At 35.7% G+C, this 45,051-nt stretch carries 41 protein-coding genes, 1 pseudogene and 2 riboswitches; of the genes and pseudogenes, 11 read left to right on the forward strand and 31 right to left on the reverse strand.

All coding sequences use genetic code 11. The features are described from left to right. Window positions 1-528 precede the first annotated feature (528 nt). The 8 genes from B371_RS0118230 to B371_RS0118265 all read right to left on the reverse strand — a co-directional run bounded on the left by B371_RS0118230 (window position 529) and on the right by B371_RS0118265 (window position 11,647). Entirely contained in the window at window positions 529-1,869 is a 1,341-nt protein-coding gene (locus B371_RS0118230; protein WP_019415754.1) for an NCS2 family permease, read from the reverse strand. 194 nt (window positions 1,870-2,063) lie between these two features. Further along, a riboswitch (purine riboswitch) is annotated at window positions 2,064-2,165 on the reverse strand. A gap of 510 nt (window positions 2,166-2,675) precedes the next feature. Continuing rightward, window positions 2,676-4,214 carry a glutamine-hydrolyzing GMP synthase gene (gene guaA / locus B371_RS0118235; protein ID WP_040681338.1) on the reverse strand — a complete coding sequence of 513 codons (1,539 nt, stop codon included), beginning with the start codon at window positions 4,212-4,214 and terminating at the stop codon, window positions 2,676-2,678. Window positions 4,215-4,406: 192 nt separating this feature from the next. Next, window positions 4,407-4,508, reverse strand: a riboswitch (purine riboswitch). A 34-nt stretch (window positions 4,509-4,542) separates the two neighbouring features. Next, complete coding sequence (locus tag B371_RS0118240; protein WP_019415756.1) at window positions 4,543-6,738, reverse strand: DUF4129 domain-containing transglutaminase family protein; 2,196 nt, start codon at window positions 6,736-6,738, stop codon at window positions 4,543-4,545. Then, the gene (locus B371_RS0118245) at window positions 6,735-7,949 is read right to left on the reverse strand and encodes a DUF58 domain-containing protein (RefSeq protein WP_019415757.1); all 1,215 of its coding nucleotides are present in this window, start codon (window positions 7,947-7,949) and stop codon (window positions 6,735-6,737) included. Before B371_RS0118245 ends, B371_RS0118240 begins: the two co-directional genes overlap by 4 nt. Continuing rightward, entirely contained in the window at window positions 7,946-8,893 is a 948-nt protein-coding gene (locus B371_RS0118250; protein WP_019415758.1) for a MoxR family ATPase, read from the reverse strand. The genes B371_RS0118245 and B371_RS0118250 overlap by 4 nt, the downstream gene beginning before the upstream one ends. A 146-nt stretch (window positions 8,894-9,039) precedes the next feature. Next, entirely contained in the window at window positions 9,040-9,867 is an 828-nt protein-coding gene (nadE, locus tag B371_RS0118255; RefSeq protein ID WP_019415759.1) for an ammonia-dependent NAD(+) synthetase, read from the reverse strand. Window positions 9,868-9,878: 11 nt separating this feature from the next. Further along, on the reverse strand, window positions 9,879-11,348 hold the full coding sequence (locus tag B371_RS0118260) for a nicotinate phosphoribosyltransferase (RefSeq protein ID WP_019415760.1): 1,470 nt from the start codon (window positions 11,346-11,348) through the stop codon (window positions 9,879-9,881). Window positions 11,349-11,443: 95 nt separating this feature from the next. Further along, window positions 11,444-11,647 (reverse strand): hypothetical protein, encoded by a 204-nt coding sequence (locus B371_RS0118265; protein WP_019415761.1) that lies wholly within the window; start codon window positions 11,645-11,647, stop codon window positions 11,444-11,446. Window positions 11,648-12,105: 458 nt separating this feature from the next. Between B371_RS0118265 and B371_RS0118270 the strand changes: the two genes are divergently transcribed. After that, window positions 12,106-12,471 (forward strand): hypothetical protein, encoded by a 366-nt coding sequence (locus tag B371_RS0118270; RefSeq protein WP_019415762.1) that lies wholly within the window; start codon window positions 12,106-12,108, stop codon window positions 12,469-12,471. 157 nt (window positions 12,472-12,628) lie between these two features. Beyond that, window positions 12,629-12,997: a hypothetical protein gene (locus tag B371_RS0118275; RefSeq protein WP_019415763.1), complete on the forward strand. Its 369-nt coding sequence runs from the start codon at window positions 12,629-12,631 to the stop codon at window positions 12,995-12,997. A gap of 68 nt (window positions 12,998-13,065) precedes the next feature. On the opposite strand, the gene B371_RS0118280 is transcribed toward B371_RS0118275, so the two are convergent. Next, window positions 13,066-13,821: an exodeoxyribonuclease III gene (locus B371_RS0118280; protein WP_019415764.1), complete on the reverse strand. Its 756-nt coding sequence runs from the start codon at window positions 13,819-13,821 to the stop codon at window positions 13,066-13,068. Window positions 13,822-14,130: 309 nt separating this feature from the next. Continuing rightward, window positions 14,131-14,517, reverse strand: coding sequence for a hypothetical protein (locus B371_RS0118285; protein ID WP_019415765.1), 387 nt, complete (start codon window positions 14,515-14,517; stop codon window positions 14,131-14,133). A 168-nt stretch (window positions 14,518-14,685) separates the two neighbouring features. Between B371_RS0118285 and B371_RS0118290 the strand changes: the two genes are divergently transcribed. Then, on the forward strand, window positions 14,686-15,480 hold the full coding sequence (locus B371_RS0118290) for an MBL fold metallo-hydrolase (RefSeq protein ID WP_026023125.1): 795 nt from the start codon (window positions 14,686-14,688) through the stop codon (window positions 15,478-15,480). Window positions 15,481-15,560: 80 nt separating this feature from the next. On the opposite strand, the gene B371_RS0118295 is transcribed toward B371_RS0118290, so the two are convergent. After that, window positions 15,561-15,977, reverse strand: a complete 417-nt coding sequence (locus B371_RS0118295; RefSeq protein ID WP_019415767.1) for a VOC family protein — start codon at window positions 15,975-15,977, stop codon at window positions 15,561-15,563. An 887-nt stretch (window positions 15,978-16,864) separates the two neighbouring features. Next, window positions 16,865-17,260 carry a hypothetical protein gene (locus B371_RS0118305; RefSeq protein WP_019415769.1) on the reverse strand — a complete coding sequence of 132 codons (396 nt, stop codon included), beginning with the start codon at window positions 17,258-17,260 and terminating at the stop codon, window positions 16,865-16,867. Window positions 17,261-17,691: 431 nt separating this feature from the next. Here B371_RS0118305 and B371_RS0118310 point away from each other — a divergent pair, with 431 nt between their 5' ends. Then, a complete protein-coding gene (locus tag B371_RS0118310; RefSeq protein WP_019415770.1) occupies window positions 17,692-19,290 on the forward strand; it encodes an MDR family MFS transporter in 1,599 nt (532 codons plus the stop codon). Between the two features lie 86 nt (window positions 19,291-19,376). Here B371_RS0118310 and B371_RS0118315 read toward each other — a convergent pair whose 3' ends face one another. After that, window positions 19,377-20,201, reverse strand: coding sequence for a halocarboxylic acid dehydrogenase DehI family protein (locus B371_RS0118315; RefSeq protein WP_019415771.1), 825 nt, complete (start codon window positions 20,199-20,201; stop codon window positions 19,377-19,379). A gap of 275 nt (window positions 20,202-20,476) precedes the next feature. Here B371_RS0118315 and B371_RS0118320 point away from each other — a divergent pair, with 275 nt between their 5' ends. From B371_RS0118320 to B371_RS0118330, 3 genes are all read left to right on the forward strand, one after another. Further along, window positions 20,477-21,388 carry a haloalkane dehalogenase gene (locus tag B371_RS0118320; RefSeq protein WP_019415772.1) on the forward strand — a complete coding sequence of 304 codons (912 nt, stop codon included), beginning with the start codon at window positions 20,477-20,479 and terminating at the stop codon, window positions 21,386-21,388. A gap of 71 nt (window positions 21,389-21,459) precedes the next feature. After that, window positions 21,460-22,044: a hypothetical protein gene (locus B371_RS22090; RefSeq protein ID WP_019415773.1), complete on the forward strand. Its 585-nt coding sequence runs from the start codon at window positions 21,460-21,462 to the stop codon at window positions 22,042-22,044. Window positions 22,045-22,986: 942 nt separating this feature from the next. After that, window positions 22,987-23,967, forward strand: coding sequence for a TIGR00341 family protein (locus B371_RS0118330; RefSeq protein ID WP_019415774.1), 981 nt, complete (start codon window positions 22,987-22,989; stop codon window positions 23,965-23,967). A gap of 776 nt (window positions 23,968-24,743) precedes the next feature. Here B371_RS0118330 and B371_RS0118335 read toward each other — a convergent pair. The 8 genes from B371_RS0118335 to B371_RS0118370 all read right to left on the reverse strand — a co-directional run bounded on the left by B371_RS0118335 (window position 24,744) and on the right by B371_RS0118370 (window position 32,131). After that, window positions 24,744-25,709, reverse strand: coding sequence for an ABC transporter ATP-binding protein (locus B371_RS0118335; RefSeq protein ID WP_019415775.1), 966 nt, complete (start codon window positions 25,707-25,709; stop codon window positions 24,744-24,746). A 3-nt stretch (window positions 25,710-25,712) separates the two neighbouring features. Beyond that, window positions 25,713-26,675, reverse strand: a complete 963-nt coding sequence (locus tag B371_RS22095) for an ABC transporter ATP-binding protein (RefSeq protein WP_019415776.1) — start codon at window positions 26,673-26,675, stop codon at window positions 25,713-25,715. A gap of 11 nt (window positions 26,676-26,686) precedes the next feature. Beyond that, window positions 26,687-27,607: a nickel transporter permease gene (gene nikC, locus B371_RS0118345; protein ID WP_019415777.1), complete on the reverse strand. Its 921-nt coding sequence runs from the start codon at window positions 27,605-27,607 to the stop codon at window positions 26,687-26,689. A gap of 11 nt (window positions 27,608-27,618) precedes the next feature. Next, entirely contained in the window at window positions 27,619-28,563 is a 945-nt protein-coding gene (locus B371_RS0118350) for an ABC transporter permease (protein ID WP_019415778.1), read from the reverse strand. 64 nt (window positions 28,564-28,627) lie between these two features. Continuing rightward, window positions 28,628-30,232 carry an ABC transporter substrate-binding protein gene (locus B371_RS0118355; RefSeq protein ID WP_019415779.1) on the reverse strand — a complete coding sequence of 535 codons (1,605 nt, stop codon included), beginning with the start codon at window positions 30,230-30,232 and terminating at the stop codon, window positions 28,628-28,630. Between the two features lie 26 nt (window positions 30,233-30,258). Continuing rightward, on the reverse strand, window positions 30,259-30,942 hold the full coding sequence (locus tag B371_RS22100) for a DUF1028 domain-containing protein (protein WP_019415780.1): 684 nt from the start codon (window positions 30,940-30,942) through the stop codon (window positions 30,259-30,261). Between the two features lie 94 nt (window positions 30,943-31,036). Continuing rightward, window positions 31,037-31,489: an Lrp/AsnC family transcriptional regulator gene (locus B371_RS0118365; protein ID WP_019415781.1), complete on the reverse strand. Its 453-nt coding sequence runs from the start codon at window positions 31,487-31,489 to the stop codon at window positions 31,037-31,039. A 135-nt stretch (window positions 31,490-31,624) separates the two neighbouring features. Further along, entirely contained in the window at window positions 31,625-32,131 is a 507-nt protein-coding gene (locus tag B371_RS0118370) for a hypothetical protein (protein WP_019415782.1), read from the reverse strand. Window positions 32,132-32,148: 17 nt separating this feature from the next. On the opposite strand from B371_RS0118370, the pseudogene B371_RS23105 reads away from it, so the two are divergent. After that, a pseudogene (locus B371_RS23105) lies at window positions 32,149-33,333 on the forward strand (transposase); the annotation flags it as partial. A gap of 237 nt (window positions 33,334-33,570) precedes the next feature. Here B371_RS23105 and B371_RS0118385 read toward each other — a convergent pair. The 8 genes from B371_RS0118385 to B371_RS23840 form a co-directional block, all read right to left on the reverse strand. Next, window positions 33,571-34,059 carry a DUF1456 family protein gene (locus B371_RS0118385; protein WP_019415785.1) on the reverse strand — a complete coding sequence of 163 codons (489 nt, stop codon included), beginning with the start codon at window positions 34,057-34,059 and terminating at the stop codon, window positions 33,571-33,573. 237 nt (window positions 34,060-34,296) lie between these two features. Then, on the reverse strand, window positions 34,297-34,842 hold the full coding sequence (locus tag B371_RS0118390; RefSeq protein WP_050995814.1) for a GNAT family N-acetyltransferase: 546 nt from the start codon (window positions 34,840-34,842) through the stop codon (window positions 34,297-34,299). Window positions 34,843-35,022: 180 nt separating this feature from the next. Then, window positions 35,023-35,868: a hypothetical protein gene (locus B371_RS23830; RefSeq protein ID WP_019415787.1), complete on the reverse strand. Its 846-nt coding sequence runs from the start codon at window positions 35,866-35,868 to the stop codon at window positions 35,023-35,025. A gap of 51 nt (window positions 35,869-35,919) precedes the next feature. Beyond that, window positions 35,920-36,543, reverse strand: coding sequence for a hypothetical protein (locus B371_RS23835; RefSeq protein ID WP_019415788.1), 624 nt, complete (start codon window positions 36,541-36,543; stop codon window positions 35,920-35,922). 113 nt (window positions 36,544-36,656) lie between these two features. Then, the gene (locus B371_RS0118400) at window positions 36,657-37,112 is read right to left on the reverse strand and encodes a GNAT family N-acetyltransferase (RefSeq protein ID WP_019415789.1); all 456 of its coding nucleotides are present in this window, start codon (window positions 37,110-37,112) and stop codon (window positions 36,657-36,659) included. Between the two features lie 66 nt (window positions 37,113-37,178). Further along, complete coding sequence (locus B371_RS24180; RefSeq protein ID WP_237721558.1) at window positions 37,179-37,487, reverse strand: hypothetical protein; 309 nt, start codon at window positions 37,485-37,487, stop codon at window positions 37,179-37,181. Window positions 37,488-37,678: 191 nt separating this feature from the next. After that, entirely contained in the window at window positions 37,679-38,299 is a 621-nt protein-coding gene (locus tag B371_RS24185; RefSeq protein ID WP_237721559.1) for a YndJ family transporter, read from the reverse strand. 29 nt (window positions 38,300-38,328) lie between these two features. Continuing rightward, on the reverse strand, window positions 38,329-38,517 hold the full coding sequence (locus B371_RS23840; RefSeq protein WP_237721560.1) for a hypothetical protein: 189 nt from the start codon (window positions 38,515-38,517) through the stop codon (window positions 38,329-38,331). 1,387 nt (window positions 38,518-39,904) lie between these two features. On the opposite strand from B371_RS23840, the gene B371_RS0118415 reads away from it, so the two are divergent. From B371_RS0118415 to B371_RS24315, 3 genes are all read left to right on the forward strand, one after another. Further along, entirely contained in the window at window positions 39,905-41,206 is a 1,302-nt protein-coding gene (locus tag B371_RS0118415) for a YheC/YheD family protein (RefSeq protein WP_019415793.1), read from the forward strand. Between the two features lie 173 nt (window positions 41,207-41,379). Further along, window positions 41,380-42,237: a YheC/YheD family protein gene (locus B371_RS0118420; RefSeq protein ID WP_255348677.1), complete on the forward strand. Its 858-nt coding sequence runs from the start codon at window positions 41,380-41,382 to the stop codon at window positions 42,235-42,237. A gap of 164 nt (window positions 42,238-42,401) precedes the next feature. Next, entirely contained in the window at window positions 42,402-42,530 is a 129-nt protein-coding gene (locus B371_RS24315) for a hypothetical protein (RefSeq protein ID WP_019415795.1), read from the forward strand. A gap of 190 nt (window positions 42,531-42,720) precedes the next feature. Here the strand turns inward: B371_RS24315 and B371_RS0118430 are convergent, their stop codons facing one another. Both B371_RS0118430 and B371_RS0118435 read right to left on the reverse strand, forming a co-directional pair. Further along, window positions 42,721-43,701, reverse strand: a complete 981-nt coding sequence (locus tag B371_RS0118430) for a hypothetical protein (protein ID WP_019415796.1) — start codon at window positions 43,699-43,701, stop codon at window positions 42,721-42,723. A gap of 633 nt (window positions 43,702-44,334) precedes the next feature. Beyond that, on the reverse strand, window positions 44,335-45,051 hold a 717-nt coding region (locus tag B371_RS0118435; protein ID WP_019415797.1), incomplete at its 5' end, for an IS4 family transposase.

A 45,051-nucleotide genomic window follows, 5' to 3' on the forward strand; every position in this document is an offset into this window, starting at 1 on the left:
CACTGCGCATTTCTTCGTCAGCGCGCTCGATCACATCCTCACGTACGTAAGTACGCTCCGGTGTTCACTCACTTGCTTCCTCGAACTGCTTGCGTCTCGAAAAAATAGAGAGAGTATGATTGCTCATACTTTTGTTGCTGGCGTCAAAAAATTGACGTTTATAATGAACGTTTAAGTTCAAGTTTTGCTTCCGGCACCGAAGTGCGTTCCGCTTTGTTAGTTGACGTTTTGCTGTTCAGTTTTCAAGGTTCATTTGGCGTGTCGCTTGTTTTGGCGACTTTTACATCATACCAAATTTAAAGCTGCATGTCAATAATAAATTTTACTTTTCAATTCGTATTGTCACTGCGTTAAATCAGCAGCTAAAATAATATATCATCCTGACTACTATAAGTCAACAACAAAATTGAAAGCTTTTATTTCTATTAACTATATCAGAAATTTCTAACATTTCAAGTATTAACACTATACCAATTATAGCCAAAAAGAAGGAAGTTACTTTTAAAAGTAACTTCCTTCTATTAGTTATTAATGACCTTGAACGAATATAAAGTAAAGAACAAAAATCCCAAACATGCCGTACATGATTGGATGAACCTTTTTAGCGTTACCACTCAAAATCATCGTTATTGGATAAAATATAAATCCAATCGCGATTCCTGTAGCAATACTATAGGTAAGTGGCATTGCAATTATCGTTAAGAATGCTGGTACTGCTATTTCAAATCGATTCCATTCGATTTTGTTTAATGATGAAACCATTAAGATACCAACAATTATTAAAGCCGGTGCTGTTACTGCAGATGTTATGACTGACAATACTGGTGAAAACCATAATGCTAATAAGAAAAGGATACCTGTGACAATTGCAGCGAACCCTGTTCGTGCACCTGCCGCGACACCAGCACTGGATTCAATATAAGAAGTAGTGGTTGATGTTCCGAAAACAGCTCCAGTTACAGTTGCTAATGAATCCGCAAGCAACGCTTTACCTGCACGGGGTAACTTGTTTTCTTTCATTAACCCCGCTTGATTTGCAACAGATACCAAAGTTCCTGCTGTATCAAAGAAATCAACAAACAAAAATGTAAGAACAACAATTAAGAATGGATAAGAAATTAATGAAGTTGGATCATTAAATAAAGGTTCAAATGCTACACCAAAAGTTGGTGCTACATCTGGAATCTTTCCTATTATAGCAGATGGAATTTCTACTAAACTAAAAATCATACCTACAATAGCGGTTAAAATCATGCCATAAAATATACCGCCTTTAATACCAAGAACCATAAGAATTACGGTTACGACTAAACCAAATACTGCTAACAACGTATTTCCTTCAGATAAATTACCAAGTCCAACAAGTGTTGCTGGATTATCTACAATTATTCCTGCATTAGTTAAACCAATAAATGCTATAAACAAACCAATACCCGCTCCAACTGCATATTTCAATTCAGCTGGAATTGCATTAATGATTGTTTCTCGAATACCTGTTAATGAAAGAACGATAAAAATAAGTCCGGAAAATAAAACACCAGTTAACGCTGTTTGCCAAGGTATACCGTAAGTTAGTACAACAGTGTAAGCAAAAAATGCGTTTAAGCCCATTCCAGGGGCAAGAGCAATTGGATACTTAGCTATTAGTCCCATAAAGAGGGATCCGACAGCTGCAGCCAAGGCAGTTGCTACAAATACCGCACCAGCGTCCATCCGCATAGAATCTGGTAAATCTGGAACAGAATCTAGTGATAGCACTAGTGGGTTAACGATTAATATATAAGCCATTGATAAGAATGTTGTTAATCCACCGATAATCTCACGACGATAGTTTGTCCCAAGTTCTTCAAACTGAAAATACTTCTTCATCATTTTCCTCCAAGTTGTCGTGTATATGTCTGTTTCTTCTATAATATTAGCTAACTTCGAACCTCTGAATTTTTCGACTTTGTATTAGCTAGTTATTATAAAAAACAAAAAGTATGCGACAAAAAAAGTCGCATACCTCCGATATTTCAAATTATCATTAAGATAATATGAATAAGAAAGAAGGATCATAAGTATATCCGACTTTCTTTAATCGTAGTCGAGTCATTTAAGGTAACTCGGTAGAAACTTTCGGGCCATATTCCCGACATTATACGACGACATTATTTAATTACACTCAAAATATAACATTAAATGCAGGCCATTTCAATCCGTTTTCCGAACATTTCTCAAAAAAAAGATAGAAATGTTCGTAAATAGAAACGATTTCCAGTTAAACTTTTTATTACCACTCAATAGTCTGGAGGTAGCTTACTCGTACTAAACGGTTACGTGGTATTTAGGTATTAATAAAACGATTCTGTGATAGTCGAAACGGGTAATAGACTGAAAATATGATTGATTCGCTTCGATACATAAGATAGTTAGTCTGATTGTCTACTCTTGGATAATACGATAACCTTTACACTTGGTATAATTGGATAGCAAAAGTTCGATATATTTCTAATTTTTACCCTCAATTATTTGAGTAGATGAAAATCGTCCAGTAATTCAATAATCTTAACCATAAAAAAACTCCCTTCTATCTGTGAATAACACAAATAAAAGAGAGTATTAATAATATCAATATACGGTTGGTTGTATCTCACGTTAGTCAAACTCTTAACAAACATTAAAGTATGGGTTTGTTATTCCCACTCAATAGTCGCAGGTGGCTTACTCGTAATGTCGTACAAGACACGGTTAATATGTGGTACTTCATTTACTATACGTACACTGATCTTCTCCAAGACTTCCCATGGTACTCGGGCCCAGTCAGAAGTCATACCATCAATTGATGTAACTGCACGGATTCCAATTGCATAATCATATGTTCGAGCATCTCCCATAACACCTACGCTGCGAATGTCGGGTAGAACTGTGAAGTATTGCCAAATATCACGTTCGAGACCTGCTTTGGTTACTTCATCACGTAAAATTGCATCGGACTCACGAACAATTTCAAGTTTTTCTTCCGTAATTGCTCCTAACACGCGAATTCCAAGGCCGGGACCGGGAAATGGTTGTCTCCATACGATTTCATCAGGCATTCCAAGCTCTGTTCCAAGTGCACGTACTTCATCTTTAAACAAAGTTTTTAATGGTTCGATTAATTTAAACTGCATATCATCAGGTAGACCACCAACATTGTGGTGAGATTTAATCGTTTGCGCAGTGGCTGTTCCGCTTTCAATAATGTCAGTATAGAGTGTTCCTTGTGCGAGGAAATCCATGCCTTCTAGTTTTGATGCTTCATCGTCAAATACATATATAAATTCATTACCAATAATTTTGCGTTTCGTTTCTGGGTCAGATACGCCAACTAATTTGTTCATGAAACGTTCTTGCGCATCAATTTTGATTACATTCATGTTGAACCCGTCCGAGAAAGTCTTCATTACACTTTCAGCTTCACCTTTACGAAGTAATCCGTGATCAACAAACATACAAGTCAATTGATCGCCAATCGCCTTGTAAAGTAATACGGCCACTACAGAAGAATCTACTCCACCACTAAGTGCACATAATACTTTTTTGTCGCCGACTTGTTTTCGAATTTTATCGATTTCCAGTTCAATGAAACTCCCCATTGACCAATTACCTTTTGACTTACATATTCCAAATACAAATTCTCGTATCATTTCAATACCATAAACTGAATGTCGAACTTCTGGATGGAACTGAACTGCATATAACCCTCTTGATTCATCTGCCATAGCAGCTATCGCACACGATGGACTTGTTGCTACTACTTCAAAGCCGTCCGGAGCTATTGTTACGTGATCTCCGTGACTCATCCAGACAATTTGTTCCTTGGGTAGGTCTTTAAATAAAGGACTCTGTTGATTTGCTGTTATTTCGGCTTTCCCATACTCACGATGTCTAGCTTTTTCAACTTTCCCACCAAAATGAAGAGACATTAATTGCATACCGTAGCAAATTCCCAAGATAGGAATATCTAATTCGAATATTGCTGGATCTACATGAAATGCATTTTCGTCGTAAACTGAATTTGGACCACCAGAGAAAATAATACCTATTGCATTCATCTCTTTTATGTCTTCTGCAGTTACTGTATGTGGGTGTAGTTCACTGTAAACACCAAATTCACGTATACGTCGAGTGATTAACTGATTGTATTGACTACCAAAATCAAGTACAACTATTTTTTCTTGTTCTTTTAACATAGGAATTGCTGACAATGTATACACCTCTTCATTTAGATTACCAGGCCCTACTAATAAAAAACGCGTATGAAAGAGAACCTTTCTACGCGTTTTTTACTCTACACAAGAAAAGCACAAAGCTCCGCTTAACGGAAGCTTCGAGCTAGACATTTTTTTGAAAAAGGCGAACTCAAACAAATGTTTAATAAAAAACATGCTTGAATTCGCCTTCATAGTCAAGTCATTTTCGGTGACTTAGTAGAGACATCCGAACCGTATCATCGGACATATATGAGGGCAAACCGGTCTGTATAATTTTTCTCAATTCTACAGGTTGTTTGTTTGAAAATCAACTACTTGTCCTATTGATTAAATTTTCCCAAATTTCTCTTAGTTTAAGCCATTCAAGCGAATCATTATTTTTACCATAAAAGCCTCTTTCATATGCATTAGTTAACTTTTTCATATCTTGTGAACCGAAAAATTTATCTACGTAATCTGCATACGATTGTAGTGTTTGTCCTTCTCTTCTTTCAATCCCATATAACGCAAGTTGTTTCAACAATCTATGGTAACTTTTTTCAAAAGTTCTCCAGTCTTCTTTATGCAAACGATAATAAGGCACCAACAGTTTTGGCAACCATTTTTGTCTAACTCTGAATAACACCGCAATAATTGCTATTGCTACTAAACTCCACCATATAATAAGTCCGCGATTGTCAGCAATCCAACTTCCAAACTTTTGAATGGTTTCAGTGAGCCGTTCTGAAATGGATTTATTTACTGGAGTATCTGTAACTTCTGGTTTTTCCGGTTTCTCTGGCGCCGGTGGTTCTACAGGGACGTCAGGTGTATTTAATTCCAAATCAAAGTCAATATTTCCCGCTCCACTAAATCCGATAGTAGGTTCGAACGGCATCCAACCGACACCTGGAAAGTATGCCTCAACCCAAGAGTGAGCATTATTATTTGTAATTTGGAACATCTTGTCACCGTTGTCAGCTCGCATTTCTTCCCCTTCAGCAAATCCTTTAACCCAACGGGACGGAATTCCTAAAGTTCGTAGCATGACCACCATAGAAGTAGAAAAATTATCACAATATCCACGATTAGTTTCAAATAAGAATTGATCAACGTAATCTTGATCACCCTCCGGAACGGCAACATTGCTTTGATCATAAACGAAACCATTTTGAGGGAAATAGCGTTCTATTGCTCGCGCTTTGTTATACAGACTTTCTTCGTCTGCTGTAATGGTTCTTGCTAATTCGCTAACCCGCTCTGGTAGTGATTCTGGTAATTGCAAATATCTATCAAACTCCGGAGATAGTTGCTCTAGAGATTCAGGTGTTGTTGCACGTAGTGCGGTTAAACTAAACTTTGGTTCACTGAACGATATACTGTATTCGGCTAATTCCACCACGTCGTTTTGTTGGTAGGTTTCAATTTTTTGCGTATTATTAGAAATCGAGAAAGTTGTACCTTCATCGGCGTTGGCTGCGACTGAACCATATGGATACATTAAGAAAGGGTATCTTAACTCAAAAGAATATATCGCAATATCCTGATCTTCTTCCGGACCTACCTTGATACCAGTATCTAAAACGTCACCTACTGTATAGTTTTGTATTTCATTGGATGCGACCGATTGTTCCCAACCTTTTGATGTGTAAGTGTCTTTAGTTTCAATTTTCCAATACTGAGGTGTTTGGACCATTACTTCAAATACAACGGTTGGATCTGAGAGAAATGCCCCACCTAATTCAGAATCATCCTCACCATAACCTATTTTACCAATACCACCGGAACTACCAGGTCCTGTGCTAGAACTTTTAGCAAATGTTTGGATATAAGGGACCGGATCAGCCCATATAGGGCCAGCTTTAGGCAGTAAATATCCGATTGAACCACTCACCGCGACTAACAGAACAAGTGGAACAATTAGAAAACCATACTTTCTTTCAGATGGGGATATTTGATTAAGTTCAAATATTTGGGCTACTTTTAACAAGCCTGATAATAACAACCCTAATATCATGACTCGTAAAATGGCTCCATCTCCTGCATACGGGCTGAATGTATCAAGTGCTCCAATAAAAATAACGGTCATAAAGAAGAATAAGAAAATGTTTAATCTTACAGTAATCCAATGATGGATCAGATATGCTGTCATCCATAATAGTGAAAGGAACAGTACAGTTCGGAAAGAATCTGTAACTAACAACCAATCACGATTAAAAAGAGCAGCCATATTTATAACTAAATCACCAAAGAGAAAAGATATTGCTTCTCTTGTAAAAAAAACTTCGTTTGTATAAACGATGATTAGAATCCACGCTACATACACTAGTTTCCCTGGACCTGAAAGCCACCAAGGAACAGAGAAGTAACTGAACACTAAACATATAGCAATGAAGGCTAAGAAAATGGATATATGACTAGTATCAGTTAACTCCATGACCGGGTATAGCCATTCACGAAGTAAGAAGAAAACCAAAATATAGAATATGCCTTGTAACGTCTTTTGTTGAATTCCAGATTTCATGAGCGTCCAACCTCCATAAAGGCGTTTGCAAAATGGTCCTGAGAAAGTACATGAACTATCATTCTTCTTGAACGAGCCAGGTTGTGCATCTGGAGTGCTTGTTTAGATAATTTTTCCCCTTTTTTTAAGACTACAAAAACGGTACACTTCTTCAAGTTTTTAGCCGCTCTTGGAATTGCCTCAATTAAACCTGCAGTTAAATCTCCAGTGATCAGTAAAACAGACGTAACATTTGAGACAGCAGAATCCTTTGTCAATATTTCTTCGATTGGCTGATTCAAATCTGCTTCCACCTTCGCTAAATGAAACATTGCCCGTTGTAATTGATCTTCATTTTGAATTGCCGGAAAATATATGCGTGTAGCCCCCACAGACAGAAATGCAGCACTTGCATGATTCCTAACTACAGCTTGTAAGATAGAGGCTGTTAACTCTATTTGTTCTTCAAAATTAGTAGAAGCCTTTCGATCGACTAAAATGAATAGATCCTGAGATTGTCTATCTTCAAATTCTTTTGTTCGTAACGTTTGTGTACGAGCGAATGACTTCCAATGAATCCAAGACACACGATCGCCAGGTTGATAGTCTCGAACTCCCGTCGCCATGGTGGTGTCTTTAACAAGATTGAATGGAGAGACAGCGGATCCTTGATCATATCGAGTTTCAATAGGCATATAAACCATCTCAGTTACGTTCGGGTATACAATGACAGATTGTTTTAATGGAATTAAATGAGTTTTTTTGATCCAACCAAAAAAATCACTTACCTCAATTTGGATGCCATCTAGCGTATGTTCACCCCGTGGCATATGATCGATTTCATACGTCCATTTTATCATTTGGCGCAAACCGATCATTTTAACCGTTTTCAATTTTGATTCTGCATGACGCTTGAGTTGAGCACTTTGTGAAATCTCTTTTACGACTAAATAAAGCATTGGAAAGCGAGAAAGTCTTTTTAGATTCACCCTTACGATGAGTTTCCCACCTCTACTTACTTGAGTTGTTTGAATAAAGCGTTCTGCTTTTATTTTTGAAATTGGGATAAAGAAGAACACGATGGAATATAACGCAAATGGCAGGAATGTATAAAAAATAAACCAGCTTACAAAGCCACCTTGAAACATTGCAAAGGTAAAGGATGAGATTAGTAGAAAGATAACAAATAAGAGACGTCCTACTAATACCAAAGTAGAGTTCAGTCGTCTCATTGTTTAACAAGCCTTTTAATAGGAACATTTGTCTTTGCTAAAATACGCTCGACAATTTCTTGTGTAGTTATCCCTTCATACCTCGCTTCTGATCGCAACATCATTCGATGACTAAAGACATACGGTGCCAAATACTGTATATCATCAGGTGTAACAAAATCTCTTCCTCTTAACATGGCAAGTGCTTGGGAGGCTTTCATTAATGCTAGTGAACCACGAGGACTTACTCCTAAATAAATATACGAGTCTTTTCTGGTTCTATTAGCTAAATCAACAATATAGTTTTTAATCGTATCGTCAACCACGATTTCTTTTGCTTCATTTTGCAAAGCAATTAAGTCTTCAAGCGAAATGACAGCGTCTAAGTCTATAACTGTTGTCGATTGAGAACGGTTTAAAACTTCAACTTCCTCTGCTTGTGAAGGATATCCCATACGAAGTTTAATTAAGAAACGGTCTAATTGTGCTTCCGGAAGTGGATATGTACCTTCGTGCTCAATCGGATTTTGTGTCGCCATTACAAAAAACGGTTTAGGTATATTCATTGTGACTCCATCAATAGTAACTGTTGCTTCTTCCATACCTTCTAAGAGTGCAGATTGCGTTTTAGGTGAAGTTCGATTTATTTCATCAGCTAACACGATATTCCCCATAATTGGACCTGGTCTAAATTGAAATTCCATATCTTTAGGATTATAGATTGATACTCCAATTACATCTGAAGGCAATAGATCAGGTGTGAATTGAATTCGTTTAAATTGAGCACCAACTGATTTTGCTAAAGCACGTACCATCATTGTTTTTCCAACTCCTGGCACATCTTCTAATAGAACATGTCCTTGTGCAACTAATGCAACCACACATAATTCTGCGATATCCCGCTTGCCTATAATCACTCGTTCAATATTATTTATTATTGCAAGTATTTTCTCCTGGTTTTTCATCTCTTTCTACCCCCAATACCCCTGTGGAATTATTTAAAATTTACAAGTTTTATACATATATCTATAGTTTAACTAAAACATACTGACTTAACAACTTATTAGTAAACAGAAAAGCACACTTGGCACTAAGCCAAATGTACTTTATTTTATTTCCAAAACTCGTCGAAAACAGTTATAGGCATATGTCGTTTGTGCTGTGAACGCAAATAATACTCTTCAATTCTTTCTCGTGACTCACTTGGGATTTTTTTCCCTTCTAAGTAGTCATCAATATAATCATATGTGACACCAAGAGCAATTTCATCCGGTAATCCAGGGCGCTCTTCTTCCAAATCTGCAGTAGGAATCTTTATATACAAGTTTTCAGGGCAATCGAGAACTTTTAATAGTTGTTTCCCTTGTCGTTTATTTAAACGAAAAATTGGAACCAAGTCAACTCCACCATCACCATATTTGGTATAAAAACCAGTGACAGCTTCTGCAGCATGATCTGTGCCAACAACTACTGAATTGGTCATAGCTGCTATCGAATATTGTACCTTCATTCTTTCACGTGCTTTTTCGTTTCCTTTAGCAAAGTCAGAAAGGTTGATACCAGATACATCAAGAGCTCGTTTGCTTGCATCAATTGCGTCTTTAATATTCACTGTATAGATTTTAGAAGGTTGAATATAGCCCAGTGCATCTTGACAATCATCTTCATCAAACTGTAAGCCATAAGGCAATCGAACAGCATTAAGTGAATAGATCTTCACTCCCGCTTCTTCATTTAATTCATTCACGGCCATTTGAGCAAGTTTACCAGTAAGAGTGGAATCTTGACCACCCGAAATACCTACAACCAATCCTTTTAAGAATGGATGCTTCTTTAAATAGTTTTTCATAAAATCAATAGATGTACGAATCTCTTCTTGAGGGTCAATCGATGGTTTAACTTTCAATTCTTCAATAATTTTCAGTTGTAAGTTTGTCATCACAGTGCCTCCTAAGCGTAATACATGCTGTCCACCATTTCTTTTACTTCTTGGATGTTTTTGATCTTGTTGTCCCAACATTTTTGACTGAGATCCACTGGATATTCTTCTGGATTTAGAGAACGTTTGTATTCATCCCATAACAACTCCAAGTTTACAGTTGCGTAATCCCTCATTTCAAACAATGTGGGATTGGTATAAATGATTTTACCGTTTTCAATCACTTTAGTATGAAGATTTTTAGCTTCAAAGTTTGTCACAAATTTCGAAACAAATGTATGCACTGGATGGAACATTTTTAAGCGTTCTTCATGCGTCGGATCTTCATCAAACATTGTTATATAATCGCCTTCCGCTTTTCCGTTTTCACGGTCAATAATACGGAATAATTTTTTTCGTCCAGGCGTGGTTATTTTTTCAGTCGCGGAAGAGATCTTAATGGTATCTTCCATCACACCATTTTCATCTTCAATTGACACAATTTTGTAAACTGCACCCAGAGCGGGTTGATCATATGCTGTTATTAGTTTAGTACCAATTCCCCATATATCTACTTTCGCACCTTGGGCTTTTAAGTTTAGTATTGTATATTCATCTAAATCATTTGATACGATAATTTTGGCATCTGGAAACCCTGCTTCATCTAACATCCTACGTGCTTCTTTTGAAAGGAATGAAATATCTCCGCTGTCTAAGCGAATGCCAACAAAGTTGTTTTCATCCCCAAGTTCTTTTGCCACTTGAATAGCGGTTGGCACTCCAGTTTTTAACGTATTGTATGTATCGACAAGAAATACACAGTCTTTATGACGTTTGGCATAAGCATGGAAAGCATCATATTCGCTTTTATATGCTTGAACAAGTGAATGTCCATGTGTCCCAGCAACAGCAATCCCAAATTTCTTGCCAGCTCGAACATTACTTGTTGCTTCTATTCCGCCGATGATGGAAGCGCGTGAACCCCATATTGCTGCATCCATTTCTTGTGCGCGCCGTGTTCCAAATTCCATTACAGTATCGGTTTTCACAATTTGTTTAATCCGACTTGCTTTCGTTGCAATTAATGTTTGGTAATTAACAATATTTAAAATTGCTGTTTCTATTAGTTGTGCTTCAACAAGAGGGGCTTCGACACGAAGAATTGGCTCATTAGCGAAAACAAGCTCCCCTTCAACCATTGAATACACGTCACCAGTAAATCTAACATCACGCAAGTAACTGATAAAGTCTTCTTTGTATCCTAGTTCTTGCTGAAGGTAAGCAAGGTCACTATCCGTAAACTTGAACTCACGCAGAAAATCTAGTACACGCTCGAGACCTGCAAAAATAGCATAGCCATTCCCAAAAGGTAGATTGCGGAAAAACAACTCAAATACAGCTTTACGATTATGTACACCATCAGCCCAATAGGTTTCTGCCATATTGATTTGATATAAATCCGTATGTAATGCAAATCCATCATCTGCATAATTCGACTTCATGTTAACTCCTTCTTCCGCGTTCATCATTGTCATTAGTATACACATTTTTATCTTACCTAACAAAAACGCAAACCAGTTGGTTTGCGTTTTTTACTTTATGTTCCCATTTTTCTTCGTAGGTTGCTCACTTTTTTCGTTTGCTGGCTTTGCATCTTTTTAGATGATTGGCTTCCGCTTCCAGTTCCAGTGTTGTTAGATGCTTGATTTTTTTTCGCTTCAAGTTGCTGTTGCATCGCTTCTTTTAAGGTCATTTTCTTTTTTGGTGCATCAGCTTGGTTAGTTTCATTGTTTTCAGTCATGTGAACTCCTCCTTTTGGTTGTTATATAATCAGTCTTTACTTTCATTATACTCGAATTTTACATAACCGGGAATTTTCTATTATAAAAGAAGAGCAGAAAGCGTATTCTCGCCCGATGAGGGCACTGAAAAAAAGTACACCGATATAGTATTCCCTATACTACTAATACCGGCGCTTTGTGGATGCCTACCGCGTGAAGTCAGTCAGAAAACCACTGACAGTCTTTCGAATTCGAATGAAATATTGCTTTTTAATATAAACACACTTACAACTATTAAAAATGTAAATTTATCAGTGGTCTAACCCGTTACTACTAAACGCGAAGAATACTTTCAATCCTTTATTAAAAACTGCTTTCTACATTTAAATCTTTATTTCTTATTATAAGCCGAGTCCACTCACTGTTATTCTTTTTAGTTCTAACAATGCATATAATTCTTTAAAAAGGAGGTTTTCTTTTGAGAGGAAAACGATTTAGTTGGTTACCTGTTATCTTGATTTCATTAATTGCTCAATTTATCGTCCAACAATTGTTGCTATTCATTGCAAATAATGTAGACCACTCTACGTCAACAGCGTTAATTATTCAAATCATTTTTGTCATTGTTGCAATTGTCGGTGGAATAGTAGCTATGCATTTTTCCATCAGGCATTCACTTCACATAGGCGGAATTTGTGCAGCTCTTTTTGTTGTCCTAAGTCAATTATATATTGGCAATAGTACAATTAGCGGTTCAGGACTTTTAATATTGCTTATTGCCTACGCGCTTGGCTATCTTGGCAGTATGTTATATGCGAACAAATTGCATACACGTTTTAGATAATCTTGTTTGATAGCTATAACAATATTATTTAAAATCCAGAGTTACTTATTTTCAATTCTAGTCATCTATGACACTCATTATTGAGATAACGTACTCTGTTTTTCCCTGCTATTGGTAGCAGTAAATATAAAATTCAGTAATGAGGAGGTTGTTAACTTTGAAAGGAAAAAGATTTAGTTTTCTACCTGTTATCCTAATTGTATTAGTTGTTCAATTTATTATTCTTCAGTTATTACTATTGATTGAAATTAATGTACCGCAATTCATGTCATTCTCATTAATGATTAAAATTAACTTTTTCATCATCACTATTTGTGGTGGAATAATAGCGATACGCTTTTACAACAAAACGTCTGCGCACATAGGTGGTATTTGTGGAGCTCTCTTCATTACCCTAAGTGAATTATATAGCGGACATTTTAATGTAGATTTATCAAATAGTATTATTTTACTGTTAGCTTATCTAGCAGGGTACTTTGGTTCCACTCTTTACACACATAAAAGTGCTATAACACGGGTTGGCTAAATATTAATAAGTCTTTCAATATTTTAAAGCCTATCATTAAATTCAAAAGACCATGATAGGCTTTTTAATTATTTTTCTAGTTCCAAAATGATTGGGCAATGATCACTCCCAAATACTTGGGTATGAATATATGCATCAATCAATCTATTTTTTAATGCATTTGAAGTAATAAAATAATCAATTCTCCACCCGATATTGCGTTCCCTCACTGTGTTCATGTAAGACCACCAGCTATAAGCGTCTTCTTTCTCCGGATAAAAATGCCTAAATGTATCTGTAAATCCTTCCTCTAGCAATGCTGTCATCTTTCCTCGTTCCTCTAATGTAAATCCAGAGTTACCTTTATTAGATTTAGCATTTTTTAAATCTATTTCTTCATGTGCTACATTTAAATCCCCGCACATAATAACCGGTTTCACTTGATCTAACTGGGTTATATACGCACGCATTTCATCCTCCCAACCCAAGCGGTAACTAAGTCTGGTTAAATCACGTTTTGCATTTGGGGTATAGACATTCACTAAATAAAACCGTTCGTATTCTAATGTGAGAATTCTACCCTCAGCTTCTTCGTTTGAATCCCCTTTTCCATATCTTACGGAAATCGGTTTTTCCTTTGTAAATACAGCGGTCCCTGAGTACCCTTTCTTTTCAGCGTAATTCCAATATTGATAGTATCCTTCTAAGTTTAATTCTATTTGTCCTGCTTGTAGTTTCGTCTCTTGCAGACAAAAAATATCCGCGTTCACTTGTTGAAAATAATCTAAAAAGCCTTTCTTTACACAAGCTCGAATTCCATTCACATTCCACGAAACTAACTTCATAATGTGATAACACCTCTTTTTAACCCTATATTATATATATAGTAGATTTCCTAAATACCTTACCCTCTACAATATAACAAAATAATTACGGAAAGCGCAAAGCCTCCGTATTAGCTTGATAGTTTTGGGGCGAATCTTTTGAAACATAGAACTTATCTTAAATTTAATCATTCTTTCTAATAACAAAGACCTCCCATAAGTCCAGTGAACTAACGAAGAAGTCATTGCCACACATTATTTTTAATAAAATACGTATTCATTTTTAAACAGTTGTCAATCCTCTATTTATCGTTCTTTACCAGTTCTTATTTAACTTTTGTATTCTGCATTGTAGGAATTTTCTCCGGCATGGACCGATAGGAGTGTGTCAGCAAAACCTACGAGTCGATTTACCAACTCTTCAGCAATACTATAAACAAGTGGGTGGAGTTCCGGGTCATGTAGTTTGGGGTCGTCCAAGATTACTGTTGTATTAATGAAAACTTCTTTATTTCCATATAAATTGTAATGAACGATGGCTTTTCCTGCTGCTCCGCCTGATTTTGGGTCTTTATAATGAGGTAAGAAGATATACCATTCTTCTGCACTAGCAGATCTAAAATATTTCATGAATGTTAATCCACTGACCTCTGAAAGAATTTTTTCTTTAAATTCCGGTCGTATCATGTCAATTATTTTTTCTTCTTTGCTATCCATTGTTAATCTCCTCAAATGAGCTTTTTTTGACAATCCTAAAAGAGAACGATTGCTATCTCTTCTTAGTATTGACAACCAATCATTTTTTATGTTTGATAAAAATAATTGAATTATCTATAGAGGATGATTAATCTAAAGAGAGCAAAATTATTAAAAGGTCGTGGAAATATGATAAAAGAATTTAATCATGAGGAGGTACAGTGTATTAAAACGACTGTTTCAGTTCCCATGTTTAGAATTAATGTCTACTTATATTTTATAGATGGGTTACTTATTGATACTGGACCTAGACGCTTAAAGAACAGCTTAATCCCAGTTTTTAAAAGTCTACCCGTTTCACAAATTATTCTCACTCACCATCATGAGGACCATATCGGAATGGGATCGTGGATTCAATCCCATATAAACAAACCCATTTACATTCATAAAGCAGGTATTGCCGATTGCGAACAACCATCATCTATCCCGTTATATCGGAGGATTTTGTGGGGAAACAGCAAACCTTTTAATCCTGAACCTATTCCACAAACGATTGAAACAAAGAATTATCAGTTTGAGGTAATTCATACACCAGGTCATGCACACGATCATGTCGTACTGTTTAATAGAGAAAATGGTTGGTTATTCAGTGGAGATTTATTTGTAATTCCTCACCCTAAGAGCTCCTTTTCTTTTGAATCTGTACCCGTTTTGATGGATTCTATTCGCAAAATCCTAACGTATGATTTCTCCACATTATTCTGCTCTCATGCAGGTGTCATTATTAATGGAAAAGAACATCTAACGGAAAAACTTCGATACTTAGAGAATTTACACTGGAAAGTGAAGAGACTACATCTAGAAGGAATGCATGCAAAAAGCATTCAGAAACAGCTATTTCCGAAGCTTCACTCTATACATTTACTATCGGGGTTTGAAAATTCGCCCGCTCATATGATAAATTCCATAATAGATGACATATAGAATTTAAAACAAAATCTATTGATTCAATAACCCAGCATTAATCCACCCGTTATTACACCTAATAGGAAGTCTACATCCTATTATTTATCAGGATAATCACAGAACTCAATAATCGTTCCATTTGTATCAGCCGGGTTCAAATAGATTAATCGTCTTCCATGTTTATTAATACGCAAAGTATCTTCTAATGTACGAATACCTTTACGTTTCAGCTCATCCAATGCCTCATCAAGATCATTGACATGATAAGCAATATGGTGAACACCTTTTCCTTTCTGTTTCAAAAACCGAGCAATTGGAGAGGTGGTATTGTTTGTTGGTGACAATAATTCAGTACGATCGCCATTAATATCTATTGTGGCGATTTCACTTTCAACACCTATTGATTCACTTCGGTATCGATCAATTAATTTTCCACCTAATATATCTTCATAAAAACTTATACTTTCCTCTAAATTCCGAACAGCGATGCCAATATGATCCAGTTTGTAATTCATAAATGTTCTCCTTAATTGCGTAATGCCATTATTTATAGTTGCTGCTTATTATTTGGTGTTGCTCCCATTCAATGGTTACGGAGTAATTCCCCCCAAAAATACGAGTCCCACGAGTAACGCAGTTTCTTCAATTCAACGACTTCTTAGGAAATGATTAAATAGAGCGTACATCACTTAATGGAAGGACATCAACCTCCAGGTGATTTTTTGATTAGAAAATAGAACTATGTACAGAAACCCCCAACTTTTGTACCAGTTTTAGATGGGGTATTCTGTTGGTTGATTAGTTTTTTTAATCAGTAAGTCAAAACTTCTCCACCACTATAAACAGACATAAGTTCTTATTTTAAAAGGTATATCTTAAGAAAAGACCTTAATAATTGGAACTAAATAATTTCAAAAATGTTAAGTATGAGTAAAGAATTCTTTTGGAGATGGCGGTATGAATAATAAAGGTAAAAATAGTTTTTTATCAATGTATAGATAGCTTGTAGTTTTGTTATTAGCAATAACCATAGTTGTTTTGTCTTATAATACCCCCAAAGTTGTTAGAAACGGATTTACAGAGTTTTGAGGACAGTCAAGAGTATAAGTTTGCATCGCACGCATTACAAATAAATAACTGACCAAACCTTAAGTAACCCGTTGGAAAGATTAGTGATCATTTCATACGGAATATCAATTGAAAAAGAAAATGGAGAATCAAAATCTCCCAAAGTAGTTGCTTATACAATTTTTGGTATTCAATATACTTTAGTTGAGGCCGACAATAATGGAGCAAAGGTTAAAGATAGAATTATTGACTGAATAAAAATACACATTTTAAATTTCAAAATTCTATGTTTCTCAATATTCAGTTAGAGTTTGAACAATTTAATCTTTAATTGTCATACATCAATTTCTATATTGTTGTTAAATTGCTTGCCCATAAGCCTTGTTCCATAACTAATTAATAATCCTAAAATGAACCCTATAATACCAATAAGATAAGATAGAGTACTCCCTCCACCAGTAATACTAACTAAATAATGCAACAGTTGGAAACCAACAATACCCCAAGCGATTGAAAAGATGAGGTTAAGAAACTGGTTTAGACTAGTATAAAAAAGTATCATAGCAATAATTAAAGTAATAACAAAAGTCGCAATAACATTCCAGTTGAATTTCTCAACACCTATCCATGTTACAAAACCACATAACACTAATAGTAATTCAAATGTATGTCCGTTCGGTAGTCTTTTTCTTTTTTGATAATTGTCATTTCTATCATCTTGTAAGTTCATTATTTCTCCTCCTATTTTTTAGTGCTATCTCTATTATCTATGTTAAAACTTCTACAATTATTCCTTCAAGTACACTGATGTCATAGGTAAAATCACTACTTATCTATTGGTAAAAGAGATTAAATAGTGACTTGTTTTTATCGAACTTCCCCGTGTACCTTTTAATTTAAGAAATCACTTGAGGTGCTCCAGACTTTTTTTAATTTTGTGTGATTGTTGGGCAATTAGTTTATGATTGAATCAAAACCAGTGGATATTCAATGTTGAAAATTAATTTCAGTCATTATATACTTATCCGTTAAATAACTTCCTTACTAAGACAAAGTGTTTAATCATTACCCAACATCTAAGTGGAAGAAATAATAATTAATATGGGCAACAAAATAACATGAACATAACCCTTATCTACACGAACTACTGGGAGGGACTAAATGGAAACATTAGATAAAAAACAAAAATTATTAATTATGATGGCAATAATGTCTGTTCTCCTTTTTTCAGCATTAAACATGACCATTGTAGGTACAGCCCTCCCAAAAATTGTGTCTGCCATAGATGGAATTGAATACTTCGAATGGGTTTTCACCATTTATATGCTGACATCAAGTATTACTGCTATATTAGTTGGGAAATTGTCTGATATTTACGGGCGGAAAATCTTCATATTAGTGGGGATTATTATCTTTAGTTTAGGTTCCTTATTAAGTGGTTTTTCAGCTGATATCATTCAACTTATTATATTCCGCGGGATTCAAGGCTTTGGTGGGGGCATGTTAATGAGTGTTTCCTTTGCAACGGTCGGCGATTTGTTCTCTCCAAGAGAACGCGGACGTTGGCAAGGTGCACTCGGTGGAGTTTTTGGGGTGGCCAGTTTATTTGGTCCGACATTAGGTGGAGTTATTGTCGATCACTTTAAATGGTCATGGATATTCTGGATCTTCTTACCGATAGGCATCGTCGCCTTTATACTAATTGCAAAGCTTTATCCGACTGTAGAAAGAAGAGAAAAAGAAAGAGTAGATTATTTAGGATCGTTCGTTTTATCAGTGGTCATTATAACGCTACTACTAGGTTTTTCATGGGCAGATTCAAAATATGCTTGGGATTCCATCCAGATTGTCGGCCTATTTTCGATATCCATCTTATCCCTAGTCTTATTTCTATACATTGAAACCAAGGTTAAGAGTCCTGTTCTCCCACTACATTTGTTTAAAAATAGTGTCTTTGCCATTTCAAATGTAGTTGCTTTTTTATTAGGTATGGGTATGTTCAGCGTTATTATGTATATTCCATTCCATGTTCAAGGAGTGGCAGGTAAATCTGCCACTACGTCAGGGCTTGTTGAAATGGCGATGACAATTGCAATGGTACTATCTAGTGCCCTTGTAGGATTCTTGATTACAAAAACAGGAAAGTACAAGAAAATTGCCATAGTCGGTTTAATGGTAATGGCCATAGGTATCTATTTAAATACATTACTATCTGTTGATACATCGTTAACTACCTTAATTCTATTTCTAATCGTTACAGGTCTTGGAATGGGGGTGATATTTCCAGTATTCAACTTGACTGTCCAAAATGCAGTGAAGCACAAGTACTTGGGAGTAGCGACAGCAACATCTCAACTATTCAGGGAGCTTGGTGGTACGATCGGGGTAGCCATAATGGGCTCTATTATGGCTAATAAAATGAGTGGGAAAATAAATGAGATAGATGTTCCAGAAGCGTCATTTAGAGACATTCCCGAAGGTTCAATTCAAATGGATATGGAAAAGTTACAAGATCCTCAAATTCTAATGAACCCTGAAGCACTTGATGTCATACGAAATGAACTTCCGCAACCAATGGTCGGGACGTTTAATCAGCTAATTGAAGCGTTAAGAGAAGCGCTTAGTTATGGATTATCAGCCGTGTTTATGTTTGCAACATTTGCCGTTTTATTAACCGTATTTTTAACTTTCTTCTTAAAAGAAGAAACTCTTCGAACATCAAATAATGACGATGAAGAGGAAGAAGTCGATACACAATAATCACTTAATTTAGAGTAGAATGAACTGACAAAGCCACAGTTCTTTCTACTCCAATTTTATTTTTCAACAGAACTTGATCCCAACAGTTACAACATTAGTTTCCGAATAAACTCATTCTCAACGATTAACCCTGGTAGGAAGTTTTGAAAAAGTGAAACAAGTCCCATAATACCTGCTATTTGAGCAGGAGAATAAATTTTCTCTAACTGATGACTATTGATGGTTACTGGAAACGGCATCTCTTGATGAACAACAGAAATCGCTTCTTTTGACAGTTTAGATGTAAGGAGAGTATATTCATCAGTCTCTATATATGATTTAAGAAAATGCCATGTAACCTCCAAAAAACGAGGATAGTTTGCTAGTGCTCTGAAATCACTTGAAACATCATATGATTGATGTTCTTGTGCAATATCAAGTAATAGTTTTTTAATGTAATAAGGTGCCGTTGGAATATGAATTAATTCAATATGCGGCATGCTTGGCGAGACCCCTGGTTGTATTTGTCCAAGGTTATTTTTTTGTGGAATAACTGGTCGATTACCTAGACTTTCTGACCAAGCACTCGCGATGAGAAGTAATTTAGGATTAACGTATTGAAAAGTAGACACAACATTCTTAATATGTTGTAAAGTTTCGGGATGATAGTCTTTCTTAAAATCATGAGTAGGAATTATTGTATTAATCGTTGGAAACCGTAACTGACTTGCAGCTGATTCCATATTAATTGTAAGCATATTTGGTCTAACCTGTTGCCAAGCATACGTTAAAAATTCAGGATAATTTGCCAATGCTCTGAAAATAAAATTAACAATTGGTACCTTTAATACAAATTTGATATCTTCATAAACATCCTTCACAATCCCTTGTGCCTCTGATTCAAAAACTTCAGGTATTCCATATTGATTCACTTTTCTCCACCTTTGTTTGATAATTCTAGTAGGAAGAATTTCCAGGATCAAAATCTTTATTGTAATTTATGTTTAGATAACATGATTTACCCGCTTCATAGAATTACTTATGCATAATGGTTTACCTGCTTCGATTGGGTTATCTCATGTTAATCATAGTTACAATTACTATTCTAGAATAGACTTCCTGAAATATATTTTATAAAAAAGAAGGAATATTCAATTCAGAGTAGAAATAGTCTTTGTATCGAAATAAAATTATTGGAGGATATAATATGGAAACTATTCGTACTCCCGAAGATCGTTTTACCAATTTACCAGGGTTCCCGTTTAAACCTAATTATGTAGAAATCAATGATGCACGAGTCCACTACATCGATGAAGGAAAAGGAGAGGTCATCCTTTTACTGCACGGAGAACCGACGTGGTCCTATTTATATCGTCACATGATATCGCCATTATCCAAACAATTCAGAGTCATTGCACCTGATTTTATTGGATTTGGACGCTCCGACAAATATACACAACGTGGTGACTATTCTTTTGACATGCATATGAATACACTGAAAGCATTCATCAACTCATTAGAACTTGAAAATATTACTATCGTAGTTCAGGACTGGGGAGGACTTATCGGTCTTGGTGTCTTAGCTGATATACAGGAACGTTTTTCTCGTTTGGTCATAATGAATACAGGGCTTCCAACCGGAGAAATACCTCCTTCAGAAGGGTTCCTAAACTGGCGCAAATATGCTGAGAAAACACCTGACCTTCCAATTGGCAAACTTATTAGACGTAGCTTAGCCCCTGGAAATACTCTTTCTAAAGATGTTATTGCAGCCTATGATGCTCCCTTTCCATCTGCTGAATACAAGGCTGGTGCTCAAGTTTGGCCACTCCTTGTACCAATGAACATTGACGATCCTGGAGCTGCACAAATGAGAAAAGCTAAAGAAGTACTTAAAAGTTGGAATAAACCTGCATTAGTTGCATTTTCCGATTCAGATCCCATCACACATGGTGGAGATCGTTTTTTCAGAAAGATCATCCCTACAGCAAAAAATGAACCCGAAATCATTATCAACAACGCAGGCCACTTTCTTCAAGAGGAAAAAGGTGCGGAAATTGCAGATCATATCATTGCCTTCGCTAACCGAAATCCACTTCAATTGACAATGAATGTATAAGTAAATGAAAATAAGACATGAATGTGTAAAGCGTCATTTTTAAATAAATACAATGAGGTTGTTGATTAAATATGAAAAACGAAAAATATGTTTGGTATTTAAGCTATGGTTCAAACCTTTCCAAGGATCGTTTCCTTTGCTATATCCAGGGAGGTACACCAAACGGTTCGACGAAAAATGAAAGAGGCTGTAGAGATAACACTATTCCCATAAGAGACGAAGGCTACGAAATTTCATTTCCATTGTATTTTGCAAAATTTTCAAGTCGATGGAATGGTGGAGTCGCATTTATAGGAAAAAGCGAAAAAAATAACACCAAAACATTTGCTAGAATGTACCTCATCACCGAAGAACAGTTTCTCGATGTTGTTTCACAAGAAAATGATGTTGCTGATATTTCTATCGATTTAGAAGAAGTTATTTCTAATAAAAGTTTACAAGTCTCTGATGGATGGTATGGAAACATTCTTTATATAGGTGAAAAAGATGGACACCCGATATTCTCATTTACTTCAAATGATGATATTGAAGATGCTAAATTTAATCCACCATCAAAAGCATACCTTGATACAATTTCCTTAGGATTAACTGAAACGTTTGATATGGCTCAAGTAGCTGCCTCAAACTATTTAAGTTCATCTAAAGGTTGTAAATAAGGAAAGTTATTCACTTTGAAACCGAGATTCTGAATGGTATTTATTCTATCTAACTCTATTCCCATAAGGTTAATATTTTTAGCAAAGGCTACCTCCTGTTTTATAGGAAGTGGCCTTTTTTGAAAAATAAGAAAGTATATAAATCTAGTGAGCCATGAATTCAGTATTCCCGGTATTTTATGGAGTAGGTTCTATTTTGATACCACTGATTTGCGCTCCAGGCGGACGCTTTCCACGGGGCGGGCGGCGAGCCTCCTCGGTCGCTGGCGCTCCACTGCGGGGTCTCACCTGTCCCGCTGATCCCGTAGGAGTCGCCGCCTTCCGCTTCAATCAAGTAATGTTTTCGAATTGATCACAAATGAAAAGATAAACTTAAAAAGAACAGAGTATATACTTTTTAAGTCCAGAAAATCACTGGTACTTTAAATAATTAAAATATTCAGTTTTTAGCATCATGAACACTGAAATTCTGGTACTTTGAACTAGTATTTCTCTTTTTAGAAATAGTGTTTGATGGATAAATTTACACTAGTTGATTGGAGCGCAGGTGTCGACTTCTGCGGGAAAAGCATGAGCTGAAGGCCCCGCAGGAAAGATGCTGGCCAAAAGCCAGTATCTTTGCGACGAGTAACCGCAGGAGCACATGTTTTTACAGTGACGAGGAGACTGAAGCCATGCCCGCGAAAAGCGTCCACAGTAGCGGAAATCAACGGGTTTCTATGGTTACCCTTCTTAAAAGGACCGGGCGTCTTTTTGCCCGGTTTTTCTTATACTACACAACTTCTCAAAAAAATTGTCTAACCACCATCCATTGTTGTCTATTCTAGAAAAGTATTATCTATAAAAAAATTTATTTTAAGGAAATATGTGTTTACGTTATGAAGAAGAAGATAATGGCAATAATGAGTTGTAAGATTCTTCTTAAGAATGGGAGAGGAAATTATGCCATTACAGTTGCTTGAAATATATGCTCCAAGGCATTTTTTAGATATGGAAGACATTAAGGAGGAATTCCCTGTTGTCTCCTATTGGATTTCCAGTGAATTAAATGAAAAGGATCTGACACGGATTCTTGTAGAAACAAATCATGTAGAAAAAATTCTTAATTATTTGGAGAAATTGCCAGGCGGAGAGGACACGTATCAAGTCATGTTGCTGTCTGTGCAAACCTATCTTCCTAGGGAAAAAAAGAAACAAACTGATGAAGCAAAAGATTTACAGCGTGCGAGCCGTCACGAATTATATGCGGCCGTTGAGGAGTCTAGCCATATGAGTATCAGTTATATGTGGTTTATTCTTTTTTCCTCAGTTATTGCAACGATCGGTATTATTAAAAACAGTCCTGCCATTGTTATTGGGGCTATGGTAATCGCCCCAATAATTGGTCCAGTGACTGCTGGTTCATTTGCATCAGTTCTCGGCGACTTCAAGTTAATTCGTCAAGCTTCGCTTACCTCTTTATTTGGAATAGGTATACCCATATTGATTTCTACTGTATTTGGATTTTTCTTCCTTCCACCTCTATACAGTAATGAGTTTCTTTCAAGGACAGACATTCAAATTATTGATGTTATTGTTGCCCTCGCCTCGGGTGCTGCAGGAGCACTTTCTTTTATTAAAAGGAATGAGGGCTCTCTTGTGGGGGTTATGGTTTCAGTCGCATTACTACCACCTGCTGTTGTATTCGGTATGACTTTAGGCTCTGGTAGATGGGAAGAGGCCCTAGTACCGTTCATTCTATTATTGGTCAATGTTAACTCAATACTTCTTTCTGCTGTGATTGTATTCTGGTTAAGCGGTATCAAACCAAACAATTGGCAGGATTTACAGAATGCAAATACCTCACGTCGAATTTCCCTCTTATTTATTTCAATAATCACTATTGTACTTACAACCGCTATTATTTTTATAAACATTGTCTAAGTTATAACTTTGTTCTTATATTCAATCGGGTACCAATGTCCTTACTAGTATAGTGTTGATATGGGTATCTCAAAAAAACTACATCCTTTTTTTCGAGGGCACTGAAAAAGTCCTCAAAAGGATTTCATTGCGAGTAAGGAACGACATATTGTTCACTTACTCGCTTTTTATATGGAACCCGTTGATTTCCGTTCCAGGCGGACGTGTTCCGCCGGCATGGCCTCAGCCTCCTCGTCGCTACGCTCCTGCGGGGTCTTCACCTCATGCTATTCCGGCTGGAGTCGTCGCCTTCCTCTCCAATCAACTAGTATCTGCATATCAGGAAGAAAACTTTGTTCTTCTATCTAAAGAAACTTCCTTTTCCTGTATACTAAAATAAAGTAAATGCAGGGGGTGCGTCCCCATGATTTCAAACCAAGAAACCAAACTCACCAAGAGAAATATCCACAGAGAATGGTTTTGAGATTGACATTATTGGAATATCTCGTGTGGAGTCATCAGGTCAACTAATGAGATTTTAGCCTTCCATGTGCAACTTTAGAAAAACTTAAAAATGAAATAAAGAGTTAGGTGACGTATTACAATAATTATAGATATCAATTGGATTAAAAAAAGATGACCCCTGCACAATACAGAGATCATCTTTTTTATTATCCATAGTTTTTTTAAAAAATGTCCTTTACAAAGAAGGGTACAGTTTTAGTGACCTAGCCAAGTGTTTTTTTATAATTCTCATCCATGAAATAGAGTATTTGGGTGGAGACAGTACAACGCCTCTAATTGACCAAATGACATGCCACCTTGTGTTGATCTGCAACAGTTAAAAGAGAAGGTGTTTCTTCTTTACATCTTTGCTCGGCAAAAGGGCAACGTGTATGAAAACTACATCCACTAGGGGGATTTAAAGGACTTGGAACATCTCCTTCAAGTAAAATCCTCTCTCTTTTTACTGTAGGATCCGGAACAGGAATAGATGATAATAACGCTTTTGTATAAGGATGTTGTGGATTTTTATATAGAGTCTCACTGTTTGCAATTTCAACAATTTTCCCTAAATACATAACTGCAACTCTATCGCTTATATATTGAACAACACTTAAATCATGGGCAATAAAAATATATGTTAAATTTAAATCCTTCTGTAAATCCTTAAGCAAATTAAGTACTTGAGCCTGGATAGACACATCTAATGCAGCAACTGGTTCATCTGCTATAATAAGTTTTGGATTTAGTGCCAATGCCCTTGCAATACCAATTCTTTGTCTCTGCCCGCCACTAAATTCATGAGGATACCGGTTAATATAACGTTGATTTAATCCTACAACGTCAAGTAATTCTTTTACTCTTTTTTGCTGCTCTTCTTTATTCATGTTAAAGTGGGTTCTTAATGGTTCTCGAATGATCTCTCCCACGGAGAGCCTAGGGTTTAGAGAGCCATATGGATCCTGGAATACCATCTGCATATCTTTTCTTGTTTTCCGTAATGACTCATTATCTAGTTTTCTAAGATCCTGTCCCTTGTAAATTATTTCACCCTGGTCAGCTTCTATTAATCTAAGTAGCAATCTTCCTGTAGTTGATTTTCCACAACCGGATTCACCTACTAGTCCAATAGTTTCCCCCTCAATTACATCAAGATTTATTCCATCTACAGCTTTTACTACGCTTTTTTGACGACCAAACAATCCCTTATTAACTTCAAAATATTTTTTTAGATCATTGACCTTTAATAACGTTGGCATTGACTATCCTACCTCCTTATGGCAACGGACAAAGTGACCTTTTGTGACTTCAGCAATTACTTGTTCATTTTCTAAACATTCAGCTGAAACAAAAGGACAACGAGATGCAAACCTACAGCCTGTTAAATCATCATAGAGTTGTGGTGGTTGTCCTTGGATAGGTGTCAATCTCTCTCTAGATCCCAACTTTGGTAGAGAGTTAATAAGTCCTTTCGTATAAGGGTGTTTAGGATTAGCAAATAAAGTATAAACATCTGTTTCTTCAACAACATGTCCAGCATACATTACAGCTACTCTGTGACAGGTCTCCGCAACGACGCCTAAATCATGCGTAATTAAAATAATAGACATACCAAGCTTCATTTGTATTTCTTTTAAAAGTTCTAAAATTTGCGCTTGGATTGTTACATCAAGCGCCGTTGTCGGCTCATCAGCAACTAACAGCTCCGGTTCACAGGCAAGTGCCATCGCTATCATCGCCCTTTGTCTCATCCCACCACTAAATTTATGTGGATAATCGTGGATCCGTTGCTCGGGAGAGGGTAAACCAACTAACTTTAATAACTCTATTGTTTTTTCAACAGCTTCCTTTTTAGTAACACCCTTGTTATGAAGTAGTATTGCTTCACTAATTTGGTTACCTATTGTAAAAACTGGATTTAAGGAGCTCATTGGATCCTGAAAGATCATCGAGATTTTATCACCACGGATTTTTCTCATTTCTACTTCAGTCTTATTTAACAGATTTTCATCGTTAAATAAAATCTTGCCTTCTACCTGGCCTTGATCAGAAATCAACCCCATAATCGATAAGCTAGAAATACTTTTTCCTGAACCTGATTCCCCGACAATCCCAAGAATTTCACCTTTTTTCACTTTGAAATTAACACCGTCTATGGCCCTTATTCTACCTTTGGAAGTAGGAAATGTGACCTTTAAATCAATAACTTCTAAAAGATTTTCCATACTATTCACCTCTAATCCTTTTTTAAACGAGGATCAAGCGCATCTCGTAATCCATCTCCTAATACATTAAAACTTAGAACTGTAATCATAATTGCAAGTCCTGGAAATATCGCAACCCATGGTGATGTTTCCATAAATCCCCTTCCAGTATTTAACATTAATCCCCATGATGGGCTAGGGGGTTGTGTCCCAAGACCAAGAAAGCTCAATGACGCCTCAGCAATAATTGCAAATGCCAAACTTAAAGTCGATTGAACAATTATAGGAGCTGATATATTGGGGAGAATGTGTCTAAATATAATAACAATATCCTTTACTCCCGTAGATTTTGCTGCTTCAATGAATTGAGACTCCCTCACGGAAAGAACTGCACTTCTAGTAATCCTGGCAAAAATAGGAATTGAAACTATTCCTATTGCGATCATCACATTTGTAATGTTCGAACCCAAAACTGCCATGATTGCAATGGCTAAAAGAATATCTGGAAAAGAAAATAAAACGTCCATAAATCTAGAAATCACATTATCAAGTAGCTTTCCAAAATAACCAGAAATAAGACCCAAAAACACACCAAAGAATATACCTATTCCAACAGAGATGATACCGACCTTCAAAGAAATTTGAGCTCCATATATGATTCGGCTAAAAATATCCCGCCCAAATTCGTCTGTTCCCATAAAAAACTGTGAGCTAGGTGCTTCCAATCTATTTTTCACAAACATTTCTGTAGGATCATGAGGTGCTATTAAAGGTGCAAAAACCGCCATAATAATATTTAGCAAAATAACATAAAGGCCAAACATAGCTAATTTATTCTTTCTTAGCTTATCAAAAGACACTTTGTAAAAGCCTTCTGTTTTTTCCCCAATGTTATCAATAGCATTTAAATCAACTACAGGGGGTGTCTGCTGTTTTTTTAACACTGGATTCATCACACAACCTCCTATTCATATCGAATTCTTGGGTCGATGTAGGCATATATTATATCAACTAGTAAGTTAACTAGGACAAAACCTAAAGAGAACATTAATACTGTGACTTGGACTAGCGGATAATCCCTTTGATAAATAGCTTGTAACGCTAATCTACCTACACCAGGTAGAGCAAATACTTCTTCAATAATGACAGCTCCACCTAACAGATATCCTATTTGGATACCGATTACAGTTAAGACTGGAATTAAAGCATTTTTAAAAGCATGTTTATAGCGATACAATTTAGGAGTAACCCCTTTTGCAAGTGCGGTTTTCATATAATCTTGACCAAGTACCTCCAACATTGCAGATCGTGTCATCCTCATTACAACCGCTGACATAGAAGTTCCAAGCGTAAATGCGGGTAATATCATTCCCTTTAAATTTTCTATTGGATTTTCTAAAAACGGTACAAATCCTCCCGGAGGTAATAGACGTAATTGTAATGAAATAAATAATATCAGCATAGTTCCCAGCCAAAAAGCAGGAATAGACACACCTAACATAGATACTACTGATACTACATGACTGATCCATGAATCTTTTTTAATAGCTGCTAATATTCCGAATGGAATTCCAATTAATAATGATATAGCCATTGCCAACCCAGCTAATTGAAGGGTTGCAGGAAGCCTAGCAAAAAATTCCTCAATAACTGGTTTGCCTGTTCGTATTGATTCCCCAAAATCCAGCTGAATCGCGTTAAACATCCATTCAAAGTAACGAATAACTACTGGCTTATTTAATCCAAGATTTTCTCGTAATGCCTCTCTTGCTTCTGGAGTAGCACTTGTACCTAAAAGGATGTCAACAACATCACCTGGAATTAAACTAATTAACAAAAAAACAATCGTACTAATTCCTATTAGTACTGGGATTAACATACAAAGACGTTTCATGATATATTTAAACATCCAATCCCCTCCATTGTAGTAAAAGCCCGTAAAATCATTGGGCTTTTACTGTGAATTATTATTCTTATTTATCTAACCAAGCTTCTTTTAAACCTATGAATGAACCTGTAGGAGATGTAACATATCCTTTAAGATTAGGAGCTAATCCTTCATATTGATCATTTACATGTAAAAATACATATGGTGCTTCCTCAACTATTAATTTTTGTACTTCCTGATAAATTGTTTTACGTTCTGCCTCATCAGCTATAGACTGACCTTGCTCTAACAAAGCATCAATCTCCGGAACATCTAGCCCGTAAGCATTCCAAGCTTCTCCAGAGTGGAATTGAGCATAAAGCCAATCATCAGGGTCAACAGCACCAATCCAACCTAAGACAACCATATCAAATTCTTTTTTGTTCCATTGGTCTAAGAAAAGTCCCCATTCAGTTGGTTGTACCTCTATTTCAATTCCCAGTGGTTGTAGCTGTTCTTTTACAACTTGAGCGATTGAAACTTGGGACTTATACTCTGCTCCGACTTTAATTGACGCTTTGAAACCATCTGGATATCCTGCTTCTGAAAGTAATGTTTTTGCTTTATCAAGATCTGGTCCATAAGCTTTAAAATCAGCATGTGCCCAATGTGTATTTGGAATTGGTCCTCCATCAAGCACTGTTCCGTAACCAAAAAGAGAAATATCTACAATTTCTTGTCTGTTAATCGCCCATGCAATTGCTTGACGAACCTTAATATTATCAAATGGAGGCTTGTTCATATTAAATCCAATATAATCATAAAAAGTTCCTGGCCCCCCTTGTACTACTACACTTGAATCACCTTCAAGAATTTGAACATCTTTTTGTGGTACATTTTCGATCAAATCTACTGATCCTGTTCTTAGAGCCGTTGTACGCGCAGTATCATCTGGAATTGGTTTTAGAACCACTTTATCTAAATATGGAAGATTTTCAACATGATAGTCCTCATATCTAGTTAACTCAATTGACGTTTGCGGAGTCCATTTCTCAAACACAAAAGGTCCTGTTCCAATCGCAACATTCTGCAAGTCACCATGCTCTTCAACAACTTCTTTTGGCACTATAGCATTAGAAGAATTTGCAAGGTTACTAAGTAAAGGTGAAAACGGTTCTGAAAGTTTGAATTCAACAGTATAGTTGTCGATAATATTTATCGACTCTACCTTATCAAACATATATGCTCTCGGTGATCCTAGATCTGGATTTTTAATTCTTTCAATAGAATACTTTACATCTTCAGCAGTAAGTTCTCTTCCATTATGGAACTTTACTCCTTCTACTAGGTAAAAAGTATACGTTTTATTATCATCCGAGATGTCCCATTTTTCAGCTAAATCGGGTAGGTATGAACCATAATCTTTAACATCTTGACTAAGTAAGCCACTATACACATGCTCTATAACACGGACAGTAGAAGCCGCACTAGCTAAGTGAGGGTCTAGTCCTACTGGATCAGCAATAACAGCAACCGTTAATTCCCCACCTTGTTTAGGTTCCCCAGTATCTTCTGTATTCGAAGTAGGTTCACTTGTGTTTTCTTCAGTCCCTTGACTATCAGTAGTAGATGAATTGGACGAACAACCAGAAGCAAACAATGTTAACATTAAAATAAATAAAAATGATTTGAAAAAATGATGGTTTTTCATATTTATCCTCCTTATTTTTTATAAATCTATTTAAAATCTCCCGATGGATCTTGACCCGACTTTATTGTGTCAATCCACTGATCATAAACTTTAAGCAAACCTTGTTTATGAATTTCAAACAATCTTCTTAATTCAATGTCAGGAGTTTCATGATCATCCACTCTTAAATTGATATAAGGAAATTCTTGGTGATCTTCTACAATTAATGCAGCTGATTGCTTCCCTCGATTGTCCCCTCCAGCTTCTTGACCTGCTTCAACCGACTTTAGAAGCCTTTCTCCTAATTCTTCATTAGTTGTAATATTAAATGAATCTGACATTGCCTTAAGGACTGCCTCACCAACAAGTAAGTTTCCTGCACAAACAAATTGATCTCCGATAATATGGCCTTTCCAATCATTCGTTTTAGACCCTGTAAATCCAGCAACACCTCCTTTTCTATCAACAATAGCGAGTTGCCGCATTTCTTTGCCTGGGTCCGATTCTATTAATTCCTTTAATACCTCCTCTGCGCCCTTCCCTTCTTGTAGTAATGATAGACCGCGGTGTCCCAGTGAAGTATTAACCCAAGCTTGGGTTGAAATAGCACCAACTCCTGCCTTTACGAATGGACAGAGAAACCCAACACCAAAGGCCTTTGTTAGTACTGCAACACCAAGTCTACCTGTTTTTTTACATCTAGCTGTTATAGAAAATGTATTTAATTCCACTAGATCCCACCTTTTTTGATTAATTTTTTTTTATAAAATGGATTACTCCATTTTATAACTAGAATAAGTAGACTTACTGAAAATACTTTGATGTCTATTTTAAAAAGTATTCAAATGTATCTTTTAATACCTCTAGTTGTATCATGCTGTTTACTTCATAAATTCCACCTATTTTATTTAATCGTTGGAAGCTTTCTTTTAAATCCTCCTGGGTCGATACATTTACTTGAATAATTAGCTGATATTTCCCAGTTACTACACTAACAAAACGAACTTCTTTCATTCTCTTTATATTCTCAATTACCTCATCAAGTCTATTAAGCTCAACTTTTAACCAAACAATAGCCAGCGCATTCAAGCCTATAGATAATGGATTCACTACACCTGTTATAGTAATAATTTCTTTTTCTATTAATTGTTTATAATGAGTACGAACTGTTTTTTCGGTTACCTTAAGATCTGCAGCAATTTCAGTGAATGGTGCTCTTCCATTTTTTGCTAGTATTTTAATAATCCTTATATCTATTCCATCCAAGCTAAATCCCATTGGCATAAGTACTCCTTTCGACCCCTTTTACCGATATTGCCTCCGTAATTCGTAGAAAAATAGAAAATTAATATCCTAATAGATTAGGAAATTTAATTTTTACTTCTTAATTTAGATTATTGATTATTAGTATAATTATGAATATGAATATTCTAAAATGTATGCTGACAATTCTTTGTTTAGTACCGATAACGTTGTTTCTTGTATGAAACTAGAAATTCTCGTAGCTTCATTAAAATGAGCAGAATATTGATTCACATTCCCTCTATTAAAAGCTTCCACAGCTATAGTACATTCATTAACAAAGCTATCAAGCATATTTTTATAGTTTCTTATCAGCACATAGTTTTGCTCCTTTTCAATGTCCTCAGTTAATCTTCTCTTATTCTCATTTAGCAGATTTCTTTCACGTTGAAACTCCTCCAGATAGGTTTTATCCTTTTCAACAAGGTAGGCATTAACATAATCGACCATTACATTGGTTCGCTGTGATATTTCATTTAGTAAAAGAAACCGTTCAAAGCTAGCTTCATATTCATCCAAAATATCCTCACTGCTATCATATAAGAAGAAAGCAACACCATTTACAAGAACCACGATGATAATAAAATAGATTAATAACTTTGTTCTGATGCGTATCATTGTTCGAAATCCCCCGTTTAGATATGGTGCCAGAAGATGACGTCATCGATCCAAGTTCCCTGACAAAATTCCGTCGTCTACGTCTAAAAGATGTCGGTCTATTAGATATGTTAATTGGGAAAACTGTTGAAATCGCACTGGAAAAGAACATCATTAAAAGTAGTACCATTATTGTGGATGCCACACATACAAAAGCTCGTTTCAATCAAAAGTCACCAAAAGAGTTTTTACAAGAGAAATCAAAAATGTCCGAAAAGCAATCTATAAAATCGATGAGTCGATGAAAGATAAGCTTCCTGCAAAAAATACGACAAACGAGGTAATAAATGAAGTAACTACTGCGAAAAATTAATTGCAGTAATTGAAAAGGAACCACAAGTCGCACAAGTACCCGCTGTCAAAGAGCGTTTAAATATGTTAAAAGAAGTTTTCAAGGATTATCAAGCGCACCTTTCCTATTCGTCCGATAGCGATGTACGAAAAGGCCATAAATCAGCTGATTCATCTTTCTTTGGTTATAAAACACATATTGCATTAAGTGAAGAGCGAATTATTACAGCAGCTGTCATCACGACAGGTGAAAAAAGTGATGGCAAGTACTTACAAGAATTGATAGAAAAAAGTAAACAAGCAGGTATGGAAGTAGACACCGTTATTGGAGATACAGCTTATTCAGAGAAAGCGAATATTGAATATACAAAAGAGGAACAAATTAAACTTGTTTCCAAGTTAAATCCTAATATATCAGAAGGAAATCGAACGGAAGAAGACAAATTTGAATACAACAAGGATGCCGGGCGAATTGTTTGTAAAGCAGGGAATTTAGCAATACGAAAAGCACGAACGGGAAAAAAGGACAAAATAAAAACTAAAAAGAAACACATTATTTTGATATTGAAAAATGCAAGGTATGCCCATTACGTGATGGATGTTATAAGGAAGGTGCGAAAAGTAAAACCTATTCGGTAAGCTTAAAATCCGAAACACACGCGGAGCAACTGGCCTTTCAACAAACGGATGAATTTATCCAGATAGCGAAGGAACGCTATAAAGTGGATGCAAAAAATAGTGAGTTAAAAAATGGACACGGGTACGATACGGTATCGTCTGCGGGTTTATGTGGCATGGAGATACAAGGAGTCGCCACGATATTCGCAGTGAATCTTAAGCGAATATTGAAGCTAATGAACGAAAAAGAGTAAGAAATAGACAAAGAAATAGACAAAGAAAGAAGGCACTTTCTGTTCAAAATCGAACAGAAAGTGCCTTCTTTTTGTTTTGAAAACCAATACGCTATAAAAAAACGTAAGTTTTTCAGTGCCCTCTTTTTTTCGGAAGTAGTCTTTTTTATTGATTATGAACTGGACAATTATTATTACATCATTTCGGCTCATTAAGTACTCATTTTAGGCAGGAGGTGCAGTTACGATGGTCGACCCTTATCCCCTATATTTTATGGCTAATCCTTTTAAGAAATTTCTAGCGTTTTGATCGCCGCACTCTTTATAATTCTTATGTCCTTCTTTCCTTAAAAAAGCACTTAATTCCCCTTTTGTTATAAACACTCCAGCTGTTTCTAATATGTCTATCATATCCTCACTTGTTAATGACAGTGCTATTTTTAATTTCTTTAGGAGGATATTATTAACTCTTTCATTTGTAGAGAATGCTGTTCTTTCAGGTTGTCCGGGTTTAGGCTCTTGTTTTCCTCTTTTAAAAATAATCAAACCATTTAAAAATGACTCTAACATGATATTATCACATTTTATGTTCTCTTCATCTTCATCATTTTCAGGTGTTTTTATGAGTGTCATTAAGACTTCTTCTATTGTTAATTCAATGCCACCAAGTTTAAATACCTCTACCATATCTGTGTTTTTTAGATCCAGAGCATATCTAGTTCTAATTAATATATCATTATTATCCATCATAAAACCTCCTATAACATTACACACATGTTTCATCATTATTGCCCTTATTGAGTCAACCATAACGAAGTAAAATATTTTCATTAAGTATGAGCTTGTGTGTTTATATCTTTATCAATCGATTTCAACCTAATAATAGCACAGTTAATTCAAATTTTTTATAAATGAATCCCTTACTAGCCTATAATAGGATTTGTATCCTTTTGACAAAACAATAGATTTATTCATAATACGTCATTAGGTAAAAATTTTGTACCAGTATAAGGTAATATCAATGTTTGGGTTATAAAACTGTTTTAATGTATCTACACCTCCCAGGACGAATTCTTCTTTGATATAAAATCTGCATGCGATGAGATTATCATTTTGTGCTTCTAAAGACATTCCAATCAAAGAATTCTCTTTTGCCCACTCCTCTCCAACAATCAGCAACATACGTCCTATCCCACTTTTCCGAAATTCTTTCCGAACAGCAATGTTCTCTATGTAAGCATATTTATTCCAGTCTTTTACCAACCTAATTTGTCCAATACACTTTTTATTTTGGTAAGCCAAAAAAATTACTTTGTCTTCTTTATTAATATATTCACTCCAATTGAGATGATCATCGGGAAACTTCATTTCCGAAGTGCGTTCAAATAGCTCCTCCTCGTAAACCCATTCACCCTCTTGAAAACTAGGGATAATCTTGCCAATTATTAAAAACCCTTCATTTGCGTTATTAATCTCCGTGATATGCTTTTCATCAAAGCGCAATATTTCAATCGGTTCAATATTTTTTATATTTTTCACTCCTTCGCAATTGCAGTCCGTAGCATCGTATTAACTATAACACTGACCCTTTCAAATCGGTTTCCGTCTAAATATAGTCTCCAATTTATTTAATGTAGGAGAGTGTATGGACCTATAAAGAGCAAAGGGCCTTAGCCTTTTGCTCTATTTAGAAGTTATAGTTTATAAGTATTAAATTTGCGTATAAAGCGCTGTGTTTGCTAATGTAATTATTGTCAATAGAGTCGTATTTAAAAATGCTGCAACATAAACATTTCCTGTTTTTCTAAATAGGAATGTATTGAAGATTGCAGCGATTGTTAATGTAGGTACTAAACCAATTACGATGATGGATGAAAGCGATTCAGTAGGATATCCTGCTACTCCAGTAGTAAACAACAGTCCATAGTGATAAGCCAAGTAAAGAACTAACCCTCCTACGAAATGTAGAATGGACGAAATATATCCTTTAAATCCTTTAAACTTCTCTCCGGCAGTATTCATATTAACTGAAGTACCTACGACAAAGTAGTAAATAAAGAATAGTGGTGCATATTTTAGTAATGTAATGACATGATGTCCTTCAAACGTCTTAACTGCAAATGTCCATAAACGGAAGTCTGTTTTGAAAACAGCATCGATTACAAAGAGAATAGCATATCCTATAAACACAGCAACGATGGCTGTTACAAGAGTTGCAATAACAGTCTTCACAGTTGCCTTCACACCGTAACTTGCAATAGTTGCTCCTTCTGGTTTCTTCGCAATATAGTGGTTGCTGACCATCATCATCAAGATCACGATCGCTACATTAATTGCCCAGTAAACAAGCGGGTTTACCGATGGAGCTCCGAATAACTCAGTTGTTACAATTAATTTCTCTTGGTTACTTAAATACCAGTACTGAATCGAACTTAAAACAAGCATGATAGCAGACCATGTTTTGATATTTTTGTCTGTATTTTTGACAAGCTGATAAATTAGAACAATAACTGATGTAATAATCAAGATAATACTAATTTGGCTGGTTAATCTCATTCCATAAGCATCACCGCTAAACCATGCACTGAAGAATAATGCTGGGAATAATCAACCGAAGATAAGTAAGATATAACTTGCTACATTAGAACCCGTTGTTTTGGGTGTAGGTAGTGCTGTTGGTTTTTCTGTATAAATATTTTTCAAGAATGGTAATTTCGTTAGTAGTAGAATTAATGGAATAAAGAGTAGGAAAAATCCGATTAGAGCAACAAATGAGAACCACTCTTTAAACATCCAAGTTTGTCCATCTTCACCAATCGCTACAAGATTGTCATAGCCTGCAAATGTCATATCATAAAAGTCAATTGCATGACCAGTTGACGTTGTTGAGAAGTGGTTCCATGGATGTGTTTCATTTGGTTGATAAATAATTCGTTCTCCACCATTAACCTCATAAACTTCACCGGCTTGCGAATTTTCAGGATTACCTAAAAATGCTTGTCCTTCTTCTGTCGCAACATAATTTTTTTTCACAACAGGTTGTCCAGCTGCACTTGCTACATTATCAAAGAAAAATTCGTCATATACACCAGCAATTTTCCCAGATGTTCTTGGACCGTAGGAGTTATTGATGTCTTCGGCGGTAAGTCCTAGATATGTTAACCACAAATAGTCAGAACCCATTGTAAGGGAACTTGCGATTTTTCTAATTGTGTTTTTTATATAACCCAAAATTTACTGCTATTCCAATTAACAATATAAAAATTGAAGGTAATAATCCATATAAACTTACTTGAATAAGTAAAAAATCATTCCAAGCATCGAACCTTTTAGGTAAATCAAATTCAATACTCCTTTGTCATAAATACACTATTTGGGTCCTCAGTATAATCGGAAAATGGATTGCAATATGTGAACCCAAAACTTGCATATAGTCTTCTTGCGGGTTTGAAAGTATCCATTGATCCCGTTTCCAAACTTAACCTCCGATATCCACGTAGCTTGGCTTCTTTAATCATGTGTTGAAGTAGTCTTTTTGCTACACCCTTCCTTAGATGTAATGAAGATGTTCGCATTGATTTTATCTCTCCATGTTGATCATCAAGTTCTTTAAGTGCCCCACATCCAACTAACTCATTTCCTTCCCAAGCACTCCAGAATGTAATCTTTGGACCTTTCAATTGTTCAAGATTTAGTGCATGTATACTTTCTGGTGGGGAATTCAATGTCATACTATGAAGATGCTCCCTTACCAATTTAGTAACTTCAGCTCCAGTTAAATCATCTATCTTAAAATCCATATAAAATCCCTCCGTAGTCTCTAAATTAAAAAAATAGTTAGCCTCTTCAATTACACTGTCACTACCTTATTGACGTAAAGCACCAGTGCGTATAATTTTAAGCTGATTACTGTTTATTTTCTCTTTTATAACATAATCGATATGTAAAAAGTGGAGTCCAAATAACGTCATATCATGTGTAGCTATTAAGTCTCCGTTTTTCTCCTTTATCGTAAAATTCTCATGCAGGGGCAATTTGATAATATATCGACCAATCGCCAAATAGGTTCCAGAGTCTCCATCTCCATTGCTTGTTAGGTTAAGCCTTTCATTTTCAGCAGACAATTGTAGAATTCCGTGCATCGATGAAAATGGCAAAGGCAATGCGATGTTCATGTACATCTCTCCATTAGATTGGTGTTTTGAATAAATTGCTACAAATACAGTCTCCTCGCCAATCATTCTTTTCCAGACTCTCGGCTTGGTTCTTCCATCGAGATGTTCATCCATCAATGAACTTAGCCTGTCATTTCCATCTGAGCCGACGAAAAAGGCAGATTGAGCTGGCCCATTTTTCGGCTTATAAACTAGTAGATGAATGCAAAAGGCTTAAACCAGGCTGCCCATTTTACGGATGCAAATAATTGGAACCTTCCCGTTTGCTCGTAAAAATCAATTATTTTAACGGGAAGCTTTCTTGTGTCCACATAGTCTTCTAGTTCATCAACCAGTCCCTTGTGCGGAACTTCCGTCATTTTCAATTTTCCGCGTATATTGCTGACCGGAAAACTGAACGATTTTTGTTTCGTGGCAGGCACAAGCAATGCCCAGCCAATTATCGTAAAGGAACCAAATAGCAAGCAATTCAAAAAGCCGTGGACGATCAGCATGGTCGGAATCGTTACCACTGTATTGCCTGAAAAATTACCGTACGCATAAAGGATTGACCCTAAAATTGTTGCGCATAGTGTCACAAAAGGAATTCGGACGATAATCGCCTGTGGTAAAGGAAGCTTCAGACGGAATGTATAAAATGTCACGGCATAGATTGCCAGTACATAAAGCGACACCGAGATGATTTCGATGGTATGTGAAAATGTGATGCCAAGCGCCACTGTCATCGGTCCTGTCGCGATGATGAGTACACATATTTTATAGAGTTTTGTCATCTTTACGCGGCCAATCAGCCCCACTGAAATACAAAGCATAAATGCGGAATAATGAAAATGGATCGCTGTTAACCTGGCATGACTTTTGTTGAGTAGGTAAAGGTCTGCAACGTCTCTCCAGGTAACTTGTCGTTGTATGTTATCGACGAAAAACGCAAATCCCATTGTTCATGCAGTTTTGGCTGCTGGCTATACTCCCATATTCTTTCGATATCATCTTGGATTTCAATTTCCACATAAATCGGTTTTTCCGCCATAAAATTACTCACATCACTTTTTTAAGTATTTAACCATGAATTTCTAATTGCGCATCTTTTATATACTTATATTACCATTCGATATAATGAATCTATAGAGAAATTTCTGTTCAATAAAAACCGCTTGTAAAAGTACAACGTTTACTAACAAAAAGAAGAGAAGAAACTTAATACTAAATTCCTTCTTTTCCGTTGAGAGGTCATATGTAAACTTTCTTATTACAAAAGTGCAGTAACAACTTGAAAGATTAATAGCCGCAGAAGATTCATCACAAAGAAAGCTTCCGATGACTGGATTGAATACGCGGTAATGGATTAAATTCAGAAGCTAATAAGTTTGGAGTATGCTTGTATAACTTGCAGAAAAGGAAGAATGGATAGAGTAGTGTAAGACCCCATCAACTGAAGAAATAGTGGAGTTAGGAGTTCGTGGGATGTGTATCCTACATAATTTATACCAAGTTATAGACTGTGAACAAATATGGATCAATCAAATGCAAGGAATTGCTGTCCTTATCAATGACTCTGCCTAATATATATTTTGAACGAATTTCTTCATCTTCTTCAATATACTTCCCCCTAAGAAAATATAACATATACTAACTATACCAAAATCTCCCCTGTTTTTTTTTACCTATAAACAAATAAATAGATTAATTTGTTATCCATAATGAAGGAGTAAGTATATTAATCTATATAGAATTCATTCTAAAATCAGCCTTTTCAGCTATTAGTTAAGGTAATTACTAAAATTATGTTAATTTCCTCTAATATACGCCTATTGATACTATTAAGCTATTTCATACAATGATAGTAGTGAAACATATTTTAGTATGAATGGCACTATTAACAACGGTTGACTATTTCAAAAAACCGCCGTAAATTAGCTATCGCTTATAGACCATCAATTATATGTTTCTAAAAAACAACCTAGTCCTTTGCCTGAAATGATAAAATAGCAAAAATTTTAAAAAGGTGGTTGTCTATTTCATCATTATACCGTGTTACACAACCCATAATTGGCTTGATTTAGTCCCCCGTAAATGGATATTACTAATCTATAGAATGGTGAAAATAGCTCTACTAGTATTGTTCGCAACTCCAACAACTGCTGAAAACAAATAAATTTTCAAAAAAACAACTAGACCTTCTAATACGAACTCCTACACTATATTATTACTCAAGTCAAATAAGGAAGGTAATTACTTATTACCTATATTCAATCAAGAAGAAATAAAAAAAGTTGGTGGCCCAATACTGTACCCATATATAGAAGCAACTTAGAAAAACTTAATCCTATCCTTTTGCTAGTTAAAAGCAAAACAGTAACCATAGAGTATTTGGTGTCCTTTCCAACAAGTAAAATTATAACTGGAGTGAGAAGAAATTGTATAATATAAAACTGGATACAACGCTTGATTCAAATTTAATTTTGATCAATGAAAACACGCTAAAGAAACTCAACATGTTATCTACTGACTCTATCATGTTGCATTTCGGTCAAATGGTTAAGGAGCTTATTATTCAAATAGATAATAAAATTCCAGAAATAGATATTGTCATTCCAAAAATTCTTACACCACAAATAACCATACCTGATGTACCATATGATTGCTATTTTAATGAAAACCAATTAATAATAGGCCCAGTAATAGGGTTTATTCCACTTAAGGTATTTTACAGCAATCCCCAAAAAATGCTCTTACGTTTTTCAAACTATAATAAGATCAACGGACTTATATTTATTTTTAGACCAAATGATATAGACCATCAAAATAAAACGATAACCGGCTACTACTTCGAACCAAAATCTAAGGAGTTTATTCAAGCAACATTTCCTTATCCAAAGGCTGTTTACTGCAGGAGCAAGGTATCAAAAAAAGTCTACAACAAACTTGGTGGGAATTTATTTAATTTCCCATACACCAATTGCAGTAAAAAACTTTTTAGGAACTTAATGGAAAAAGATCCCCTGTTAAAAAATTATATCCCCGAAACAATAGACTATTCTGGTCTAAAGAGTGTTCTTAATATGCTTAAAAATCATGGAAGTATCTATTTAAAACCGCCAAGACTATCCCAGGGACGAGGAATTTTTCGTTTAAAACTAGATAATGATGATTATGTTTTAAATAATCATTCATTTAGAGAACTTAAATTAACAACTAAAAAGGAACTTTCCAAAATACTAAAGAAAAAAATACACGGAGATTATTTAGTTCAACAGGAAATTTTAAGCATACAAGAGGATAGAAAGATAGACTTTAGAGCTTACTTTCATAAAGGTACTGATAAGCAATGGAAGTTTACCGCATTCGAAACAAAAGTAGGAAAAGAAGGGAGTGTTATTTCAAACTTTAAAAATAGGGATACGATGATGTCAGGTTATGAAGCTCTCCAAGAATTTTACGATTTAAATTCCAAAGAGAGTGATGAAAAAATAAAAGAATTGAGTCGAATATGTATTGAAGCAATTAGGTTAGTTGAAAACAAGATAGGTCTTTTAGGTGAGACAGCAGTAGATTTTATTATTGATAAAGATCTAAAGATTTGGCTCCTGGAGGTACAAGTGAATTTTGCAGCCGATAAAAAACTAACCAGATCAAAATCAGAGAAAGCTATTCTACCTCTAATTCTACCGGTGTCCTTTTTGTATGCAAAGGCCTTAGCGGGGTTTGAGGATAAATAGTTTTAAGCGAAGATACTGCCTTACCCTATCATTGTTTTTATATAATAAACTTTAGTTTTTATTACTATTCTTAATTTATTTACTCCCTGGTGCCACTTATGTTAAATTCCCTATTTTTCTTGTTCCAATAACGAAAGATTAAAAGATTATTAGAAGAAAAAAGTTAAATGTCCATGTATGATCACATTTTTTCATTATATAGAAGTAAAAAAATTTTAGGAGGAGTTAAAATAGACAAGAACGCGAGAACCCCAAGAACACCAAAAAGATTCTCAAAACATCTGATGCAAGATATTCTCTTGCAGAATGATGTAGTTAAAGAGACTTTACCTGAAACAGAGAAGTTAAGCGAAAAAAGTCTTTGGTCCATGTTATATAAGCATCAAGAAATTATACTCAAAAAGGAAAACTACGGTAAAGGAATTGGAATGTTAAAAGTTAAAGTATTGGAGGAAGGTAATTACGAGGTCCATATTGAAGATGAAAAAAAAATAATCACACAGAAAACAGAACTAAACTCCTATGTTATGAATATCACTAATGGAGAAGATTATTTAGTTCAACAATTTGTTGCTCTTGCAAAAATAAACGATTCGCCTTTTGATATTCGAGTGATTGTTCAAAGAAAATTTGGAACTAATAAATGGATTGTAACAGGTAAGTATGCAAAAGTTTCACAACAGGATTATTTTAAAACAAATTTAGCGGCTGGAGGAAGTGTCCTGCCAGTTGATGAAGCTATAAGGTTATCTTCAGTCGATGACAATATCGACATCTCTACGCTTCTTTCACAGATTGACGAAGTTAGTCTTGAAGCAACCAAACAAGCATGTTCCACGGAAACATTTAAGGATTGGCTAATTTGGGGGATGGATGTTGGAATCGAAAATAATGGAAAGCTGGTTTTTTTTGAAGCAAATGAGGTACCTGGATATAAAGGATTCAAAAACTTACCAGACTTAACAATGAGGAAACGAATTAGAAAAATAAAAGCATACAATCTAAAAATGAAAAATAAAAAGAAAGGATAACCTTTATCCCTAATGCAGTAAAAATTAGTATGATAAGCAATACCTTTATAAATTTATTTTTATTAATAACACTTAAAGTTTCAATTGCAAATACTGAGTATAGCTAAAATTGGGGCCTCTACAGGCCTACTCCGTTTAAAAAAGAGCTGAACGGAGGTTTTCTTATGGGAAATGAACGTTATACAGAAAAACAAATCCAACGCTTAAAGTCGAATCCACAAGTGAAAAGTGTGTCAAATCAAACTAATTCGTATGAACCTGTTTTCAAGTTGAAAGCATTACTAGAGAACTAACTTGGCAAAGGGCATCTACAGATTTTCGTTGAACATAACTACAACATAGATATCCTCGGTTCCCATCACCCCAAGAAATGCTTTTACAGATACCTTCACGGTGGAGCTACCGTGGGAGAGGTAGTAAAGGCTGACCTAAACTTAAAATTGGATTATTTCCTATCACTAGACTTGGGGCTTTCCTGCCCACTCATTTTTGCAAACCTTCCTTCAAGCCTCCATCGTCCAAGATTTCTAATTTTTCCACTGGTCCATCATTAATCTTTACAACTCCCTTAACAATAGCGCTCTTTTCTTCGCCACCTTCTTTTTTATAATGAACGACGACCGAGGTTTTATAGCTTGTCGTTTCATTTTCATGTTGCCCTACTTCAATTTCCCCAACACTCAATTCATATCCATTTTCAGCAGCAATGGCTGGATAGACAAACCCGAATGAGATAATAAAATCTTCCAATCCATCCTTTGAAAAGGAACTATATTTTTTATTTAAATACTCCACAAGAGGCTTATTATCTAATGGATTTTTGGAAACGGCCCACAACTTATTAAGCTTATGATCGGTCCTGCCAAACTGCTCCTGTAGAATTCCCCAAGTGAGTGCTCCCCTATCGCGATCCTTGTTGGAAATTTCGATCATCTCTGTATAGAATCCACTATCACTTAAGCTCTTGACTCCACTGATTTTACCGTTCTCGGACATCGTGACGAAACCGGTCAGTGTTGCAGAGTTCTTCTCCCCCTCTTTTTCATATGTTACATCGACCTTATAGTCGTAGTTTCGCTCAAAACCTTCTTGTTGCTGAATCTGGATTTGATCGGTCTTGAATGTGTATCCGCTTTCATGTGCTTGATAATGATATGTGAATACTAAATTTATTAAAATCAACTTTTGAAATTCCTCTTCCTCTACATAAGGACTAAAGGTTTCATTAATGTAATCTGTATACTGTTCTACTCCTGTCTTTCCGGAATTGGTCATAGCGTCGAACATTTCATTTTGGACTCGTACAGCCTCCTCATCTGGGCCATTATATTCGATTTCCAAGTACTTTTTAATCGTTTCCATATTTGGATCTTCAACCGCTCCTACTTTAATCTTCTGCTCCGAACAGCCTGTCAGAAACAAAGTCAATAGTAGTAAAATGCTACCTACTTTTTTTATGAACATATTGATTCCTCCTTAGTAAAAGTTACATTCATTACCTTGATTACGATTTCAACTTGTGATTGGTTTCATTTTTTGGAAGTTTTTTCTATTACATAGCAGATATACGTAAGATGGTCGGCTACAAGACACTATTCGCAGGGGACTGTGGAGTCATTATTGAAAATTGTGGGGCGCATTCTTCTGCAGAACCGTAGGAATGAAGATAACTGGTGCAAATTTGATTGCGTTAGCAAAATGTTAGTATCTAGTTACACACACATCCTGTGTTGAGTGTATGTGGCGACAGATGAGTTATTGGTGGGTTTATGTAAAATGCTTGGTTAACTTAGAACCAAGCATTTTATTATTTATTTTCCTAATAATACCCTACCACCAGAACCTAAAATTCTAGACATTTATAAAGAATCAAGAAACAATAATTTTAGAATCCTAATATTAGACTCTTAGTATAAGAATTCTAATATTAATATTTATTTTAAGAAGATTCACTAGTGTTGCATAAAATTTGACGGAATATTCAGTCACTAGGTTTTCAATATTTTCGTCAAAAAGGTAAGCACCCGAATAAAGGTAGTACTGTCCATTTGGCAAATTTATACATACAGGCGAGGGCGACAGTTATAGAAAGGATTCCTACGGAACTTTTTTGCTTCTGATTTTACGAAGCCAATATTGGGAATTCCTCCAGAGATTTGCGACCAAAATGCGCGAAATTCGTAAGATTGAATTTTTACTTTTCGATTCCATCTGAATCAACACGTTCAAGCAATAGGCAATCAACGCCAAGTAAATTTGGTTTTTCACGGCGTTTTCACTTTGACCGTAGAAATGCTTAATTTTCACGTGTTGCTTGATCCATTTGAAAAACAATTCAATTGCCCAACGGGAGCGATAGATTTCACTAATTTCCTCCGCTGTAAGGTCGAATCGATTTGTGATTAGACGCAGTTCGCCTCCCTTGCCGTCTGGTATGACGATAATCCGAAAGACATTTTCCGTACAGTTAGTGCTGGATCCAATAAAAGCCATGGTATCCGACAGGACATCGCTTCCTTCTGGAAGAGAAAACGAATAGACGGGATGAAGGACCGAATTCTTCTTCAGCCGGCAAACGAAAAAGATTCCATCGTCTGTAAAGAGGTCGAATCGTTTGTAATCCACATATCCGCGATCGAAAACGTACATGGCTTCTTTGTCATCAACCAGCACTTCCAGTTGATTGCGGTCGTGTGCTTTCGCATTCGTGATGACTTCTTTATCCGGATAATGCGTGCCATTTTCATCGAAGACCAAACGCAGATGCAACTTTACGCCCGCTTTGGTTTCTCGGAATTCCGCCCATTTAAAATG

This window comes from Paenisporosarcina sp. TG20 (genome assembly GCF_000286315.1).
Classification (GTDB): Bacteria; Bacillota; Bacilli; order Bacillales_A; family Planococcaceae; genus Paenisporosarcina.

Coding starts and splice junctions, on each gene's coding strand:
- B371_RS0118285 (WP_019415765.1), bottom strand. CDS start 14,517: ATGGATAGCAAAGAAGAAAAAATAATTGACATGATACGACCGGAATTT.
- B371_RS0118305 (WP_019415769.1), bottom strand. CDS start 17,260: ATGAACTTACAAGATGATAGAAATGACAATTATCAAAAAAGAAAAAGA.
- B371_RS0118385 (WP_019415785.1), bottom strand. CDS start 34,059: ATGGATAATAATGATATATTAATTAGAACTAGATATGCTCTGGATCTA.
- B371_RS22090 (WP_019415773.1), top strand. CDS start 21,460: ATGAAAAACGAAAAATATGTTTGGTATTTAAGCTATGGTTCAAACCTT.
- B371_RS0118430 (WP_019415796.1), bottom strand. CDS start 43,701: ATGTTCATAAAAAAAGTAGGTAGCATTTTACTACTATTGACTTTGTTT.
- B371_RS0118370 (WP_019415782.1), bottom strand. CDS start 32,131: ATGATACGCATCAGAACAAAGTTATTAATCTATTTTATTATCATCGTG.
- B371_RS24185 (WP_237721559.1), bottom strand. CDS start 38,299: ATGCTTTGTATTTCAGTGGGGCTGATTGGCCGCGTAAAGATGACAAAA.
- B371_RS0118290 (WP_026023125.1), top strand. CDS start 14,686: ATGATAAAAGAATTTAATCATGAGGAGGTACAGTGTATTAAAACGACT.
- B371_RS0118310 (WP_019415770.1), top strand. CDS start 17,692: ATGGAAACATTAGATAAAAAACAAAAATTATTAATTATGATGGCAATA.
- B371_RS0118400 (WP_019415789.1), bottom strand. CDS start 37,112: ATGGATTTTAAGATAGATGATTTAACTGGAGCTGAAGTTACTAAATTG.
- B371_RS0118280 (WP_019415764.1), bottom strand. CDS start 13,821: ATGAAGTTAGTTTCGTGGAATGTGAATGGAATTCGAGCTTGTGTAAAG.
- B371_RS0118330 (WP_019415774.1), top strand. CDS start 22,987: ATGCCATTACAGTTGCTTGAAATATATGCTCCAAGGCATTTTTTAGAT.
- B371_RS23840 (WP_237721560.1), bottom strand. CDS start 38,517: ATGGCGGAAAAACCGATTTATGTGGAAATTGAAATCCAAGATGATATC.
- B371_RS0118260 (WP_019415760.1), bottom strand. CDS start 11,348: ATGAAGTCGAATTATGCAGATGATGGATTTGCATTACATACGGATTTA.
- B371_RS0118420 (WP_255348677.1), top strand. CDS start 41,380: ATGTATGATCACATTTTTTCATTATATAGAAGTAAAAAAATTTTAGGA.
- B371_RS24315 (WP_019415795.1), top strand. CDS start 42,402: ATGGGAAATGAACGTTATACAGAAAAACAAATCCAACGCTTAAAGTCG.
- B371_RS23830 (WP_019415787.1), bottom strand. CDS start 35,868: ATGAGATTAACCAGCCAAATTAGTATTATCTTGATTATTACATCAGTT.
- nikC (WP_019415777.1), bottom strand. CDS start 27,607: ATGAATCCAGTGTTAAAAAAACAGCAGACACCCCCTGTAGTTGATTTA.
- B371_RS0118320 (WP_019415772.1), top strand. CDS start 20,477: ATGGAAACTATTCGTACTCCCGAAGATCGTTTTACCAATTTACCAGGG.
- B371_RS0118240 (WP_019415756.1), bottom strand. CDS start 6,738: ATGAAATCTGGAATTCAACAAAAGACGTTACAAGGCATATTCTATATT.
- B371_RS0118355 (WP_019415779.1), bottom strand. CDS start 30,232: ATGAAAAACCATCATTTTTTCAAATCATTTTTATTTATTTTAATGTTA.
- B371_RS0118230 (WP_019415754.1), bottom strand. CDS start 1,869: ATGAAGAAGTATTTTCAGTTTGAAGAACTTGGGACAAACTATCGTCGT.
- B371_RS0118335 (WP_019415775.1), bottom strand. CDS start 25,709: ATGCCAACGTTATTAAAGGTCAATGATCTAAAAAAATATTTTGAAGTT.
- nadE (WP_019415759.1), bottom strand. CDS start 9,867: ATGACAAACTTACAACTGAAAATTATTGAAGAATTGAAAGTTAAACCA.
- B371_RS0118265 (WP_019415761.1), bottom strand. CDS start 11,647: ATGACTGAAAACAATGAAACTAACCAAGCTGATGCACCAAAAAAGAAA.
- B371_RS0118245 (WP_019415757.1), bottom strand. CDS start 7,949: ATGAGACGACTGAACTCTACTTTGGTATTAGTAGGACGTCTCTTATTT.
- B371_RS22095 (WP_019415776.1), bottom strand. CDS start 26,675: ATGGAAAATCTTTTAGAAGTTATTGATTTAAAGGTCACATTTCCTACT.
- B371_RS0118350 (WP_019415778.1), bottom strand. CDS start 28,563: ATGTTTAAATATATCATGAAACGTCTTTGTATGTTAATCCCAGTACTA.
- B371_RS0118250 (WP_019415758.1), bottom strand. CDS start 8,893: ATGAAAAACCAGGAGAAAATACTTGCAATAATAAATAATATTGAACGA.
- guaA (WP_040681338.1), bottom strand. CDS start 4,214: ATGTTAAAAGAACAAGAAAAAATAGTTGTACTTGATTTTGGTAGTCAA.
- B371_RS0118295 (WP_019415767.1), bottom strand. CDS start 15,977: ATGAATTACAAACTGGATCATATTGGCATCGCTGTTCGGAATTTAGAG.
- B371_RS24180 (WP_237721558.1), bottom strand. CDS start 37,487: ATGAACATCGCATTGCCTTTGCCATTTTCATCGATGCACGGAATTCTA.
- B371_RS0118365 (WP_019415781.1), bottom strand. CDS start 31,489: ATGGGATTTAGCTTGGATGGAATAGATATAAGGATTATTAAAATACTA.